This is a genomic window from Streptosporangium sp. NPDC050855 (assembly GCF_044456585.1).
GTDB lineage: Bacteria > Actinomycetota > Actinomycetes > Streptosporangiales > Streptosporangiaceae > Streptosporangium > Streptosporangium longisporum.
Map to the genome: position 1 here is coordinate 282533 of NZ_JBITFY010000006.1, position 57671 is coordinate 340203.

41 protein-coding genes (1 of these 41 cut by a window edge) are annotated in these 57671 nt (G+C 73.7%); 29 read left to right on the forward strand and 12 right to left on the reverse strand.

Translation table 11 applies throughout. The features are described 5' to 3' along the window. Positions 1-295: 295 nt before the first annotated feature. Positions 296-1111, reverse strand: a complete 816-nt coding sequence (locus tag ACIBCT_RS15500; protein ID WP_399188819.1) for a helix-turn-helix domain-containing protein — start codon at positions 1109-1111, stop codon at positions 296-298. Between the two features lie 506 nt (positions 1112-1617). Between ACIBCT_RS15500 and ACIBCT_RS15505 the strand changes: the two genes are divergently transcribed. The 9 genes from ACIBCT_RS15505 to ACIBCT_RS15545 all read left to right on the forward strand — a co-directional run bounded on the left by ACIBCT_RS15505 (position 1618) and on the right by ACIBCT_RS15545 (position 13274). Then, on the forward strand, positions 1618-3180 hold the full coding sequence (locus ACIBCT_RS15505; protein WP_399188821.1) for a SagB family peptide dehydrogenase: 1563 nt from the start codon (positions 1618-1620) through the stop codon (positions 3178-3180). A 66-nt stretch (positions 3181-3246) separates the two neighbouring features. Next, entirely contained in the window at positions 3247-5958 is a 2712-nt protein-coding gene (locus ACIBCT_RS15510; protein ID WP_399188823.1) for a sensor histidine kinase, read from the forward strand. Positions 5959-6193: 235 nt separating this feature from the next. Beyond that, complete coding sequence (locus tag ACIBCT_RS15515; RefSeq protein WP_344905966.1) at positions 6194-6808, forward strand: response regulator transcription factor; 615 nt, start codon at positions 6194-6196, stop codon at positions 6806-6808. A gap of 238 nt (positions 6809-7046) precedes the next feature. Further along, positions 7047-7610 carry a DUF5987 family protein gene (locus ACIBCT_RS15520; protein ID WP_399188825.1) on the forward strand — a complete coding sequence of 188 codons (564 nt, stop codon included), beginning with the start codon at positions 7047-7049 and terminating at the stop codon, positions 7608-7610. Continuing rightward, positions 7607-9265, forward strand: a complete 1659-nt coding sequence (locus ACIBCT_RS15525) for an FAD-dependent oxidoreductase (RefSeq protein WP_399188827.1) — start codon at positions 7607-7609, stop codon at positions 9263-9265. The genes ACIBCT_RS15520 and ACIBCT_RS15525 overlap by 4 nt, the downstream gene beginning before the upstream one ends. A 5-nt stretch (positions 9266-9270) precedes the next feature. Next, positions 9271-10413, forward strand: coding sequence for a carboxymuconolactone decarboxylase family protein (locus ACIBCT_RS15530; RefSeq protein ID WP_399188829.1), 1143 nt, complete (start codon positions 9271-9273; stop codon positions 10411-10413). 11 nt (positions 10414-10424) lie between these two features. Further along, positions 10425-11228, forward strand: a complete 804-nt coding sequence (locus ACIBCT_RS15535; protein WP_399188831.1) for a TIGR03084 family metal-binding protein — start codon at positions 10425-10427, stop codon at positions 11226-11228. 77 nt (positions 11229-11305) lie between these two features. Beyond that, positions 11306-12427 carry a 3-deoxy-7-phosphoheptulonate synthase gene (aroF, locus tag ACIBCT_RS15540; protein ID WP_399188832.1) on the forward strand — a complete coding sequence of 374 codons (1122 nt, stop codon included), beginning with the start codon at positions 11306-11308 and terminating at the stop codon, positions 12425-12427. 154 nt (positions 12428-12581) lie between these two features. Further along, positions 12582-13274: a nucleotidyltransferase domain-containing protein gene (locus tag ACIBCT_RS15545; RefSeq protein WP_399188834.1), complete on the forward strand. Its 693-nt coding sequence runs from the start codon at positions 12582-12584 to the stop codon at positions 13272-13274. Positions 13275-13482: 208 nt separating this feature from the next. Here the strand turns inward: ACIBCT_RS15545 and ACIBCT_RS15550 are convergent, their stop codons facing one another. Next, positions 13483-13866, reverse strand: a complete 384-nt coding sequence (locus ACIBCT_RS15550) for a DUF6052 family protein (protein WP_399188836.1) — start codon at positions 13864-13866, stop codon at positions 13483-13485. After that, positions 13850-15175 carry a phenylacetate--CoA ligase family protein gene (locus tag ACIBCT_RS15555; protein WP_399188838.1) on the reverse strand — a complete coding sequence of 442 codons (1326 nt, stop codon included), beginning with the start codon at positions 15173-15175 and terminating at the stop codon, positions 13850-13852. Before ACIBCT_RS15555 ends, ACIBCT_RS15550 begins: the two co-directional genes overlap by 17 nt. A 293-nt stretch (positions 15176-15468) precedes the next feature. Here ACIBCT_RS15555 and ACIBCT_RS15560 point away from each other — a divergent pair, with 293 nt between their 5' ends. From ACIBCT_RS15560 to ACIBCT_RS15625, 14 genes are all read left to right on the forward strand, one after another. Beyond that, a complete protein-coding gene (locus ACIBCT_RS15560) occupies positions 15469-16875 on the forward strand; it encodes an acyltransferase family protein (RefSeq protein ID WP_399188841.1) in 1407 nt (468 codons plus the stop codon). Positions 16876-16903: 28 nt separating this feature from the next. Then, positions 16904-17575, forward strand: coding sequence for a flavodoxin family protein (locus tag ACIBCT_RS15565; protein ID WP_399188843.1), 672 nt, complete (start codon positions 16904-16906; stop codon positions 17573-17575). Then, a complete protein-coding gene (locus tag ACIBCT_RS15570) occupies positions 17572-18990 on the forward strand; it encodes a phenylacetate--CoA ligase family protein (RefSeq protein WP_399188845.1) in 1419 nt (472 codons plus the stop codon). Before ACIBCT_RS15565 ends, ACIBCT_RS15570 begins: the two co-directional genes overlap by 4 nt. Before the next feature lie 18 nt (positions 18991-19008). Further along, on the forward strand, positions 19009-20580 hold the full coding sequence (locus ACIBCT_RS15575) for an anthranilate synthase component I family protein (protein WP_399188847.1): 1572 nt from the start codon (positions 19009-19011) through the stop codon (positions 20578-20580). A gap of 179 nt (positions 20581-20759) precedes the next feature. After that, positions 20760-21389 carry an anthranilate synthase component II gene (locus ACIBCT_RS15580; RefSeq protein ID WP_399188849.1) on the forward strand — a complete coding sequence of 210 codons (630 nt, stop codon included), beginning with the start codon at positions 20760-20762 and terminating at the stop codon, positions 21387-21389. A 202-nt stretch (positions 21390-21591) separates the two neighbouring features. After that, positions 21592-22734 (forward strand): epoxide hydrolase family protein, encoded by a 1143-nt coding sequence (locus tag ACIBCT_RS15585; protein ID WP_399188851.1) that lies wholly within the window; start codon positions 21592-21594, stop codon positions 22732-22734. Further along, a complete protein-coding gene (locus ACIBCT_RS15590; RefSeq protein ID WP_399188853.1) occupies positions 22731-23738 on the forward strand; it encodes an NAD(P)-dependent alcohol dehydrogenase in 1008 nt (335 codons plus the stop codon). The genes ACIBCT_RS15585 and ACIBCT_RS15590 overlap by 4 nt, the downstream gene beginning before the upstream one ends. A 139-nt stretch (positions 23739-23877) precedes the next feature. After that, on the forward strand, positions 23878-25188 hold the full coding sequence (locus ACIBCT_RS15595) for an MFS transporter (RefSeq protein ID WP_399188855.1): 1311 nt from the start codon (positions 23878-23880) through the stop codon (positions 25186-25188). Further along, complete coding sequence (locus ACIBCT_RS15600; RefSeq protein ID WP_399188857.1) at positions 25185-26423, forward strand: acyl-CoA dehydrogenase family protein; 1239 nt, start codon at positions 25185-25187, stop codon at positions 26421-26423. Before ACIBCT_RS15595 ends, ACIBCT_RS15600 begins: the two co-directional genes overlap by 4 nt. Positions 26424-26474: 51 nt before the next feature. Then, positions 26475-26894: an SgcJ/EcaC family oxidoreductase gene (locus tag ACIBCT_RS15605; RefSeq protein WP_399188859.1), complete on the forward strand. Its 420-nt coding sequence runs from the start codon at positions 26475-26477 to the stop codon at positions 26892-26894. 200 nt (positions 26895-27094) lie between these two features. Then, the gene (locus ACIBCT_RS15610; protein ID WP_399188861.1) at positions 27095-28204 is read left to right on the forward strand and encodes a serine hydrolase domain-containing protein; all 1110 of its coding nucleotides are present in this window, start codon (positions 27095-27097) and stop codon (positions 28202-28204) included. An 80-nt stretch (positions 28205-28284) separates the two neighbouring features. After that, positions 28285-29421, forward strand: coding sequence for a methyltransferase (locus ACIBCT_RS15615; RefSeq protein ID WP_399188863.1), 1137 nt, complete (start codon positions 28285-28287; stop codon positions 29419-29421). Positions 29422-29468: 47 nt separating this feature from the next. Beyond that, a complete protein-coding gene (locus tag ACIBCT_RS15620) occupies positions 29469-31760 on the forward strand; it encodes an ATP-binding cassette domain-containing protein (protein WP_399188865.1) in 2292 nt (763 codons plus the stop codon). A 228-nt stretch (positions 31761-31988) separates the two neighbouring features. Then, positions 31989-33221 carry a cytochrome P450 gene (locus tag ACIBCT_RS15625; protein ID WP_399188867.1) on the forward strand — a complete coding sequence of 411 codons (1233 nt, stop codon included), beginning with the start codon at positions 31989-31991 and terminating at the stop codon, positions 33219-33221. A gap of 229 nt (positions 33222-33450) precedes the next feature. Here the strand turns inward: ACIBCT_RS15625 and ACIBCT_RS15630 are convergent, their stop codons facing one another. The 3 genes from ACIBCT_RS15630 to ACIBCT_RS15640 form a co-directional block, all read right to left on the reverse strand. Further along, on the reverse strand, positions 33451-33984 hold the full coding sequence (locus ACIBCT_RS15630) for a pyridoxamine 5'-phosphate oxidase family protein (protein WP_399188869.1): 534 nt from the start codon (positions 33982-33984) through the stop codon (positions 33451-33453). Positions 33985-34042: 58 nt separating this feature from the next. Continuing rightward, positions 34043-35107 (reverse strand): glucose-1-phosphate thymidylyltransferase, encoded by a 1065-nt coding sequence (locus ACIBCT_RS15635; RefSeq protein WP_399188871.1) that lies wholly within the window; start codon positions 35105-35107, stop codon positions 34043-34045. 80 nt (positions 35108-35187) lie between these two features. Continuing rightward, positions 35188-36900 (reverse strand): MFS transporter, encoded by a 1713-nt coding sequence (locus ACIBCT_RS15640; protein ID WP_399188873.1) that lies wholly within the window; start codon positions 36898-36900, stop codon positions 35188-35190. 333 nt (positions 36901-37233) lie between these two features. On the opposite strand from ACIBCT_RS15640, the gene ACIBCT_RS15645 reads away from it, so the two are divergent. The 4 genes from ACIBCT_RS15645 to ACIBCT_RS15660 all read left to right on the forward strand — a co-directional run bounded on the left by ACIBCT_RS15645 (position 37234) and on the right by ACIBCT_RS15660 (position 41157). Then, positions 37234-38640 carry a nucleotide disphospho-sugar-binding domain-containing protein gene (locus ACIBCT_RS15645; protein WP_399188875.1) on the forward strand — a complete coding sequence of 469 codons (1407 nt, stop codon included), beginning with the start codon at positions 37234-37236 and terminating at the stop codon, positions 38638-38640. Between the two features lie 67 nt (positions 38641-38707). Further along, a complete protein-coding gene (locus ACIBCT_RS15650; protein ID WP_399188877.1) occupies positions 38708-39547 on the forward strand; it encodes an alpha/beta fold hydrolase in 840 nt (279 codons plus the stop codon). 86 nt (positions 39548-39633) lie between these two features. After that, a complete protein-coding gene (locus tag ACIBCT_RS15655) occupies positions 39634-40590 on the forward strand; it encodes a cyclase family protein (protein WP_399188879.1) in 957 nt (318 codons plus the stop codon). A gap of 159 nt (positions 40591-40749) precedes the next feature. Continuing rightward, positions 40750-41157, forward strand: coding sequence for a hypothetical protein (locus ACIBCT_RS15660; RefSeq protein WP_399188881.1), 408 nt, complete (start codon positions 40750-40752; stop codon positions 41155-41157). 248 nt (positions 41158-41405) lie between these two features. Here the strand turns inward: ACIBCT_RS15660 and fabV are convergent, their stop codons facing one another. The 5 genes from fabV to ACIBCT_RS15685 all read right to left on the reverse strand — a co-directional run bounded on the left by fabV (position 41406) and on the right by ACIBCT_RS15685 (position 53497). Next, a complete protein-coding gene (gene fabV, locus ACIBCT_RS15665; RefSeq protein ID WP_399188883.1) occupies positions 41406-42614 on the reverse strand; it encodes an enoyl-[acyl-carrier-protein] reductase FabV in 1209 nt (402 codons plus the stop codon). A 316-nt stretch (positions 42615-42930) separates the two neighbouring features. Further along, the gene (locus tag ACIBCT_RS15670; protein WP_399188885.1) at positions 42931-45189 is read right to left on the reverse strand and encodes an FAD-dependent monooxygenase; all 2259 of its coding nucleotides are present in this window, start codon (positions 45187-45189) and stop codon (positions 42931-42933) included. 1 nt (position 45190) lies between these two features. Continuing rightward, the gene (locus ACIBCT_RS15675) at positions 45191-46834 is read right to left on the reverse strand and encodes a (2,3-dihydroxybenzoyl)adenylate synthase (RefSeq protein ID WP_399188888.1); all 1644 of its coding nucleotides are present in this window, start codon (positions 46832-46834) and stop codon (positions 45191-45193) included. Continuing rightward, positions 46831-52377 carry a beta-ketoacyl synthase N-terminal-like domain-containing protein gene (locus ACIBCT_RS15680; RefSeq protein ID WP_399188890.1) on the reverse strand — a complete coding sequence of 1849 codons (5547 nt, stop codon included), beginning with the start codon at positions 52375-52377 and terminating at the stop codon, positions 46831-46833. The genes ACIBCT_RS15675 and ACIBCT_RS15680 overlap by 4 nt, the downstream gene beginning before the upstream one ends. A 73-nt stretch (positions 52378-52450) precedes the next feature. After that, positions 52451-53497: a methyltransferase gene (locus tag ACIBCT_RS15685; RefSeq protein WP_399188892.1), complete on the reverse strand. Its 1047-nt coding sequence runs from the start codon at positions 53495-53497 to the stop codon at positions 52451-52453. Between the two features lie 217 nt (positions 53498-53714). On the opposite strand from ACIBCT_RS15685, the gene ACIBCT_RS15690 reads away from it, so the two are divergent. Beyond that, positions 53715-54935 (forward strand): methyltransferase domain-containing protein, encoded by a 1221-nt coding sequence (locus ACIBCT_RS15690; RefSeq protein WP_399188894.1) that lies wholly within the window; start codon positions 53715-53717, stop codon positions 54933-54935. A gap of 278 nt (positions 54936-55213) precedes the next feature. Here ACIBCT_RS15690 and ACIBCT_RS15695 read toward each other — a convergent pair whose 3' ends face one another. Next, positions 55214-56392 (reverse strand): DegT/DnrJ/EryC1/StrS family aminotransferase, encoded by a 1179-nt coding sequence (locus ACIBCT_RS15695; RefSeq protein WP_399188895.1) that lies wholly within the window; start codon positions 56390-56392, stop codon positions 55214-55216. 378 nt (positions 56393-56770) lie between these two features. Here ACIBCT_RS15695 and ACIBCT_RS15700 point away from each other — a divergent pair, with 378 nt between their 5' ends. Continuing rightward, positions 56771-57671, forward strand: partial view of a nucleotide sugar dehydrogenase gene (locus ACIBCT_RS15700; RefSeq protein ID WP_399188897.1) — the 5' portion only. The gene runs 476 nt beyond the window's last position; the window shows 901 of its 1377 coding nt (coding positions 1-901); the start codon lies at positions 56771-56773; its stop codon lies off the right edge, out of view.

Consider the following 57671-nt stretch of genomic DNA (forward strand, 5'->3'; position numbering starts at 1 on the left):
ACGCCCCCCCCCCCCCCCCCCCCCCCCCCCCCCCCCCCCCCCCCCCCCCCCCCCGCCGCCCGCGGCCCCCCCCCCCCCCCCCCCCCCCCCCCCCCCCCCCCCCCCCTCTCCCGGGGGGCGTCTCCCGCGTCGTCCCGCGTCGTCGTTCCCCGTCGTCTCCCGCGGTCGTCCCCTGTCGTCTCCCGGAACCGCGGACACCCGCGGACACCCGCGGACACCCGGCGGCACCCGGTGACGGTGCCGCCGGGTGCCGGGGCGGTTCGTTCCCGGGACCGGCGCGCGGCCGGGCCCGGGGTCAGCTCGCGACCAGGTCCCTGGTGCCGGCCCGCGACCAGTCCATGACCGCGTCGGCGGCGACGACCGGGTCCACGGCCTCGTCGGGCCGGGCGTCGAACACGGCGGGCAGCACGGGCGGGTCGAACACCCGCCTCGTCCGCAGCGGCAGGTCCACCGTCCGGGTGGCGCCGGACCGTACGGTGATCGGCCCGCGTACGCACAGCAGGGCGGACTCGGACTCGCCGCGGCTCCCCGGCGCCGTGTCGTGACGGACCAGGGAGTGCGCCACGAGGTACCACGAGCCCGGGGGCACGCGGTCCAGCGTGTACGAGCCGGTGGAGCGGACGATGGTGGAGCGCACCGGCCAGCCCTCCGGGACGGGGTCGGGGAACAGGCCGACGCAGACGAGGTCGGAGCCCCCGTCCGGCGGTGCCAGCAGGTCGCCGCGGACGACCGCGTCCGCCGCCGTGGCGGCGCCCTCGTGCGCCGGGGACCGCATCCCGGCACCGCGGTCCTTGCGGTACTGGGTGGGGGCGACGCCGACGCTGTACTTGAACCGCGTGCTGAAGGTGCCGACCGCGGAGTAGCCGACCTGCGTGCAGACGTCGGCGACGCACAACGGGGTCGACAGCAGCAGCGTCTTCGCCTCCTGCAGGCGTATCGCCGACAGGAAACGGCCCGGCGGTACTCCGGTGAGCCGCCGGAAGATACGGGAGAAATGGAACTTACTGAACATGGCGACACGCGCCAGGTCATCGATGGTGAGTTGCTCGCCGGGGCTGTCGCACATCGTCTCGATGACTCGTCTCACAGCCCGCTCGATCTCGTCTTCCATCTCTTTTCCGTTTCGCGAAGAGGTGGCCAGCCGATTCCGACGGTGGGGGTGATCGGCTCGCCGAGGTTTCCTTTCGTATCGGGTGCCGGACCGGGAAGGCCGCACTGTCCTGGCGGCCGGCCCGGCCCGCGGTTCGCGTCCCCTGCGGGCCGGACGGCATTCCCGAAGTGCCGTACAGACCGATGGGATTGAACGTACGCTTTCTCCTCGTATTCCAAGGCCGTTGACGGCAGGGGAATACGATTCGAATGAGCATTTTATGGTGTCACCATAGGTCGGCCTCCCAGAACGGGCTACTCGCGGCATCACATTCCCTATGTGAATAATTCACATCGAGAACGTGATCCGGTGACTACCGGCGCGGGGAGGTCTGGTGCATCCTCTGCGTGGACCTGACGGGACGGACCCGGCGGGATCGGCCCGCGGGTCCGCCGCGTGGGAGCAGGAGGAGCCATGAGCGCCGTGGACACCGTCGAGGCGCCCCGCCCGGACGCCGCCGGCCGCTGATGTCCGCTTCCGGTGACGACGGCGCGCGGGCGCCCGGGAGGGTCGACCTGTGGTCGCTGCGGGAGGACGTCCACGTCGAGACCGACGACGACGGGAACGTCGTGCTGCGCGGCCGCTGGGGCGACACGACCGTCCCGGCCCCGGGCAGGGCCGTCCTCGAGGCGCTCCGGCGCATGGGCTTCGGCCCGGTGTCCCTGGGGAACATCGCCTACGGCGACGGCGAACGGCGGGAGCTGGACCGGCTGCTCGACAGGATCCAGCCGATGGTCATCCGGTCGTTCGCGGTCGATCCGGAGCGGCCGCTCATCTCCGTCGTCCCGATGGCGCAGCAGGCGCGCTTCACGCCCGTCGCGCTGTCCGCCGGGACGCCCATCCGCCTGTCGCGGTTCGCGGTCCTGCGCACCGACGGCGAGCGCTACTTCCTGGAGTCCCCCCTCAGCCTGCACCGCGTGGACCTGCACCACGCCGACGCCGTACGGCTGATCGGGGCGCTGGGCCGGGCCGTCCTGCCCGCGGAGGCCGCGGCGGCGCTGCCCCACCCCGGCGACCTCGTCCTCGACCTGCTCGGCCACCTGGCCGGGGCGGGGATGGTGGTGACGGCCGAGGCGGGCGACCGTCCCCGCGGCGCGGTGTTCGCCGAGGACACCGCGCCTGCGCTGGCCGCGTGGACCCCCCTCGACCTGATGTTCCACACGCGCTCCACCCTGGGGCGGCACGACAACGACTTCGGGGCGACCTACCCCCTGGGGGACCGCTGGGACGTCGAGCCCGCGGTCAAGCGGTCGCCGGACCTGCCGGGCGTCGCCCTTCCCCGGCCGCGCTGGGGGGAGCTGGTGGCGGCCGACCCCCCGCTGACCGTGGCGGTCGAGGCGGGCGGCCCGGCGACGCGCTTCGCCGACGCCCCGCTGACCGGACGGGAGATCGGGCAGCTGCTCTACCGGGCGGCGCGGGTGCGTGCCCTCGTCCCGCCGGACAGGGACGGCTCGACGGTCGCGACCAGCGACCGGCCCTACCTGAACCTGGGGGGCTGCTACGAGTTCGAGTTCTACCTGGCGATCGGCGACTGCACCGGGATCCCCCGGGGGGTGTACCACTACGACCCCCTCGGCCACCGGCTGGAACAGGTCAACCCCGACCCCGAGGCCGTGGCCGAGCTGCTGGAGGGCGGCCGGCTGGCCGCGAACCTCGCCGAGGCGCCGCCCGTCCTCATCGCCGTCACGGCGCGGTTCCGCAGGCTGTCGCGCAAGTACAACGGGCTGAGCTACGCGCTGGTGCTCAAGAACGTCGGGGCGGTGCTGCAGACCCTGCACCTGGTCGGCACGGCCATGGGCCTGGCCGCGTGCTGGACGGAGATCATCGACATCGACGTCTCCGCGCGCGTGCTCGGGCTCGACTGGCGCGTCGAGTCGGGGGTGGGCGGCTTCCTGGTGGGCCGTCCCGCCGGCCCCTCGCCCGCCCGGCCGGACATGCGCCCGGCCAACGACGCGCGGTGGGGTGACCGGGCCCGGACACGCCTCTCCCAGGGGGGCGACAGGAAGCCGTTCATGTCTGGATCCGCCTGATATACAGTGCACTGAGCTTCGAGCGTCACCGAGTCGATACGGTCCGCACCGGGGAGGCATGGTTCGATGGCGGGGAGCGCGCCGGATCGGCGTCGGCCGTCGTCCCCGCGCAGGCTCACCGGTCTGCTGCCCTGGCACCGCGGCATGTTCGAGGGCGCCGCCGCCGACGTGTGGGCCCCGCCGATGGGCCTGTCGCTCTCCGTCGCGGTCCTGTGCGGGTACGTCCTGATGACGCTGATCAACCTGCTGAGCGGGCTGTGGACGTTCCCCGAAGGCTTCGAGCCGCTGGGGTTCGCCCTGTTCGGTGGTGTTTTCGCCCTGCAGCTCGCGCACTCCTCGCGGCAGCCGAGACGGTGGCCGGTCCGCCGCCGCGCGCTGACCCTCTCGGCGCAGGCGCTCGCGACCTACCTGCCGTACGCGTGGTTCGGGCCGCCCTGGTCGGTGCTGGGCGGCTTCCTGGCCGCGGCGGTGCTGCAGACGCTGGGGACGGTCGCGTCGCGCTGGGCGCTGTACCTCCTGGTCGGGGTGACGTTCCCGCTGGTCGCCCTGGCGGACGGGGTGCCGCTGCCCGACGCGGCGCAGCTGGCCGGGGTGACGTTGCAGACCGGCCTGGTGATCTACGGGGTGAGCGCGCTGTCCGGGGTGGTGGCGGAGGTGCACGCGGCGCGCAGGGACGTGGCGCGCATGGCGGTGGTGCGGGAGCGGCTGCGGGTGGCGCGCGACCTGCACGACCTGTTCGGCTACCACCTGTCGGCGATGGCGCTCAAGGGCGAGCTGGCCTGCCGGCTGCTGCCGCGGTTCGCCGACCGCGCGCGGACCGAGCTGAAGGAGGTGCTGGACATCGCCCGGCGCGCGCTGGCCGACGTGCGGGTGGTGGCGGGCGGGTACCGCGACATCTCCCTGCGGGAGGAGGTGAGGACGGCGGTCTCGACGCTGTCGTCCGCCGGGATCGACGTCCGGGTGAGCGTCCCCCCTCGCGCTCCGGCCGGGGAGACCGGCGCGGTGATGGCGATCGTGCTGCGCGAGGCGGTCACCAACACGCTGCGGCACAGCAGGGCGCGGCGGTGCGTCATCGAGGTCGCCCACGACGACGGTACCGGAGAGATCGGGGAGAGCGGTCAGATGCGGGGCACCGAGGACGCCGGGAGCGCGGGGAGCGCGGGGGAGGGCGGGGAGGCCGACGGCGCCGGGAAGGCCGACGGTGCCGGCGCGGGGGGCACGGTCCGGCTGCGGGTGACCAACGACGGGGTGGTGGCCGTCCCCGAGGCCGCCTCCCAGGGCAGCGGTCTCGGGAACCTGGCCTGCCGGCTGGAGGACGTCGGCGGCGGGCTGACGGTGACGACGAGCGGGGAGTGGTTCGAGCTGGTGGCAGAGGCCCCGGCGGCCCCGGCGGCCCCGGCGGGGAGCGCCGGCACGACGGGGGCATCGGGGGCCGCGAGGACCGCAGGGACCGCGGGGACCTCGGGGACCTCGGGGACCCGGCGCGGTCCCCGCGGCCCGGTGTGGCCGCTGCACAGGTACGGGACGCGGGAGAACCGGTCCGAGACGCAGGCGCTGCGGATGGCGATGCTGCTCACCTTCGGGATGCTCGGCGGTTACACGCTGCTGACCGTGGTCAACGTCCTGAGGCTGGCACCGGACCGGGGCGCGTCGCTGGCGTCCGTGCCGTGCCTGCTCGCCGTGCTGGCCCTGCAGGTCGCGCACTCCGTCTACCGGCCGCGACGCTGGCCGCGGCGCATCCGGGCGCTGACGCTGTCGGCCCTGACGCTGGCGACGTTCCTGCCCCTGCTGTGGCTCGGCGCCGCGTGGGAGTCGATGGCGGGTTTCCTGGCGGGTTCGGTCCTGCTGGTCGTGACCGGGTGGGCGCGCTGGGTCCTGTACGCCGCGGTGGGCGCGGCCGTCCTGGCGGTCTCCGCGCTCTGGGGACACGAGCCCGCCCTGATCGGGTACGTGACCGTCTCCAGCCTGCTGACCGGCCTGGTGGTCTTCGGGGTGAGCTCGCTGTCGGGGCTGGTGGACCAGGTGCACGCGGCACGGGGGCAGGTGACGCGCATGGCGGTGGAGCGGGAGCGGCTGCGGGTGGCGCGCGACCTGCACGAGGTGCTCGGCCGCAACCTGTCCGAGGTGACGATGAGGAGCGAGCTGGCCCGCCGCTTCCTCCCGGAGAGCCCGGAGCGGGCGCGGGAGGAGGCGCGCGAGATCGCGAGCATCGCCCGCCGGGCGCTCTCCGACGTACGGGTGGCGGCCAGCGGCTACCGCGACATGTCCCTGGCCGCCGAGGCGGAGACGGCGGCGGCGTCGCTGTCGTCGGCGGGCATCGACGTGAGCCTGGACGTCCGCTGCGGGACACCGCCCAGGGAGCTGGACACGATGATGGCGATCGTGCTCCACGAGACGGTCACCAACGTGCTGCGCCACAGCAGGGCACGGCGGTGCGCCATCGAGGCCTCCGCGGACCGGGACGCGCTGCGGCTGCGCGTCAGCAACGACAGGGCGCGGGACGGCGAACCGCCCGACCTCGCCGGTGCCGGCGCCGAGGACGACAGCGGGCTGGGGGACCTGCGGGCACGGCTGGAGGGGGTCGGCGGCCGCCTGACGGCCCTGGTGCGCGACGGCAGGTTCGAGGTGACGGCGGAGGTCCCGCTCTCCGCGGGACGCACGGGGGGCGCCGGGGGCGCTGACGCAGGGCTGCGGACGGCGTCGGCGTCGCAGGCACCTCGGGCGGTGCCGCCCGCCACGGTCCGGACGCTCCGCGCGTCCGTTGATGAGGAACCCTGACTGATTCGACCCTTGCCTGTCAGGTATTGCGCCTTGTCATGCGATAAGTAACCTTCGTACCAGGCGCACCCCAGATTCAGCGTATCCACCGCGGACGGCTGTTCTGCGGGCCCGGGGAACCGGCCGCACCGTGCCACGGCGGCGACCGGAACGGGACCGCCGGGCCGTACGCGCCGACGGGCGCCGCAGGCCGGGCCGGAGGCGACGCTCACGGAAAGAGGCTGGGACGGGCGGTTTGCGGAATCTGAAGGTTCTCCTGGCGGAGGACGTGCGCATGGTGCGCGGGGCGCTGGCCGCCCTGCTCGACCTCGAGGACGACCTGACCGTCGTGGCCCAGGTCGAGCGCGGCGACACGATCGTGCCGACCGCGCTCGAATGCCGGCCCGACGTCGCGGTCATCGACATCGACCTGCCCGGACTCGACGGCCTGGCGGCGGCGGAGATCCTGCACGGCAAGCTGCCCTCGTGCCGCACGCTCATCCTGACCGGCCTGGGCCGGCCGGGGACCCTGCGCCGCGCGCTGTCGGTCTCGGTCTCCGGCTTCATCCTCAAGGACGCCCCCTTCGAGGACCTGGCCGCGGCGATCCGCGGGGTGGCCGCGGGACGGCGGGTCATCGATCCGCAGCTCGCCCTGACCGCCTGGGACGTCGGGGAGAACCCCCTCTCCGAACGGGAGGTCCAGATCCTGAAGCTGGCCGCCGGAGGGGCCGAGGCCCCGGAGATCGCCGCCACCCTGCACCTGTCGGTCGGCACCGTGCGCAACTACCTGACCAGGATCCTGACCAAGCTGAACGCGCGCAACCGGGTCGACGCCATCCGGATCGCCACCGAGGCCGGCTGGGTGTCGTAGGGGCCGCCTGCCGGGAACGGGCACGCGGCGCGCGGCGTGCGGCGTGCGGCGGAAAAGGTGTCGGGCCGCACGCGGCGGAAACGGTGCCCGGCACGACACCGGATCGGTGCCGCGCCGGACCGGTGCCGCGCCGATCGCATGCGAGAAGATGCCCCGGTGTCCGGGCCGTCCCATGATGGGGGAGTCGGCAGGCCGTCGTCCTGCCCCCCCACCTGCGCATCTCCCGGGAGGCGACACCGTGCGACCCGGTACCCAGTCCCCAGAGCGGACCGCGACGCTGGAGGCGTTCGCGGACACGTTGATCCCAGGGGAGAAGAGATCCCCCGACGACCGCGCGATCGCCGGCGCCGCCGCCGGCGGCGGCGCGGTCGCGGCCGGCGCCATCGAACTGCTGGAGTGGCCGGCGACCGGGGTGAGCGACGCCCTGGACGACTTCACCCGCGACCTGAACGCGCACGCCCGAGCGTACGCGGCCGAACACGACCTGGAGCTCGACGCGGCGGTGCCGCCGTTCGTCGCGCTCTCCTTCGACCACCGGACCGCCCTGGTGGAGCGGCTGACCGCGGCCGACCACCCGGAGCGGGAACTGTGGGTCCTGCTCGCGATCTTCAGTTACATGGCCTTCGACTCGGCCGCCCACCTGCACACCCGCGACGCGCTCGCCGCGGGCCACCCCGGCCTGACCGCGATGGGGCTCCTCCCGCCGGACCCCGACGGCCTGTGGCGGTTCCCGGAGAACTCCTACGGCCGCGCGCTGGCGTCGCCCCACCCGGCCACGACCGCCTCAGGGAGCCCGGCATGAACAGCATCGAACGCACCGACGTCCTCGTGGTGGGAAGCGGCTTCGGCGGCGCGATCACCGCGTACCACCTGGCCGCGGGCGGCGCGAAGGTGGTGATCCTGGAGCGCGGGCCGTGGCTGCGGCCCGAGGAGGTCGAGCACGACTACAAGCTCGGCTCCTCCTGCACCCGGATCTTCGACTTCGTCGTGGGCGACGGCATGAACGTGCTGGGCGGCAACTGCGTCGGCGGCGGCAGCATGGTGTACTTCGCCGCGCTGCCCCGGGCACCGCGCTTCGTGTTCGAGCGGCACGGCTCCATCGGCAGGCGCATGTGGCCGGCCGCCGTCAGCCGCGACACCCTCGACCCCTGGTACGACCGCGTCGCCGAGTCGATCCCGGTCAGCACGCAGGACTGGAAGGACGTCACGTACGCGGGCGGCCTGTGGGCCGCGGCCTGCGACCACGCCGGCCGTACGGCCAACCCGGTCCCGGTCGGCGTCGACAACGCCACCTGCGTCCGGTGCAACTGGATGATGGCCGGATGCCGGTTCGGCGCCAAGCGGTCACTGCAGACCAACTACCTGCCGGCCGCCCTGGCCCACGGCGCGCAGATCCGCCCGCTGCACGAGGTGCAGCGCATCTCCCGCACCGACGACGGCGGCTACCGCGTGCACTACGACCTCATCGACGGCGAGGACTACCGGGTGCGGACCGGGAGCGGGCGGATCGACGCGAAGATCGTGGTGCTGGCGGCGGGCGCCGGGGCCACCCCGGTCATCCTGCAGCGCAGCGAGGCCGCCCTGGGCCGGATGCCGCACGCGGTGGGCCGCTACTTCTCCGGCAACGGCGAGCGGCTCAGCACCGCCGTGATGAACGAGGACCGGGTCCGCGAGGTGCTCGGCCTCAGCCGCGGCGACGGCGCCGCCTACGAGGCGTTCCACATCGGCAAGGGGCCGTGCGTCGCCAACTGGGACCGGCTCGACGCCTCCCTGCCGGAGTTCACCCGCTACTCGCTGGAGCAGCTCTACTTCCCGCCCGGCCTCGGCACCATCCTCGCCCAGGCCCCGGGCGTGGACGGGCCGGGCGCCTGGTTCGGCCCGCACAAGAAGGAGATGCTCAAGCGCTGGCGCTCCTGGCTGATCATCTTCGAGATGGTCGAGGACGACAACGAGGGCGTGTTCGGGCCGCCGCCCCCCACCGGCAACGCCGTGCGCATCTCCCAGCAGCTCCTGGGACGCGGCACGCTGCGCTACCGGCCGTCGCCGACCACCCTGCGCGCCTGGGAGATGGCCGACGCCGACGTCAAGGACATCCTGGAGCGCGACGGGCTGGCCGAGGTGGCGCCGTGGACGGGCGACCTGGTCGGCGCCTACACCGTCCACCCGCTGGCCTCGTGCCGCATCGGCGACGACCCGGCCACCTCGGCGCTCGACGACCGCCACGAGCTGCGCGGCCACCCCGGCATCTTCGTCACCGACGGCTCGGCCGTCCCCGGCGCGCTGACCGTCAACCCCGCCATGACCATCGCCGCGCTCGCCGAACGCGCCGTCCCCGGCATCGTGCGGGCCGCGCGCGAACGGGGCGTGGAGGTGACCTACGGCGCGTCCGCGCCGGACGGGGCGACCGCGGGGCGGCGCGGCGTGGCGGCGCAGATCCCGCTGCTCGTGAACGGCTGAGCACGATGCCGGCACCGCTCGACCGCCTCGTCCGCCACGGCGCCCGCAGGCACGTCCGCCACCTCGCCCCGGTCGCGCCGGGCGGGGCCCCGCCCCTGGTGGCCGGGGTCTACGCGCAGCTGGAACGGGACTTCGGCATGCTCGCGCCGCCGGTCGCCCTGCACGCGCCCGCACCGGAGACGCTGGCGGCCTGCTGGACGATGCTCCGCGAGACCCTCGTCGTCCCCGGCCTGCTCGGCCGGGCGGCCAAGGAGGTCGTCGCCACCGTGGTGTCGCTCGGCAACGCCTGTCCCTACTGCGTGGACGTCCACGGGGCGATGCTGCACGGCCTGGTCGGCGCCGCCGACGCGCTCGCCGTCACCGGCGGGCGGGACGGGGCGGTCGCCGACCCCGGGCACCGCGCGCTCGCCGCCTGGGCGCGGGCCGCCGGGACGGCGGAGGACGCGGCCCGGCACGGCCTCCCGTTCCCGCCGGAGTGGTTCCCCGAGCAGGCCGGGGTGCTGGTCACGTTCGAGTACCTCAACCGCATGGTGAACGTGTTCCTGACCGGGGAGCTGATGCCGCGCGCGCTGCCGGCGCCGCTCCGCGGCGGCCTGGCACGCCTGGCCGGCCGGGTCATGCGGCCGGTCGCGCTCAGGCAGGCGGCGCCGGGCGACTCCCTGGCCCTGCTGCCCGCGGCCCCGTTGCCCGCGGACCTGTCGTGGGCCGCGCCGTCCCCGGCGATCGCCGGTGCCCTCGCGCGCGCCTCGGCCGCGATCGAGGAGGCCGGACGCCGCTCGGTGCCCGCGGGGGCCCGCAGGCTGGTCCTGGCCGAACTGGAGACCTGGACCGGGGAACGGCGCGGCCCGGGCCGCGCCTGGGTGAACGAGGCGCTGTCCGGGCTACCGGCCGCCGAACGGCCCGCCGGGCGGCTGGCGCTGCTGACCGCGTTCGCCTCCTACCAGGTCGACGCGGCCGTGATCGGGGAGCTGCGCCGGCACGGCGCCGGGGACCGGGCGCTCGTGGAGACCGCCGCCTGGGCGAGCCTGGCGGCGGCGCGGCGGGTGGCCCGCTGGACATGGCGGCCCGGCCCGCCGGCCGGACCCGGCCGCGACCCAGGTCGCGAGCCAGGCAGCACCTGTCGTCAACCGCACCTGTCGTCAACGTGAAGGACGGAGAGATGATCGGACTGAAGGAAGTGATCGCGGACCTGACCGCGGAGTGCGACGAGCTCGACGCCCTGGTGGCCGATCTCGACGACTCCCGGTGGGACGAGGAGACCCCGGCCCCGGGCTGGACGATCAAGCACCAGATCGGCCACCTGTCGTTCGTGTTCCGCATCGCCGGCCTGGCGGCCTCGGAACCGGAGACGTTCAAGGCGGTGACGTCGGGCGCCGGAGCGGACTTCAACGGCGCCGTCAACGCCGCGCTCGCCGAGTACCTGCGCCTCACGCCGACCGAGCTGCTCGACCGGTGGCGCAAGGAGCGCGGCGCCTGCATCGAGGCGCTGGCGGCGGCGCCGCCGGAGAGGCCGGTGCCGTGGCTGGTGCGCCCGCTGCCGCCCGCGGTGCTGGCGTGCGCGGGGCTCATGGAGACGTTCGCGCACGGCCAGGACGTCCGCGACGCCCTGGGCGTGACCCGCACGGCGCACGAGCGGCTCCGCCACGTGTGCGGCTTCGCGGCGCTGACCTGGGAGTTCGGCTACCAGGCCCGGGGGCTGACCCCTCCGGCGACGGCGTTCCGGTACGAGCTCACCGGCCCCTCGGGCGAGACGTGGGCCTTCGGCCCCGAGGACGCCGAGCAGCGGATCACCGGGCCCGCGCTGGACTTCTGCCTGCTCGTGACCAGGCGGCGGCACCGTGACGACCTCGCGGTCACCGCGACCGGCGCCGACGCCGACCAGTGGCTGGACATCGCCCAGGCCTACCGCGGTCCGGCCGGTCCGGGACGCCGTCCCGGCCAGTTCGCGTCCCGGACGGCCTGACGGCTCACCGCCGCGCGGGACGGGCCGGGTGGCCCGTCCCGCGCAAGAGTGGAAACGCAGAGGGAGGACCACGCACGATGATGGTCGTCATGTCCGGTGACGCCACCCACCAGGACGCCCGGGAGGTCGCCGCCCTGGTGCGGTCGGCCGGGGGAGAGGCGTTCGTCAGCCGCGGCGGGAACCGGACCGTCGTCGGCCTGGCCGGCGACGCGGAACTCCTCGGCTCGATCGGCCTGCACCGGATGCCCGGGGTGGAGCGCGTCGCCCGTACCTCGGACGGGTACCGGCTGGTCAGCCGGGTGCCCGGGATGGAGCGGTCCGTGGTGGAGGTCGCGGGGGTGCCCATCGGCCCGGGGACGATGACGCTGATCGCCGGGCCGTGCGCGGTCGAGACCCCCGAGCAGACGCTCCAGGCGGCCAGGCTGGCCCTGGCGGCCGGTGCCGTGCTGCTGCGGGGCGGCGCCTTCAAGCCGCGCACCTCGCCGTACTCGTTCCAGGGACTGGGGGAGCGGGGCCTGCGGATCCTCGCCGACGTGCGGGAGGAGACCGGGCTGCCGGTCGTCACCGAGGTGCTGTCGGCGGGCGACGTCGAGCTGGTCGCCGGGTACGCCGACATGCTGCAGATCGGGACCCGCAACATGCAGAACTTCCCGCTGCTGCAGGCGGTGGGGGAGGCGGGCCGGCCGGTGCTGCTCAAGCGGGGCATGAACGCGACGGTCGAGGAGTGGCTGATGGCGGCCGAGTACATCGCCCAGCGCGGCACCCTCGACATCGTGCTGTGCGAACGCGGGATCCGCACCTTCGAGACCTCGACCCGCAACACCCTGGACATCTCCGCGGTGCCGGTGGCCCAGGGCCTGTCCCACCTTCCGGTCGTCGTCGACCCGTCGCACTCGGCCGGCCGGCGCGACCTCGTGGTGCCGCTGAGCCGGGCGGCCGTCGCCGCGGGCGCCGACGGCGTCATCGTGGACCTGCACCCCCGGCCCGAGACCTCCCTCTGCGACGGCCCGCAGGCCCTGGGCGGCCAGGACGTCCCCGAGCTGGCCCGCGCGGTCGAGGACGCGGCCCGCCTGATGGGCCGCCGCCCGGCCCGGGAGCTCACCGGCCGCCGCGAGTCCGGGGACCTCACGGGCCGCAGGGGGGCCGGGGAGCTCACCGGCGACGAGGCGTCGGAGGACCGGGGGCTGGTGACCGTCTGACGACCGGGTTCGGACCCGGATCCGGGAAGGGGGGGGGGGGGGGGGGGGGGGGGGGGGGGCCCGCGCCCCCCCCCCCCCCCCCCCCCCCCCCCCCCCGCGTCCGTCGTTCACACCCGCGATCGCACCCGGCCGTGATCGGGACGAGGATCTGCGGATGGACGCTCATCGTGATCTCGCCGTGAAGGTCGCCGGGGAACTCGGCGCGCGTGACGACGTACTGGCCGTTCTGATCGGCGGCTCGGTGGCGCGCGGTGAGCACCTGGCGGCCTCCGACGTCGACCTGCTGGTGGTCACCGACGAGCGGACGTCCCTCCCCGTCTCGCGGCGTACCGTCCGCGACGGTCTGCTGGTCGAGTGGATCGCCCGCACCGAGGACGCCTGGCTCGCCCGGTTCGACCGGCCGCGCACGTCGTGGCTCTTCGCGTTCCTGGAAGGCGAGGCGGTGCACGACTCGGGACCGGCGAGACGACTGGCCGCGCAGGCGCGGGCGGTACTGGAGACCTACCGGACCTCGGCCGGGCTCCGCCAGGAGCTGGCCTCGTCCCTGTGGCACGGGCAGGCCAAGCTCGACCGGGCGGCCTCCGCGGACGACGCGCGGGAGCAGGGTTTCTGGGCCTCAGCGTTCACCGAGACGGTCGTCGACGCGCTGTTCGCGATCCACGACGTTCCCCGGCCGGCGGGCTCACGGCGCATGGCCTACCTGCACAGGGTCCCGCTCTCGGCGAGCGAGGGGCGACTGCTGGACGTCCTCCTGACCGCCCGCGCCCCGGAACGCTTCCGCGCCCTGCGCACCCTGGTGGCCCACGTACGGGCGGAACTCGGCGAACCCGACCTGGAACTGCCGTAGACGACATCGCCCCGGGCAGAGGCCGGCCCGCTCCGGAGGTCTCGCGGGGGAGCCGAGCCGGGCGACCGGCGTGCCGCCGGGGCACGGGCGCGGCCGGTCCCGGCGTGCCCGGAGGCGGTGACGGGGCGGGTCCCGCCCGCGCCGTCACCGCGTCCGCGTGAACCCGGCCGGAGCGTGCCTCCGGCCGGGTCGTGTCACGCGGGCGGGGTCACGCGGCGCCGGCGTGCTCGGTGGCGTACTCGACGGTGTACCCACCGGTCACGGTGCCGTCGGTCCGTCCGGCCGCGACGGGCTCGCCGGGCTCGGCCGGTCGCGGGTCGTCCGCCTCCTCCTGCGGGGAGAAGAACGGGAAGTCCACCGCCTGGGAGTCGAGGGCGGCGCGCAGCTCCGCCAGCGCGGCCCGCACCGCCGCCCGTACGGCGGGCACCTCGCAGGACTCCTCCAGGCGCCGGAGCATGGCGTGGCACTCCAGCAGCCGCCGCTCCAGCGAGGCCGACGACCCCGCGCCGGACACTCCCGTACCGGACGACCCGGTACCGGACGGCCCCGTACCGGGCAGGGCCGTGCCGGACGGCTCACTTCGAACGTTCATCGTGGAACCTCGCAGCCTTGATCTCGAAGCGGGGGAGGGCGCCGGGAGCGACGAGCTCCACGTCGGGCCGTATGCCGATCTGGCGCTTCACCTCGTCGGCGACGCGCTCGCACAGCCCGGAGGGGTCGGCCACGGAACCGGCCCGCGGCTCCAGCCGCAGGACGATCGTGTCGAGCCCGCGGACCGTCCGCAGCACCGTCTGGAACTCGTTCACCTCGCCGAAGCCGCGCATCACGTCCTCGATCATCACGGGGGTGACCGAGACGCCGCGGATCTTCCTCATGTCGTCGGCCCGGCGCAGGATGCCGCCGTCGTACCAGTCCCACGTCCGGCCGCAGTCGCACTCGTGCCACGGACGCCGCACGACCAGGTCCTCGGTCCAGTGCCGGAACAGCTGCATGCCCTCGCGTCCCAGGCCCGTGCTGACGCGGATCCCCGGCTCGCCGTAGCCCACCGGCCGTCCGGTGTCCGGGTCGAGGACCTCGTCGATCACGCCCCGTTCGATGATGTGGCAGCTTCCCGACCGGCACTCGAACATGTTGACGATGCCGGTCTCGGTGGTCCCGGCCGCGTTGAACACCCGGGCGCCGAACCCGGCCGCGATCGCCCGGGTCGTCGACTCCGGCCGCGGCTCGGCTCCGGCCAGGATGATCTGGACGTTGCCCTCCTTCGCCAGGTCCACCCCCATCTCACGGGCCGTCTCCAGCAGCCGCATCGCGTAGCTCGGCGTGCAGCCCAGGACCTCGATCCGGTGCTCCAGGAGGAAGCGGATACGGGTCCTGGAGTCCAGCCCACCCGAGGGCACCACCAGGCATCCCATCCGCTCCAGCGCGTAGTGCATCGCCCAGAAGCCCATGAACAGGCTGTATCCGAAGGCGACCATGCCGCGGTGCCCGGGGCGGACCCCCATGCCGTGGAGCGCGGTGCAGAACAGGTCGACCGACCACGCCCAGTCGCGCGCGGTGTCGAAGGTCCGCAGCGGCGGGTTGCCGCTCGTGCCGCTGGTCTGGTGGTACCGGACGCCCAGCCCGGGGTCCGCCGACGGCCAGGTGCCGTACGGCGGCGCCTGCAGCTGCGCGGCCATCAGGTCCGCCTTGCGCACCAGCGGGACGCGTTCGGTGTACTCCCGCAGGGACCGGATGCCCTCGGGGAGCCGTTCGCGCCAGAACGGCGAGTTCCTCCGGGCGTGCTCCATGGCATGCCGCAACCGTCGCCACTGCCAGTCGGCCAGTTCCTCCCGCGGCATGGTCTCGATTCGCGGGCTCCAGTACTCCGTCTGGCCGGCACGGATTCGTTCGAGCGTTCTCATCTCGTCTCCTGCATCGTGGCGCGCCACCCGCCGGCGGGCAGCGCGCTCACTGGCCATGGCATGTGCTGCCACATGCGTTTCCCCGCCATCGTTCCAGCCGGGCGGATGCCCTTCTTCTTCGTGAATGCTGCTTTTCACGTTTACCGCTGACAGTGGAATTTCGTCGGCATTTCAGAAGATGCCGGTAAAGGGGGCCGAAGTCAGGATTCTGTGCTGATGGTCGGCGAGGGGTGCGCCGGGGTGACGTCCCGGCGCGAGCCGGCCGGACGGATCGATTACCGAGGGAGCACCCAATGGTGGCTACAGACGGCCTCAATGGTGTGGGCACCGGCAGCGGCAAGCGCATTCCCCGGCTGGAAGGACTGCGAGGACTTCTGGCGGCGGGCGTGCTCGTCTATCACGTCGCTTTCATGGCCGGGATCACCAGCTTCATCCAGCAGCCGGGCGACGGCGTCTGGGGAGTGCTGACCGACGGCCTGGGGGTCATGCTGCCCCCGTTCTTCGTGCTGTCGGGAATGTTCCTCTACCGCCCGTTCGCCCGCGCGACCCTCGCGGGGGGCGACCGGCCGGCGGTGGGGCACTTCCTGCTCCGGCGCGCGCTGCGGATCCTGCCGCTGTACTGGCTGGTCGCGGTCGTGGGACTGCTGACGATCAACCTCTTCAACATCGACTCGGTCGGTGACGTCCTCCGCCCGCTCCTGCTGGTCCACTTCTTCTGGGCCGCCGGCCAGCCGATGTTCGGCCTGGAGCACACCTGGACGGTGCCCGCCGAGATCTCCTTCTACCTCGTCCTGCCGATCCTGGCCTGGCTGGGACACCGGTACGCGCGGCGGACCGGCGACGTGGCCCGGCGCGCCCGCAGGATGCTGCTCCCGGTCGCGGGCTTCGCGCTCATCGGGCTCGCCTGGGTCGTCTACAGCCGGATCCCGTCCCTGGTCGCGTCCAGGGTCTTCTCCTTCGAGCAGTACTTCTGGCCGCTGCACTTCCTGCACTACTTCGCCGGCGGCATGGCGCTGGCGGTGGCGTCCGCCTACGCGGAGGCGACCTCCCGGCAGCCGTCGCTCTACCGGCTGACGACCCGGTGGCCGAGCCTGCTGTGGCTGGTGGCCCTGGTGACCTACGTCGTGTACGGCCTCAAGCCCTTCGGCGCCCCCGTCCCCGGCGCCTGGTCGGGCTTCGTCTACGAGATGAGCGGGATCGTCGCGGCCTCGATCTTCTCGATGGCGATCGTCCTGCTGGTCACCGTGGCGAACTCCGGGACCCGGGCCCTGGACGCGGTGCTGGGCAACCGGCCGCTGCGCTACCTCGGGCGCGTCTCCTACGGCATCTACCTGTGGCACGTGCTCGTCATCGAGTACTGGTTCTCCAACGGCGCCCTGTTCGGCGTCCCGGCCGTCGCGAGCGTGCAGTGGCGCGGGACCGTGAACTTCTGGGTGCTGCTGGCCTTCACCGCGGCGCTCACGCTCCTGGCCGCGACGGCCTCCTACTACCTGGTGGAGCGCCCGCTGGCACGGCTGGCGAGCCGCCGCTCCTCCGGCACGGAGTCCATCGCCCCCAGCGCGACCGTCCCCACCGCGGACGCGCCCGGCACGGCCCCCGCCGCGCCCGGCACCGCCCCGGCCACCGGCACGGCCACCGGCACGGCCACCGGCGCGGACGCCCCGGCGCTCGCGGACAGCGGCTCCGGCGCCCGCCGCTGAACCCCCTATCCGAGGAGAGGTCACCGAAATGTCGACCAGAGCGAGGATCGTCGCGATCAACGGCTCCGAGCGTGACGGGAACACCGCGGACGTCCTGCGGCACGCCGCCCGCGTGGCCGCCGAACGGCAGGCCGACCTGGAGGTCGTCGACCTCAGGAACATCCGGATGACCCGGTGCGGCCCCTGCGGGGACTGCAACGACCGGCCCGTGCCCTGCGCCGTGCAGGACGACGTCCCCGCGGTGGTGGAGAAGATGATCGCCGCCGACGGCATCATCTACGCCGCGCCGGTGCACGGCTTCGGCACCGCGGGCCTGATGCAGACGTTCATCGAGCGCTCGGGCGTCGGCTACCTGCGCTTCGACCGCCCGCTCAGCAACAAGGTGGCCGGTGTCATCGCGGTCGCCCGGCGCTACAGCGCCGGGGAGGTCTGGGCCCAGCTGACGGTCAACGCCCTGCTCAACCGGATGATCCTCGTCGGCAGCGGGTTCCCCGCCCAGGTGCACGCCCTGCACAAGGGCGACGCCTGGAAGGACGAGGAGGGCCTGACCAACGTGGCCCGGATGGTCGAGCGCATGATCGACATGATTCACATGATCAAGGAGTACCGGGCGATCACCGGGCGGCAGGAGATCCTCGCCGTCAGCGAGCGCAACGAGCGCGTCGGCCTGGCCCTCGACGAGATGCGGGAGCGCGTGTGAACGCGCCGGCCGACCTCCGGCGCGAGCAGGACTTCCGGCGCGAGTACGAGGAGGTCCTGCGCGCCTTCCACGCCGGCACGATGACCCCCGCGGACCGGGACCGCTGGTACGGCCGTCGCCTGACGGCCGTGCTGCGGCACGTCACCGCGCGCTCGCCGTTCTACCGGCGCCACCTCGCCGGGGTGGACGTCGAGGGCGTCACCCCGGGCACGCTGCACACGCTGCCCTTCACCACCAAGGAGGACCTGCGCCGGGAGAAGTACGACGTGCTGTCGGGCACCCCGGCCGAGGCGTCGGTCTTCTACGAGACGACGGGCACGACCGGCCCGCCCACGCCCTGCCCGCGCGGCCCCAGGGACGTCCTCACCAGCAACGCCGCGGTCGAGGAGTCCTGGCGCCGGCTGTTCCGCGTCCGGTTCGGCGACCGCATGCCCGTCGTCGGGCTGATGGGCCCCTCCGAGCTGTACGCCTTCGGAGACGTGTTCGGCTCGGTCTCCGCGGCGCTGGGCGCCTGCCACGTCAAGATCTGGCCCGAGTCGCCCCGGGTGGGGTTCCGCACGGCGCTGCGGCTCATCGGCGAGCTGGGCGTCGAGGTCGTGGTCTGCGCCCCGGCCATGTGCCTGAGCCTGGCCAAGGCCGCCCTGCACCACGGCCACGACCCGGCACGGCTGCCGATCTCGGCGTTCCTGGTCCTCGGCGAGGTCTGCACCCCGCAGTTCGCCGCCAACGTGGCGTCGGTGTGGCCGGGCGCGACCGTCTACCCGGCGCTGTACGGCTCCCAGGAGGCGTTGTGCATCGCCACCGGCGCGGTCACCGGACAGCTGCACCTGTCGGCGCTGAACTACCTGGTCGAACTCGTCGACCCCGACACCGGCCGCGTGCTCGGCGACACCGGGACCGGTGAGCTGGTCCTGACCATGCTCGTCGACGGCATCAAGCCGCTCATCCGCTACCGCACCGGGGACCTCGTCCGGATCACCCCCGCACCCGCGGGCGCCGCGCTGCCGGGACCGGTGGTGGAGGTGCTCGGCCGGGTGGGCGACCGGATCCCGCTGGGCTCGGCCACGCTGCTGCCGGCCGAGCTGGAGGCGACGGTCCTGGACGGGGTCCGCGGCTGCCTGGGGTACCAGATCGTCATCGACGAGCGCGACGGCTCCGACGAGGTGACGGTCCGCATGGACCTGCTCCCCGAGGCCGGCGACCCGGACGCGCTCGGCGCGGGGGTGGCCGCCCGGCTGCGCGAGCGCGCCGGCGTCCGCGCCCGCGTCGTCGCCGACCCCGGCCTGGACCCGGTGACCGCGACGGGCTCGTACGTGAGCTGGAAGGCGGCGCGCATCCTCGACAACCGCGTCGAGGCGGACGGCGCGTCGCTGGTCGCCCGCCGGGTCGCCCACCGCTACGCGGTCACCACCTGAGGCACGGAGATGGGCGCCATGACCGATCCGAACGGGACGCCGCAGAGCGGGACGGGCCGCGTGCGGGTGCGGACCGTGCGGCGCACCCTGCCGCCGACCGAGGCGCTCCCGGCCTACCTCGCGCTGGCCGGGAGGTTCGGACGCGACCAGGTCTACCTCCTGGAGTCCGGGGAGGGACCGGAGAACGACTGCCGCTACCACGTCACCGGGTTCGGGGCGCTGCTCACGTTCTCGGTGACGCGGGGCCGGGTGCGGGTCGACGGGGTGCCCGCCCTGCGCGAGGCGGTGCTGCGCCGGGTCGGTCCCCTGCTGGCGGGCACCGGGGACCGGCTCGCCCTGCGCCGGCCCCGCGACCTGTGGCCGGTCCTGCGCGCGCTGCAGGAGACGTTCCAGGCCGAGGGGTCGGCGTCGCGGTTCCGGTTCGGCTTTCTGGCCTACTTCGGCTACGACACCGCCCGCTACATCGAGGAGCTGCCCTACCTGATCGAGCGGGGCCCGGACGTGCCCGACGTCCAGCTGGTGCTGCACCGGGGCTGCCTGGTGACCGACCGGGCGACCGGGAGCTCCGAGCTGCTGCTCCACGAGAGCGACGCCTGGCCCGCCCTGGACCCCGACCCGCTGCTCGGCCTGCTGGCCGGGGCCGTACGGCCGCTGCCGGTGCGCTCCGACGCCGACCTGCCGCCCGCCTCCGCCCGGGGCGACACCGGCCGCGAGCACTACCTGCGCAACGTCCGCCGGTGCCTGGAGCACATCGCCGCGGGCGACATCTACCAGGTGCAGATCGGTCACGAGCTGACGATCCGCAGCCAGGCCGACCCGGTCGACGTCTACGGCAGGCTGCGGGCCCGCAACCCGTCGCCCTACATGTACCTGACGACGCTCGGCCCGCACACCGTGATCGGGGCCAGCCCCGAGGTGTTCGTACGGATCGAGGACGGCCACGTGCTCATGCGGCCGATCGCCGGGACGGCCCCCCGGGGCGGGGGGGACGGAGCAGGTGACGAGGCGGTCGCCGGGCGGCTCCGCTCGGACCCCAAGGAGATCGCCGAGCACACGATGCTGGTCGACCTGTGCCGCAACGACATCGGCCGGATCTGCCGGGCCGGCACCCTGGAGGTGCCCGACCGGATGGCGGTCGAGCGCTACTCGCACGTCCTGCACCTGGTCTCCACCGTGGCCGGGCGGGCCGAGGAGGGCGAGGACGCCTTCACGGTCATCCCCGCGCTCTTCCCCGCCGGCACCGTGACCGGCGCGCCGAAGATCCGCGCGATGGAGATCATCGAGGAGGTCGAGACCAGCCGCAGGGGACTGTACGCCGGGGCGCTGGGCCTGATCGACGTCGGCGGCTACGTCAACCTGGCCCTGTGCATCCGCACCCTGCTGCACCGCGACGGCGTCTACCGCACCCGGGCCTCGGCGGGCATCGTCGCCGACTCGGCCCCCGAACGGGAGTGGACCGAGACGCTCGCCAAGTCCACCGCCGCCTACTGGGCGGTGACCGGCGAGGAGCCGCCGCGGGCCGGGCCCTCCGGCGTCCGGGGACGCGGGCGCGGCCACCGGCGCGGCGTACGGTCCCCGCAGCGCCCCTGAGACCGCCACCGACCCCGGGACCGACACCGATCCCGGGACCGACACCGACACCGACACCGACACCGACACCGAGACCGCCAGACCCATGAGGACCATCGAGCCCATCGGGGGACCGTTCAAGGACCTTTCGGACCTGTGAGGGACTCCCGGGGGAGACCCCTGACGAGAGCGAGGGCGCCGTGAGTGATCCGACGCGCATCCTGGTCGTCGACGCGTTCGACAGTTTCGTCTACATCATCCGCCAGTACCTGATGTCGGCCGGGGCCGACCCCGTGGTGGTACGCGCCAACGAGCTGCGCCCCGACGACGTGCGGCGGATGCGGCCCGGCGGGATCCTGCTGGGACCCGGCCCCGGCCACCCGGCCGAGTCCGGCCACGTGGAGCTGGTACGGGCCTTCGCCGGCCGGGTGCCGATGCTCGGCGTCTGCCTCGGGCACCAGGCGATCGGCCTGGCCTACGGCGCGGACGTGGTGCGGGCGCGGAACCTGATGCACGGCAAGACCAGCCGCGTCGTGCACGACGGCAGGGGAGTGTTCGCCGGGATGCGCGACGGCTTCCGGGCGACCCGCTACCACTCGCTGATCGTGGCCGAGGAGACCGTCCCGGACTGCCTGGAGGTCAGCGCCCGCTCCCGCGACGACGGCTACGTCATGGGGCTGCGCCACCGCGACCTGCCGATCGAGTCCGTGCAGTTCCATCCCGAGAGCGTCCACACCGAGGACGGCATGAGAATGATCGGCTCCTTCACCGCCGCCTGCGCGGACTACCCGGCCTGGGACCGGCGCGCGACCGCCTCCGAGGCCGCGTGACGACGGGCCCGCCCGTGCCTCTGCGCCGCACGGGCGGGTCCGGACCGCCCGTGCGGTTCGAACCAGCCCGTACCGCCAGGAACCGCGCAATCGCGGAGATGCGTCGCATCGTCCCGGGTGGGACCGTCCCAGTGATCGGCCGATCTCACCGCCCGACCCGAACGGTCACCGCCACGGCCGCGGTGCAGAAAGACAGGTAACCATGCGTCCCTTCCGTATCGACATCCCGCAAGCCGACCTCGACGACCTGCACCGCAGGCTGGACGCGGCCCGCTGGCCGGGCGAGGTGCCCGGCGTCGGCTGGGAGCGCGGCGTGCCCCTGGACTACCTCAGGGAACTGGCCGAGTACTGGCGGACGAGCTACGACTGGCGCGCGGCCGAGGCCCGCCTCAACCGGTACCCGCAGTTCGTCACCGAGATCGACGGCGCGAACGTGCACTTCCTGCACGTGCGGTCACCGCACCCCGGGGCCGTGCCGCTGATCCTCACCCACGGCTGGCCCGGCTCCTTCGCCGAGTTCGTCGACGTGATCGAGCCGCTGACCACCGGCGACCCCGACAACGCCTTCCACGTGGTCGTCCCGTCCATCCCCGGGTTCGGGTTCTCCGGGCCGGCCCCGGAGGCCGGCTGGGACGTGCCCCGCGTCGCGCGGGCGTGGGCCGAGCTCATGCACCGCCTCGGGTACGACCGCTACATCGCCCAGGGCGGCGACTGGGGCAAGGTGATCTCCCTCAACCTCGGCCTGGCCGACCCCGAGCACGTCATCGGCGTGCACCTGAACATGCTGGTGACGTTCCCGCCCGACGACCCCGCCGCGCTCGCCGACCTCGACGAGGCCGACCTGGCCAAGCTGGGGCACGCCCAGTGGTTCGCCGACGACGGGCTCGGCTGGCAGAAGATCCAGTCGACCCGGCCGCAGACCCTGGCCTACGGCCTGACCGACTCCCCGATCGGCCAGCTCGCCTGGATCGTGGAGAAGTTCAAGGAGTGGACCGACTCGGACAAGTCCCCCGAGGACGCGATCGACCGGGACCGGCTCCTGACCAACGTCATGATCTACTGGCTCACCGCCACCGCGGGGTCCAGCGCGCAGATCTACTACGAGACCACCCACCTGGCGGCCGACTTCGTCCGCACCTGGGGAGGCCCCTGGCCGCTGACCATGCCGGTCGGGGTGGCGGTCTTCCCGGCCGACGCCTCGCGGCCGGTCCGGCGCTTCGCCGAGCGGATCCTGCCGACGCTCTCGCACTGGACCGAGTTCGACCGCGGCGGCCACTTCGCCGCCATGGAACAGCCCGAGCTGTTCGTCGGTGACGTGCGCGCGTTCGCCCGTTCCCTGAGGTGAGGTACTACCACCTGCCCGAGTTCGGCGGCGTGGACGCGCTCCGGCTCGGCGAGCGCGACGAACCCCGGCCCGGCCCGCGCCAGGTGCTGGTCCGCATGCGCGCCTGGTCGCTGAACCACCGCGACCTGCTGATCGCGCGCGCCGCGTACGGCCGCGACGTCCGGCCCGGGGTGGTCCCGCTCTCCGACGGCGCGGGCGAGGTCGCCGCGACCGGTGAGGGGGTGACGCGCTGGCGGACCGGCGACCGGGTGGTCTGCACCGTCATACCGCGCTGGATCGCGGGCCCGCCGACCGCGGAGAAGGTCGCCGGGATGCTCGGCGGGTCGCTCGACGGGGTGCTGGCCGAGTACGTGGTCTTCGACGAGGAGGCCCTGGTCGCCGTCCCCGCGCACCTGAGCCTGGCCGAGGCCGCGACGCTGCCGTGCGCCGCCGTGACCGCCTGGCACGCGCTGGTCGAGGTGGGCGGCCTGCGGCCGGGACAGCGGCTGCTGACGCTGGGCACCGGCGGGGTCTCGCTCTTCGCGCTGCAGCTGGCCGTGGCCGGCGGCGCCCGCGTGACCGCCACCTCCGGCAGCGCGGGCAAGCTCGACCGGCTCCGCGACCTCGGCGCCGCTGACGTGATCGACCACGCCGCCGACCCCGGGTGGGGGGCGACGGTGCACGAGCGGTCCGGGGGCGGCGTGGACCACGTCATCGAGGTCGGCGGGTCCGGCACGCTGCGCCAGTCGATCGAGGCCGTCCGGACCGGGGGCCGGATCAGCGTCATCGGGGTGCTGAGCCGGGGGGAGGGCATCGGCCCGGTCCCCCTGCTGCGCAAGGCCCTGTCCGTCCAGGGGGTGCTGGTGGGCAGCCGGGAGATGTTCGAGGAGATGAACCGGGCGCTGGAACGGCACCGGATCCACCCGGTCGTCGACGGGGTGTTCCCCTTCTGCGACGCCGCCGACGCCTACCGCCGCCTCGCCTCCGGCCGGCACGTCGGCAAGGTCGTGATCGCCGCCGACTGACCGGCCGGCGGATCCCGGCAATCGAGAAGTAGTCCGGCGGACACGGCCGGTGTGATCCTGGGAAAAAGGCGCCACGAGAGGCAGAACAAAAAGGCGCCTCGATAAATCACCATTTTTTATGGAAAAGGACGTATGAAGCATGACGGGTTCCGCCACGCCGGAGCCACGGCTTCGCCGTTCCGTGGCGGCGACCGTGGTCGGCAACTTCGTCGAGTACTTCGACTGGCTGGCCTACGGTCTCTTCGCCCCCCTGTTCGCCGCGCAGTTCTTCCCGGCCGCCGACCCCGTCACGTCGCTGCTCGGCGCGTTCGCGGTGTTCGCCGCCGGCATGCTGTTCCGGCCGCTCGGGGGCGTGCTGTTCGGCAGGCTCGCCGACCGGCGCGGGCGCCGCCCCGCCCTGCTGCTCTCGATCGCCCTGATGGCCGCCGGGTCCACGCTCATCGGGATCGCCCCGACGTACGAGCAGATCGGCGTGTTCGCGGCGCTGCTGCTGCTGCTGGCCAGGGCGGCCCAGGGGCTGTCCTCCGGAGGGGAGTGGCCCGCCGCGGTCACGTACCTGATGGAGATGGCCGCGGAGAACCGCAAGTGCTTCTACGGCGGCCTGTTCTCGATGACCGCCTCGGCGGGCGCGTTCCTGGCCGCGCTGCTCGGCGGAGGGCTGTCGGACCTGCTGGGCCCGGCGGCCATGACCGAGTGGGGCTGGCGGGTGCCGTTCCTGCTCGGCGGGGTGTTCGGCGTCGTCCTGCTGCTGGCGCGCAACCGCCTGGCCGAGACCGCCGTCTTCGAGCGCGAGGTGCGCCCCCGCCCGGCCCGCGGCTCCTTCCGCAAGGTCCTGGTCGAGTACCGGCGCCAGGTCCTGCTGACGGTGCTGTTCGTGGCCGGGCTCACCACGGTCATCGGGACCTGGTCGACCGTGGTGCCGGCCATCGGGCACCGCATCGCCCCGCCGGGGACGATGTTCTGGGCCGTGGTCGTCGTCAACCTGATCTCGATGGCGACGATGCCGTTCCTCGGCCGCCTGGCCGACCGGATCGGTGAGCGGCGCTTCCTGACCGCCGTCACCCTCGTCTTCCTGGTCGCCGGGCCGTTCGCCTACCTCGGCATGACGCCCGACCTCGCCGTCCTGACGGCCGCCTACGGCAGCGGCGTCCTGTACATGGGGTGCGTGACGGCCGTCATGCCCAAGATGCTCGCCGCGGTCTTCCCGCCCGAGGTGCGCGGCCTGGGCATCGGCCTGCCGCACGGGCTCACCACGGCGATCCTCGGCGGCCTCACCCCGTCGGTGGCCACCTACCTCGACGGGCGCGGCCTGTCCGGCTGGTACATCGCCGGGGTGATGGCGACGGTGCTGCTGGGATGGCTCGCCGCCGTCGTCGCGACCCGCCGGCCCGCGACCGCGCCCCCCGCGCCGGCCCCGAGGCGGCGTGAACCCGCCGGACTGGCCGGGTGACCGGCCCACCGGCCACCGGGCACTTCCCGACCGATCCCGCTCTGGAGGAGAAATTGCTGACCATCGATGTCCCGACGAGGGACGAGCTCGTACGGCGCGTGGCCGAATCGGTGCCGGCGCTGCGGTCGAAGGCCGCCTGGTCGGAGGAGAACCGGCGGCTGCACGAGGAGACGATCACCACGCTGGCCGGGGCCGGGGTCTTCCGGCTCAGGACGCCGAAGCGCTACGGCGGCTACGAGTGCGACACCCGCACCCTGGTCGACGTGGCCGCCGAGCTGGCCCGCGCCGACGGCTCCACCGCGTGGACCGCCTCGGTCTACTGGATCCCCACCTGGATGGCGTGCCAGTTCCCCGACGAGGTGCAGGACGAGGTGTTCTCCACCCCTGACGTGCGGGTGTGCGGCACGCTGAGCCCGACCGCGATGGCCACCCCGGTGGACGGCGGCGTCGTGGTCAACGGCAGGTGGGGGTTCGTCAGCGGCGCGCTGCACAGCCACTGGCAGGAGATCGTGGCCGTCCAGGTCGGCCCCGGCGCCGAACCCATGCCGATCATCGCGCTGGTCCCCGTCTCCGACCTGCAGATCGTCGACGACTGGCACACGGCCGGGCTGAAGGGCACCGGGAGCGTCACCACGGTGGCGCAGGAGGTGTTCGTGCCCGCCGCCCGGGTGCTCCCGCTGGGCGCCGTCCTGTCCGGGCAGCCCGCCTCCGCCGCGAGCGCCGCCTCCGCGATCTACCGGGCACCCCTGCTCCCGGTCGCCTCCGCCTCCTCCGTCGGCACCGCGATCGGGCTGGCCAGGGCCGCGCGCGAGGCGTTCTTCGAGCGGCTCCCGGAACGGAAGATCACCTACACCGACTACGAGAGCCAGCGGGTCGCGCCGCTGACCCACCTGCAGGTCGCCGACGCCACCATGAAGATCGACGAGGCCGAGTTCCACGCCCACCGCCTGGCCGCGACCGTGGACGCCAAGGCCGCCGCGGGCGAGCCGTGGACGATCGAGGAACGCGCCAGGGCCCGCGCGGACATGGGCGCGGCCTGCCGCCTGGCCAAGGAGGCGGTGGACATCCTCAACAACGCCAGCGGCGGCGGGTCGATCTACAGCCACGTGCCCATCCAGCGGATCGAGCGCGACGTGCAGGCGCTGAACCTGCACGCCCTGATGCACCCCGACACCAACGCCGAGCTCTACGGCCGGGTCCTGTGCGGCCTGGAGCCCAACACCCACTACATCTGACCGCCGGAGACCGCGGTGCCCAGGCCGGGCACCGCGGGGAGAGGGACCACCATGACCGCGACCACCGTGACCACCACGACCGCCGTCGAGCAGGCGGCCGCGGTTCCCCAGCGCATCATCAAGGCCTGGGCCGACCACGACGCCGCCGCCTTCGCCGACGTGTTCACCGAGGACGGGACCATGATCCTGCCCGGCGTCTACCGCAAGGGACGCGAGGAGATCCGCGCGTTCATGACCGGGGCGTTCGCCGGCCCGTACAAGGGGACGCAGGTCACCGGCTCCCCGGTGGACGTCAGGCTGATCGGCGACCGCACCGCGGTGCTGATCACCCAGGGCGGGGTGCTGGCGCCCGGCGAGACCGAGGTCTCCGCCGAGCGGGCCGTACGGGCGAGCTGGGTGCTGGTCGAGCAGGACGGGCAGTGGCGCCTGGCGGCCTACCAGAACAGCCCGCGCGACGCGGCCGGGGCCTGACCCGGGACGCGCCCGCCGGGTCCCCGGGCCGGTGCGGCCGCACCGGCCCGGGGACCCGGCACAAGTCCGCAATCCAGAAGATGCCCCACCGGGCGACCGGGACCACGATGAGGCGGGGGCGGCGAACCGCCTGCGTTCCGGAGACCATGTCCGTCGGAGGTCCCGGCACGGGACCCGAGAAAGGAAGACACGTCCAGACCATGAGTGACATCCAGAAGCTCGTTCAGGAGGCCATCGACCAGCTCGTCGAGTCCGGAGCCGAGACGGGTCTTCAGGCCGCCGTCTACCGCGACGGCGTCCTCGTGGCCGACGCCGTCGCCGGCGTCGCCGACCCGGCCACCGGCCGCAGGCTCGACTCCGGCACCCCGATCTTCAGCACCTCCATGGGCAAGGGGGTCGCCGCCACCGTCGTGCACGTGCTCGTCGAGCGCGGGGTGTTCGGGTACGACACCCGCGTCGCCGAGCTGTGGCCCGAGTTCGCCGCGCACGGCAAGGACTCCGTGACGGTGCGCCACGTGCTGACCCACTCGGCCGGCGTGCCCGGCGTGCCGGAGGACCTCAAGCCCGCGGACCTGTCCGACTGGCAGAAGATGGTCTCCTTCATCGAGAACGCCGAGCCGTGGTGGGAGCCGGGCACCAAGACCGGCTACCACACCCTGACGTTCGGCTACATCGTCGGGGAGATCATCCGCCGCGCCACCGGCAAGCCCATCTCGCAGGTGCTGCGCGAGGAGGTCGCCGCCCCGCTCGGCGTCGCCGAGGAGCTGTACTTCGCCGTTCCCGAGTCCCGCCTCGACGCCGTGGCCAGGCTGGAGGACATGCCGGGCGCCGCGGAGATGGCGGCCTCGATGCCCGCGGACCTGCCGATGTTCAAGACGGCGCCGCTGTCCGTGGCGCCCTCGGCCGAGCTGTACAACGACCCCGCCTTCCTCACCGCCGACGTCCCGGCGGGCGGCACCATGACCGCGCGGGCGGTGGCGCGCATGTACGCCGCCCTGCTGGGCGAGGTGGACGGCGTCCGCCTGATCTCGCCCGAGCGGCTCCGGGAGGTCACCGCCCCCGCGGAGACCGGCCAGGACCAGATCTTCGGCTTCCCGGCCTCGCGGACGCTGGGCTACGACTTCGGCCAGCCGATCAAGCAGGCGGGCGAGACCCCGACCGCGTTCGGCTTCGCCGGCACCAACGGCGCCGCGGTGTCCGCGGACACCGCCACCGGCACCGTGGTCGCCGTGACGAAGACCCGGATCGCGATGGGCCAGTTCGCCGCCTACGAGAAGGTCGCGGAGATCGTCGCCTCGTCGACGCGCTGACGGCCGGGGGCCGCGCCGCCCGTCGGCCGTGAGGGACGGGCGGCGCGGCCTTCGCCGCGTGAAGGATCAAGGAGGACGCGGTGTCGGACAAGGCCGACATGAGCGCCAGGCTGTGGTCGCTCGCGCACCTGGGAACCCCGATGGCGATCCGGGTGGCCGCCACGCTGCGCATCGCCGACCGGGTGGCCGCCGAGCCCCGGAGCGCGCGGGAACTCGCCGAGCAGACCGGCGCGCACGCCGACGCGCTGGAGCGCGTGCTGCGGCACCTGGCCGCCAAGGGCGTGCTGTCCCGGGACGACGCCGGGCGGTACGCGCTGACCCCGCTGGGCGAGCCGCTGCGCACCGGCCACCCCGCCCACCTGCGGGACATGCTGGACATCGACGGCGCGGTCGGCCGCGCCGAGCTCAGCCTCGTCCGGCTCCTGCACAGCGTGCGCACGGGCGAGGCCGCCTACCCCGTGCAGTTCGGCCGCCCCTTCTGGGACGACCTGGCCGCGAACCCGGCGCTGGCCGCCTCCTTCGACGCGCGGATGGGGGCCGACGCCGTCGAGCGGGCCGGTGAGATCGTGTCGGCCTGCGACTGGGGGGCGCTGGGCCACGTCGTCGACGTCGGCGGCGGCGACGGCACGCTCATGATCGCGCTGCTGACCCGTTTCCCCGCCCTGCGGGGGACCGTCGTGGACCTGCCCGGCACCGCGGAGACCGCGCGCAAGGCGCTGGCCGAGGCCGGGCTCGCCGACCGGGGCGACGTCGTCCCCGGAAGCTTCTTCGAGCCGCTGCCGCGCGGACGCGGGGGATACCTGCTCTCGTCGGTCGTCCACGACTGGGACGACGAGGCGGCACGGACGATCCTGCGCCGCTGCGCGGAGGCGGCCGGCGACGACGGCTCGGTCTTCGTCATCGAGCGGATCGGCCCGGACGGTGAGTCGCCGCACACCGCCATGGACCTGCGGATGCTCGCCTACTACGGCGGGAAGGAACGCCGCGCCGCCGAACTGGCCGCGCTGGCGGCGGACGCCGGGCTCGAGGCGGTGGCGGTGCACCCGGCCGGGCGGCTGTCGGTGATCGAGTTCACCGCCGCGCGGCGTCCCGCGCCCCGGCGGGAGGAGGACGCCGGCCGTACCGGGCGGGACGGCGCGGCCGCGGCAGAAGGACAGGAAGGACAGGAAGGACGAGCCGGAAGGACCGGCACCGAGGCGGCGGTCGCGGCCGGATGACGGCCGGGCGGCGGTCGCGCGGAACGACACGAAGGGCAGGGCAGCCGATGGCGGAGCAGGACGTTATCCGGATCACCGGGGCGCGGGTGCACAACCTCAAGGACGTCTCCCTGACGATCCCGAAGAACAAGATCACCGTGTTCACGGGGGTGTCGGGCTCGGGCAAGTCGTCGCTCGTCTTCGACACCGTGGGCGTCGAGGCGCAACGCCAGCTCAACGCGACGTTCCCCTGGTTCATCCGCAACCAGCTGCCGAAGTACGAACGGCCGCAGGCCGACGCCGTCGAGAACCTCACCCCTCCGGTGATCGTCGACCAGAAGCCGGTGGGCGGCGACGCCCGCTCCACCGTGGGGACGATGACCGACGTCTACTCCATGGTCCGTGCCCTGTTCGCGCGGCACGAGGGACCCGACGGCCGGGTCTCGTCGTACTCCTTCAACGATCCCGCCGGCATGTGCCCGGAGTGCGAGGGCCTGGGCCGCACCGTCCAGGTCGACCTGGAGCTGTTCTTCGACCGCTCCAAGTCCCTCCAGGACGGGGCGATCCAGTACCCCGAGTACAAGGTGGGCAGCCCCGACTGGCAGATCTGGGTCAACTCCGGCCGCTTCGACCCGGACAAGCCGCTGAAGGACTTCACCGACAAGGAGTGGAACGACCTGCTCCACGGCACGGGCGGGCCCAAGATCAAGGTCAAGACGAAGAACGTCTCCTTCCAGACCGACTACGAGGGCGTCATCGACCGCTTCACCCGGCTCAACCTCAAGCGCGACCTGTCCGCGCTGAGCGCGAAGCGGCGCGAGACCGTCGAACGGTTCATGAACAGCGGTGTCTGCCCGGCCTGCGAGGGCGCCCGGCTGAACGCCGCCGCGCTCGCCACCCGGATCAACGGCCGCAACATCGCCGAGTGGTGCTCCATGCAGATCACCGACCTGCGCAAGGAGCTGACCGGGATCGACGACCCGGTGGCCGTCCCGATCGCCGCGGCCCTGGAGCGCATCGTCGCGATCGGGCTCGGCTACCTCAGCCTGGACCGTCCCACGCCCACGCTCTCCGGCGGGGAGGGGCAGCGGCTGAAGATGGTCCGGCACCTGGGCAGCGAGCTGACCGGCCTGACGTACATCTTCGACGAGCCGAGCGTCGGCCTGCACCCGCGCGACGTGGAGCGGCTCACCGAGCAGCTCCGCGCGCTGCGCGACCAGGGCAACACGGTGCTGGTCGTCGAGCACGACCCCGACGTGATCGCCGTCGCCGACCACGTCGTCGACGTCGGCCCGGGCGCGGGCGCCCACGGAGGTGAGATCGTCTTCTCCGGGGACCTGAAGGGCCTGCGCGGGTCCGGCACCGCCACCGGCCGCGCGCTGGGCGTCAAGGCCGAGATCAAGAAGGACGTCCGCACGCCGCGCGGAGAGCTGCGGATCGAGGGCGCCGACCTGCACAACCTGAAGAACGTGACCGTGACCATCCCCGCCGGGGTGCTGACGGCCGTCACCGGCGTGGCCGGGGCGGGCAAGAGCACCCTGATCGGCGAGGTGTTTCGCGCCTGCCGGCCGGAGGCGGTCTTCGTCGACCAGTCACCGATCGCCGCGTCCTCCCGGTCCACGCCCGCCACCTACCTCGGCATGATGGACCCGATCCGCAAGCTGTTCGCCAAGGCTGGCGGTGTCGACGCGGGACTGTTCAGCTTCAACTCCAAGGGCGCCTGCGAGGAGTGCCAGGGGCGCGGCGTCATCATCACCGAGCTGGCCTTCGCCGACCCGGTCACGGTCCACTGCGAGACCTGCCGGGGCCGGCGGTTCAAGGAGGAGGTGCTGGCCCACCGGCTGCGCGACGCCTCCATCGCCGACGTGCTGGAGATGCCGGCCGAGACGGCCGCGGAGTTCTTCACCGAGAAGGCCCTGCGCGCCAAGGCCCAGGCCCTCATCGACGTCGGCCTGGGATACCTCACCCTCGGGCAGCCGCTCAGCTCGCTGTCCGGAGGTGAGCTGCAGCGCATCAAGCTCGCCGACCGGCTCGGCCGAACCGGGGAGATCTACGTCCTCGACGAGCCCACCACCGGGCTGCACCTGTCCGACGTCGACACCCTCATGGCCCTGCTGGACCGCATCGTCGACGAGGGGAACACGGTCGTCGTCGTCGAGCACCACCTCGACGTCGTCCGGCAGGCCGACTGGGTGATCGACCTGGGTCCCGAGGGCGGCCACGACGGGGGACGGGTCGTCTTCACCGGCACCCCCGGCGACCTCGTCGAGTCCACGGACTCGATCACGGCCGAGTACCTCCGGCGCCACGTGCGGTCCCGGGGCTCCCGGTCCGCCACGTCCACGAAGTCCGCGGGCTGAGCCCCGGCGGGGGCCGGCCCGGCAGGGCCCGGCCCCCGCCTCGGATCACCCCCGGCGGGGGCCGATCAGGCGGCCCGGCCGGTACGAACCGGCCGGGCGGCCCGATGAGCCTCCGGCGGGTGCCGGGACGACGGCACGACCCGGCCGCTCCCGCACCGGGACGTTCGAGGAAGGCCCCGTCCCCGAGGAGTTCGGGGAAGGGCGAGACGACCGAGGCAAAGGATGATGATGACCGAGCGGGCGGCGGCCTCCCCCGAGGAGGCGATGGCGGCGTTGCTGTCCCCGGACGGACGCCGCGACCCCTATCCCCGTTACGAGGCACTGCGCGCCCACGGGGACCTGGTGACCGTCAGACCCGGCCTGATGGCCGCGGTCGGTTACGCGGTGTGCGCGCGAGCCCTGCGGGAACCGTGGCTCCAGGTCCAGGACGCCGGGAGCTACGACCGGGACCTGCCGGGATGGCGCTCCCACTCCTCCCTGCGGGGATGGACCGGCTCCATGCTGTACACCAACCCGCCCGACCACACGCGGCTGCGGCGCCTGGTCAGCGGCGCGTTCACGTTCCGCCGGGTGACGGCACTGGGGCCGGCGATCGAGCGCATGACCGGCCGGCTGCTCGACCGCGTCGCCGAGCTCGGCGCGGGCGGGGCCCCGGTGGACTTCATGCGGGAGTTCGCCTTCCGCCTGCCCGTCGGGGTGATCGGCGCCCTGCTCGGCGTCCCCGAGGACGACCAGGGCTGGTTCCGCGCCGCCGCGGCCGACGTGACGCTCGCGCTGGAGGGCACCACCGACCCGTCCGTCCTCGGTACGGCGGACAAGGCCATGGACGAGCTGTCGGCGTACTTCACCACGCTGATCGCCCACCGGCGCCGGCACCCGGCCGACGACCTCGTCAGCGACCTGGTGCGGGTGCACGACACCGACGGGAGCAGGCTCGGCGAGCACGAGCTGACGGCCAACCTCGTCCTGCTGCTGTCGGCCGGCTTCGACACCACCACCCACCTGCTGGGACACGGCCTGAAGCTGGCGCTGGAGCACCCGGACGCGGCCGCGAGGCTCGCCGCGGAGCCCGGATTCGCCGAGGGCTACGTGGAGGAGTGCCTGCGCTTCGAGCCGCCCGTCCAGGCCACCACCCGCTGGGCCGTCACCGACGCCGACCTGCTGGGGACGCGCGTCCCCGAGGGCACCAAGGTGGTGGTCATGCTGGCCGCAGGGAACCGGGACCCGCGTCGTTTCGACCGGCCGGACGTCTTCGACCCGGCGAGACCGGACAACCAGCCGCTGAGCTTCGGCGGCGGTGCCCACTTCTGCCTGGGGGCGGCCCTGGCCCGCCTGGAGGCGCGGATCGCGCTGCCCATGCTGCTGCGCCGCTTCCCGGCCGTCACCGCCGCCGGGCCCGCCGACTACCGCGACCGCTGGCTGGTACGGGGCCACGACACCTTCCCCGTCACCGTCGGGTGACGTCCACGAGCCGAGGGACCGCCACCGGACGGGACCGACCACGTGGGAGACGACCGGGTGAGAGCCGGCCGCCCGGGAACGACCGCGTGAGAGACGACCGCGCGGGAGAGACGACCCGGGAGACGACCGGGTGAGGAGCGACGGACCGGGCGGGGGACGCGAGGAGAACGAGAAACGGCCGGGGCGCCCGCGGGCGCCCCGGCCGTGACCCGTGCGGCCGGCGAAGCCGTCAGAAGTTCCACCTGGTCGCGCCGTACGGTGCCGCGGTGCCCAGGGCGAACACCTTGTCCGGGACCACCTCGTACACGTACCACGGGGGCGGCCCCGCGCTCGGGGCGCTGTACTCGGCGTACAGGGCGCCGTCGCGGACGGACGGTTCCCAGCCCTGCGCCGCGTACGCCTCGGCGATCCCCTGCAGCCGGTCCTCCGCGGTCACCCGCTCCGCCCGCCCCTCCACGACGAGGTCGAACTCCTTCAGGGCGACCGTGACGGCGCAGCGCGGGTCGTGCGCGAGGTTCCTGCCCTTGCGGGTGCCCGGACCGGTGGTGAAGTGGAAGGCACCCTTCCACCAGAGCGCTCCCAGCGGCATGACGTGCGGCCTGCCGTCCGGGCAGACCGTCGTCAGCCAGCAGGTGTACCTGCCGGGACCGCCCGAGCCCGGTACCTGCGAGAAGCCGTCGTCGAGGCCCTCCAGCACCTGCTTCCAGGGGATCGGCGGCGCGCCGTACCCGTCGAGGTTCCGTTCGGCCACGGGTTCCCTCATGAGCATCCTTTCTCTCTGTCCTCTCCGTCACCTGGGGCGGGACGCCTCCCGACTCCTATCACGCCGCGATCTCGACGCGCGTGTGGTCGCCGATGACGAGGCGGTGGCGGATCTCGTCGCGGCGGGGCGCGATGACGGCGGCCCGGCCGATCAGGGAGTCCTGCAGCCGGTCGATCCCCGAGATGGAGGCCTCGTCCATGACGATGGAGCCCGACAGTCCGGTGCCGCGGAGCACGCAGCCGGCACCGAGGGAGACGTCCGGCCCGATCCGGCTGTCCTCGACCAGGGTGCCCGGGCCGACGATCACCGGGCCGACGATCCGCGACCGCACCACGCGGGCTCCCGGCGCCACCACCACCGGGCCCGACAGGCTGCTCAGGGGGTCGACCTCCCCGGCGATCTCGGTACGGAGCCCGCCCAGCAGGTGGCGGTTGCACTCCAGCACGTCCTCGATCCGCCCGGTGTCCTTCCAGTAACCGCCGTACACGCCGGCCCTGACCGTGGCGCCGCGGTCGATCAGCAGCTGGATCGCGTCGGTGATCTCCAGCTCGCCGCGGGCGCCGGGAGTGACGGCCTCGGCCGCCGCGTGGACGGCCGGGGTGAAGAAGTAGACGCCGACGAGGGCCAGGTCGCTACGCGGGTGGCGGGGCTTCTCGACCAGGCGCCGCACGGTGCCGTCCGGCTCCACCTCCGCGACGCCGAACGCCCGGGGGTCGGCCACCCTCTGCACCACCACCTGCGCGGCCGGGCGTTCGGCCCGGAAGGACGCGGCGATGTCGGCGACCCCGTCGGGCAGCATGTTGTCGCCCAGGTACATCACGAAGTCGTCGTCGCCGAGGAACGGCCGGCCCAGCCTGACGCAGTGCGCCAGGCCCAGCGGCCGCTCCTGCCGGATGTAGGTCACGCGCAGTCCCAGGCGGGAGCCGTCGCCGATCGCCCGCTCGATCTCCGGCGACCACGTGCCCACCACGATGCCGACCTCCCTCACCCCCAGTCCCCGGATGTCGTCCAGGACGTGCTCCAGGACCGGACGGCCGGCGATGGGGATGAGCTGCTTCGGCATGGAGTAACTGAAGGGGCGAAGGCGCGTTCCCGACCCGCCCGACAGAACAAGGGCTTTCATGAGCGACTCCGAAGATTCCCTGAGAGCGGCGTGCGCGGACCGCCACGCGGGCCGGTCGTGCCGGCCCGCGTGCCCGGTTCTCAGCGCACGGACATCTCGCCGGCGCCCTCGGGGGCCCGCGCCGGCCCTGACGCGCCGGCGCCTTCCGGCCTCCCGGCACCGGTCTGCGCGGCCTCCCCTGGCGTTCCGGCACCGGTCTGCGCGGTCTGCGCGGCCTCTCCGGCCGGGGAGGTGCCCGCCTCCTGCGGGCCGCCGGCCTGTGCCGCGCCGGTGGGCGGGACCCGCCGCAGGCCGGCCAGCGCGACGGCGGCCAGACCGAGGAAGACGACCGCCGTGACGACCGCGGTGACGTGCAGCCCGGAGGTGAAGGCCTCCCGGGCGGAGGCGAGCAGCTCGCCACCGGCCTGCCCGGGGAAGCGCTGCGCGGCGAGCACCGCTCCGCTGATGCTCTCCCGGGCGGCCTGGGCCGCCCCGTCGGGCACCCCGGCGGGCACGGTGACGCCGGTGCGGTAGACCGCGGTGGCCACCAGGCCCAGGACGGCCACCCCCATCGCGGTGCCGAACTCGCTCCCGGTGGACTGCAGCGACCCGGCCGAGCCGGCGCGCTCCGGCGGCGCGGACGTCATGACCAGCAGGGGGCTCAACACGGTGATCGGGCTGCCGCCGGCGTAGACCATGACCAGGCCGGTCATCAGGAGCGGCATGTCGCCGGAGGCGCCCACCCGGGTGAGCACGACCATCCCGGCCGCCGCGAGCACGGCTCCGGCGGCGATCAGGTACGCCGGGCGCACGACCCGCGCGACCGCGCCGGCCACGTTGCCCATCACGATCATGACCACCGCCGGGAGCACCATCCACAGCGCCACGCCCGAGGGCGAGTATCCCTGGACGAGCTGCAGGAACAGCGTCACCACCAGGCCGGTCCCGCCCATGACGAACGCGAACATCAGCGACAGCACCATGGTGCCGGAGAGCACGCGGATGCCGAACAGGCGCAGGTCGAGGAGCGGGTCGGTCAGCGTGCGCTGCCGCCGTACGAAGACCAGCGCGCAGGCCGCGCCCAGCAGGATCGCGGCGGCCGCCTGCGGGGCCGGGCCACCGCGGGCCAGCTCCTTGAGCCCGTAGATGAGCGGCAGCACCGCGCCCAGGGAGAGCAGCACGCTCGGCACGTCCAGCCGTCCCGCGTCCGGGTTGCGGGACTCGGGCACCAGGAACGGCGCGGTCAGCAGCAGCAGGCCCATGACGGGCACGGCCATCAGGAAGATCGATCCCCACCAGAAGGCGCCCAGCAGCAGGCCGCCGACCACGGGGCCGAGGATCACGCCCGCCATGATGGACGAGCCCCACACGGCCATGGCCGTGCCCATCTGCCGGGGGTCGGGGAACATGTCCCGGATCAGCGCGAGGACGGAGGGGGCCACCGTCGCCCCGGCCACGCCGAGCAGCGCCCGGGCGCCGATCAGCATCGGCGTCGAGGTCGCGTAGGCGGCCAGCAGCGAGGCGGCGACGAACATCGCGGCCCCGGCCAGCAGCACTTTGCGCCGGCCGATCCGGTCGCCCAGCGTGCCCATCGTGACCAGGAAACCGGCGATCATGAAGCCGTAGATGTCCGAGATCCAGAGCTGTTCGACCCCGCCCGCGCCCAGGTCGGCGCTCACGTGCGGCAGCGCCAGGAACATCACGGTGATGTCCACGGTGGTGAGCATGGTCGGCAGGCACATCACGGCCAGGCCCGCCCACTGGCGCCATCCGGCCCTCGCGGGAGTGCCGGAGGCAACGTCCGCTGTAGTCACGCACCTGTCCTCTCGTCGTCGGGGCACGTTCGCACCGGCCCGGTTCCGGGCCGACACCTGTCCCGCCCACGATCACAGGTCGCGCCGGTCCGGCACATCTTCCGGCGTGCGCTTCCCGCGGTACGGCCCGGCCGGCGGGAGCGCACGCCGGAAGATGCCCCGCGCGGGCGGCGGTGGGATCGTCCGTCGTGGCGGCAGCGGGCGGACCGTCCCGGACACCCGTACCGGACGATCGGCCCGGGACGCCCGTACCGGACGATCCGCCCCGGACCGCGGGAACGCGGTCCCGGCCCGACCCACACCGGCCCGACCTCACATCACAGGGGAAGCCCCATGCGCGTCCTGTTCACCTCGTATCCGTCGCACGCCCACCTGTGGCCTGTCGTACCGTGCGCGTGGGCACTGCAGAGCGCGGGACACGAGGTCCGCGTCGCCACCCACGCCTCCTTCGCCGGCTCCGTCACCGCGGCCGGACTCACCCCGGTGCCGCTGGGGGACCCGGACGGCGTCGAGCCGCGCATCAGGCCCGACGCCAAGCCGCCGGAGCACCCCGACGAGGTGCTCCGCCACGCCGACGTGCTCGGCCTGACCGGCCAGGAGCGCGAGCACTGGATCGTCTTCCACCAGTGGCTGCTCTGCGCGATCTCCGACTACGTGCGGACCGACCTGCCGGAGGCCGGGGAACTGGTCGACTTCGCCCGCGCCTGGCGTCCCGACCTGGTGATCTGGGACCCGACGTTCGCCTCCGGCCCGGTGGCCGCGCGCGCCTGCGGAGCCGCGCATGCCCGTTTCCTGCTGGGCCCCGACTTCCCGGGCTGGAGCTTCGACCGGGTCGCGGAGAAACGCGACGCGCTGCGGGCGGCCGGCCTGCCGGAGAACCTCCAGGCCGACCTGCTCAGGCCGCTGGCGGAGCGGTACGGGATGGAGGTCGACGACGAGCTGCTGTACGGGCAGTGGTCCATCGACCCGATGCCGCCCGGCATGAGGCTGCCGACCAGCGCGGTCACGGTCCCGATGCGCTACGTCCCCTACAACGGCGCCGTCCCCTTCCCCGAGTGGCTCCGCGAGCGGCCCCGGGTGCCCAGGATCGCCCTGACGCTGGGGGAGTCGACCCGCAGGTTCATCAAGGGCGACTGGGGCCGCTCACCGATGATCATCGAGGCCGTGAAGGACCTGGACGTCGAGCTGGTCGCCACCCTCAACTCCCTGCAGCTCGAGGGCATCCGGGACCTCCCCGCCAACGTGCGCGCGATCGAGTGGGTCTCGCTGAACCAGCTGCTGCCGACCTGCTCGGCGGTCATCCACCACGGAGGCATCGGCACGTTCGGCGCGGCGTGCGCGTTCAAGGTCCCGCAGATCGTCTGCGACACCGAGGAGACCGTCCTGGTACGCCCCTCCGAGGTGGACCCGCGCACCATCGAGGACGGCACCTTCCGCAACGGCTTCGAGTTCGGCGTCAGCGAGGAGGTCGTCCAGACCGTCACGACCTGGGAGCTGCCGGCCAAGAAGCTGGAGGCGACCCCCACGTCGGAGTACGTGATCGGCCGCGGCGCCGGCACCCGGCTCAACCACCGGGCGCAGTCGGTCGACGAGATCCGCAAGATGATCGAGCAGGTGGTGAGCGACGTCTCCTACGCGCGCGGCGCGCAGGCCGTCCTCGACGACTGGCTCTCCCTGCCGAGCCCGGCCGCCGTCGTCCCCGTGCTGGAGCGGCTGACCGCGGAGCACCGGCGCGCATGAGCGGCCCGGCTGACCGCCGAGCACCGGCGCGGATGAGCGGCCCGGCGCCGACGACCATGGAGGACCGATGCGCACGCTGACCACCGGCACGCTCGCGGTGCCCGGCGCGACCCTCTACCACGAGGTCCGCGGGAGCGGCCCGCCCCTGCTGCTCGTCCCCACCGGCAACGGCGACGCCGGGCCCTACGAACCGATGGCCGAGGCACTGGCGGACCGCTACACGGTCATCACCTACGACCGGCGCGGCTTCTCCCGCAGCCGGGCGGACGAGCCGGTGGACGACGCGCGCCGGGTGGACACCGACGCCGACGACGCCCACCGGCTGCTCGCCCACCTGGCCGACGGGCCCGCCCACGTGATGGGCGGCAGCTCCGGCGCCATCACCGCGCTCCACCTGCTCGTCCGCCACCCGGCCGCCGTCCGGACGCTGGTCGCCCACGAGCCGCCGCTGGCCTCCGTCCTGCCGGACGCCGAACGGTGGCTGCGCTTCTACGCCGACCTGTACGAGATCTACCGGCGCGACGGCGCCCAGACGGCGATGCGGTTCTTCCGCGACCGGGCCGGCATGGCCGAGCCCACGCGGCCCCCGCGGGAGTTCCAGCCGTCACCGGAGCGGCTGGAGGCGATGCTGGCCCGCATCCGCCGCAACCAGGTCTTCTGGTTCGAGCACGAGATCCTGCCGTACCCGGCGTTCGACCTCGACGTCGCGGCGCTGGAGACGGTCTCGGACCGGCTGGTGCTGGCCGGCGGGAGCGCCTCGCGCGAGCACTTCCCCTACCGGCCCAACACCGTGCTGGCCGAACGGCTCGGCCTGCCGGTCGTCGACTTCCCGGGCGGGCACGTCGGGTACGTGACGCACCCGATCGAGTTCGCCGACATGCTCATCCACATCCTGGGCGACCGCTGACGCCCCGGTGAGATCGTGTCGAGGAAGAGGGCGGGTACCCTGCCTGCGACGCCTCGAACCACGTGACCGGAGGAGCCGATGCCGGGATGACGCCAGGACGGCCGCTGCCCGCACAGGACGACGTGCTCGGGTACTTCGACACGCTGTCGAACTGGGGACGGTGGGGCGACGACGACGAGCTCGGCACCCTGAACCACATCACCGACCACGTCCGGCTGGCGGCGGCGCGAGCCGTGCGCCACGGCAGGAGCGTGTCGTGCGCGTGGGAGGTCGCCGTACCGGAGGACATGGAGCGGTCGACGACGACGTGCCCGTGCGCCGCCGACATGCCCGGCGCCGAGAACATGCCGGCGCCCGGATTCCGCAACGACCGCCGCTGGGGCTTCTCGTCCGAGCGGCTCGGCATCACGTTCCACGGCAACACGCTCACCCACCTCGACTCGCCGTGCCACATCTTCTGGGACGGCACCATGTACAACGGGCGGCCGCACTCGCTGGTCGACGCCTCGACGGGATCGGCGTGGGCGTCCGTCACGGCGGCGGCGAACGGGATCGTCACGCGTGGTGTCCTGCTCGACATCGCGAAGGTCCGCGATGTGCCGTGGCTGGAACCGGGGCAGGGCGTGTTCCCCGACGATCTCGAAGCGGCCGAGCGTCGCCAGGGTGTGCGGGTGCGATCCGACGACGCGGTGCTCCTGCGGACCGGCCACGGCCGCGCCCGGCACGAGACCGGTGAGACCGGCGGTTTCACCCAGGCCGGCTGGCACGCCTCCTGCCTGCCGTGGCTGCACGAACGGGAGGTCGCGCTGATCGGCGCCGACACCCCCCAGGACGTTCAGCCGTCGGGGTACGAGGACGTGCTGATGCCGGTTCACGCCGTGAGCCTCGTCGCCATGGGCCTGTGGATGCTCGACAACTGCGACCTGGAGGCGTGCGCGACGACGGCCGCCGAGCTCGGCCAGTGGGACTTCCACCTTGCGGTCGCACCGGTCCGCTTCGCCGGTACGTCCGGCAGCCCGGTCAACCCGATCGCCACATTCTGACCGCGGTTCACGAGGGGGTGCGACGCCATGAAGCCCGGCCCGCACCTGGAACGCGGTTGTCTGCGATTGCCTTTCGTGCCGGACAATGGTGAAAACCCTGGCTTCGGTCAGGGGGCGGCGGGCACGCCGGGTCAAGACCTGGAAGCAATGAGCTCCTGCGTGTCCGCGAGGACGGGCGGACGGCTTCACGCCGCCTTACGAGAGAGGGGAAGGATGGAGAACCGGAGGAGTTTCTCACCGAACCCTGCGGGTCTTTCCAGGCCATGGAGCTTCTCGGAGGAAGTGGTCATCGAGGCCGCCCTCATGAGCAAAGCCTGCGAAGACATCCCCCGTGGGCAGCACATTCTGCACATATTTTCCTCCAGATCGGATCACCCCTACTCTTTGGGCTGTCTGGCTGCAGAGATGGGAGTCGCGGAGGCCGACGTCCGGGAGACCATGCGTCGCATCGACCAGTTCTGTGATGCCTTCGGCCGTGCACCTCTCATTAAAAAATCGGGCGAGGGTTACATAATGGACAGAGAAACGGCGAAAGTTTTCCTGGCGGCCTGGGAGTCCTGGTCCTGACCCCCTGGTCTTCTCGCCCTCCGGAAGTGTGTCCTCCCCTTGCCTTGCGTGGGAAGGAAAGGAAGGCCCGCTCGTCAGGCCGGACAAGCCGCTTCGCTTCTTCCATAGGTGCTCAGGTGGTTCCGGTCTCTAGCCTTGCGACGTCGCTCCGATACGTGCCGTGGAAGGAGTGCGGGGTGGTCCGAGAACTCCATCTCCTCAGCCTGTCCTGACCGAGGAGATGGAGGCGGGCGGTGTACGGCCGGTCGCTACTCGGCGGGAGTGGGCCAGGGCATGTCGGGTTCACTCGGCGCGCTGTAGTTCACGCCGGGTACGTCGAAGCCGTACAGGCGGCGCACCTTGGAGGTGAACCAGTCGATGTCGGCCAGGTCTCCGACGGTGCCCGGGGCGACGGCCTCCCACCGCTCGGTCACCTGCTCCTGGACGAGGGGATTCAGCTCCCACCGGTCCAAGCGGATGCGCCCGTGATCGTCGAGATCGAGTGCCTGGACGCCGGTGAGCAGATCCCACAGCTCGACGGACTGCTGAAGCGGAGACCGCACGGCCTCGCCGAGGACGCCGCGCAGGAGGCTGACGTACAGGGCGATTCCGGGGATCGCGGTGGACGCCTGAGTGACGGCGGCGCCGTTCACCGACGTCATGGCCCTCCCGCCGATCCCGGACAGGTCGCGGTTCAGCGTGAGCGCGGTCTCCTCCAAGTGGGCCTTGGCCGCGCCGATCGTACCGTCCCGGTAGATCGGCGCGGTCAAGTGCGAGCCGATGTAGGACAGGGCCACGGTGGTGAACCCCGGGCGCAGCAGGCCACGGTCGGTCAAGGCGTCGACCCAGAGGGCCCAGTCCTCGCCGCCCATGACCTTGATGGTGTCGGCCCGCTCGGTGTTACTGCCCGGCTCGACCCAGATCTCCTTCAACGCCGGTTCGTCTCCGCCGACGTCGAGGGTCTTGGTGCGGTACCCCGCTCCGAGCGGCTGGATGACCGACTGGTGGGTCCGTCCGGTGGCAGGGTCGGTACGGCGTGGCGCGGCGACGCTGTAGATCAGATGGTCGATGCCGCCGAACCGTTCGGCGAGCAGGTCGAGCACCTGGGCCTTGGTATCGTCGGCGAAGGCGTCACCGTTGACGAACGACCAGTCACGACCGGCCTTGGCGGCGAGTTCGGCGGTCGCGATGGTGCGGTACCAGCCCGCGGTGGCCGTGCGCCGCTCGGTGGACGGGCGCTCGAAACACAGACCGACACCGTCGATGCCGTAGCGGCGGACCCCCGCGATTACGGTCGCCATTCCGTAGCCCGCGCTGGAGCCGACGACCAGGGCCACCGGGCGGCGCTCGCCCTCCTTGTCGGGGACCGCAGGGGTGACGCGATCCCACATGTCGCGGACGATCTTCTCGCATCCGGCGGGGTGAGAGTCGAACAGCAGGAACCCGCGCCCTCGGGGTTCGATGAGGCGTTCCGTCATCGTGTGCCTGTGCCTGTCTGGTGGGGCCCGCGGGCGGGTCGGGGCCCGCGAGGCGCTGAACGGTCATGATGAGGCCATCGACCGTGTGGGTCTGACCGGTGCCCTCATCCGGGGTGGTCACCTGGAACCGCCCTTCAAGCTCTCGAACGGTTCCGGCAGCGAGAGGCTATCGACGTCAGGTCGTTCCACGGGTTCGGATCCGGATCGGCGTGGTCACATGGCGCACGTGCGGCGACTCCGGTCGTCGTTGTCCGCGCGATGAGGTTCCTCGGGCATGGCGCTTCCCTGCCGCGCGGGTGTGTGGCAGGGACAGCGGTCAGGCCACGATCACATCGGCCCGCCCGCTGACCAGGGCCGTGTGCAGGCGGGTCGCCCAATCGTCCCCGTCCCGGTCTCGCTCTCCGCTCCCGGGATGGTCGCCGGTGCCGTTCGTGTGCGGTGCCCATCCGTCCGGCGCGTCCAGCAGGACCGGCAGCCCGGTCTCGGTCCGGATCCGGTCGGCCCATCCCAGCAGGTGCTCCCAGCGCGTGCCGACGGAGCACGGGCCGGAGTGAGGGATTGAGCGGAGGGCGGGACGCGAGCCGGCCGGGGCGCCGTGCAGGTGCAGGGCGGTGACGCCCAGCGCGCGCAGTCGGCGGCACCCGTCGAGCAGCCGCTCGGCCCCGGCGGACCAGGCGTCCTCGTCCGGGCGGCGCAGGCCCGCGCACACGGCCGTGGCCGGGCCTGCCTCGTCCAGCAACGCGGTGACCGGCGCGGGGCCGGGGAGGCCCTGGTCCGGCAGGATCTCGACGAGCCTGACGCCACCGGCGCGTGCGACCCGGCCGACCGCGCCGGGGTGTGTCTCCGGGGCCACGACGACGCCGAGCACCGCACCCGTCGTCCCTGCTGCTCTCGTCGCTTTCGCCACCGCGTCGCGGATCGTGTCCTCGATGTCCTCTATTTCCTCGATGTTCCGGGCCTTTTCCGCGCCAGCGGTGCTTCCCGTGCTCGCGATGCCCCCGGTGACCCTCGCCATCGTGTCGCGCAGGTCGGCGAGAACGAGCGAGACGCCGGTCGGGCGGGCAGGGGAGTGGCGAGGGTCCTCCGCGTCGTGCGGCAGCCGCGCGGCCACGCGGGTGGGCAACCGGAGCGGCCCCAGCGTGACCGGGAGGCTCAGCGCGCCCGTGACCGGGGCCGCGCCTTCCACCGAGGCGACGTCCCGGACCTGTGCGAGGTCCCGGACCTGGGCGACTTCCTGGATCTGTGCGACGCCCTGGACCGGGGTCGTGCCCTGGACCGAGGCGACGTCCCCGACCACGGAGACGTTCTCGGCCGGGGCGGTGTCCGGAACCGGAGGCGACCCCCCGTCCAGGGGCGAAGACACCTTCCCGTCCGGCCCGTCGCGACCCTCCGGGCCCGTCCCCGCGACTTCTGCGGTGCTCGCCAGCGCGGTGAACTCGGCCTCGGCCTCGGCGATCCGGTCGCCGTGCCGGCGGCTCAGCCCGGCATAGGTGATCGCCCCGGTACGGGTGATGAAGTGCATGCCGAACCGGTGCGGAGGCATGTGCATCCGGCGGCCGAACGTCTCCCACCAGCGCATGCTCCGTCCGGCCAGGGTCTGGGTCCGGGCGACCGGCCCCCGGCGGACGGCCTCGTAGGCGGCGAACGCCTCGCCCGGCCGCCCGGCCCGGTGCAGGGCGTCGGCGAGTGCGATGGCGTCCTCCATGGCCAGCTTGGTACCGGAGCCGACCGAGAAGTGCGCGGTGTGCGCGGCGTCGCCCAGCAGCACGGCGTTCCCGGCCGACCAGCGGGCGTTGCGCACCACCCGGAAGGTGTGCCACCTGCTGCCGTTGCCGATCAGCGGCCGGCCGCCGAGGTGCTCGGCGAACACCTCGGCCAGCATCCGCCGGGAGCGGTCGTCGGTCAGCCCCGCCTCCACCGGCGCGTCCATCCCGGCGTTGCGCCACGTCCGCTCGTCGGCCTCGACGATGAAGGTGCTCACGCCCTCGCCGTACGGGTAGGCGTGCGCGGCGAAGACGCCGTACTCGGTGGGCACGAACGGGAAGGTCACCGCGTCGAACGGCGCCTCGGTCCCGAACCAGACGTACCTGGCCGCGCCGGTCTCGACGGTGGTGCCGAACCGCCCGGCCCACCGGCCGCGGTTGGCCGACCCGGCGCCGTCCGCCAGGACGGTCACCCGTCCGGGCCCGCCGTCCGGGTCGAGCCGCAGCTCCCGGTGGAAACGCACCTCGGCCCCGGCCCGGACGGCCTGACGCTGCAGGATGCGCAGCAGGGTGTGCCGGGACACGGCGGTGAAGCCGTACCCGCCGTAGCGCAGGGAAGCGCCGGGCAGCCGCAGCTCCATGTCGGACCACGAGACGCCGGCCCGCAGGATCAGCTCGTGGGTCTCGGGGTCGGCCGCCCGGATCGAGGACATCGTGCGGCCGGAGAAGACCACGCCGAACCCGAAGGTGTCGTCGGGGCCGTTGCGCTCGTGGACCCGTACCGAGGACGACGGGTCGGCCAGCATCAGCAGCCGGGCCAGGAACAGCCCGCCGGGCCCGCCGCCCGCCACGTCGACGTGGAGCCGGCGCATCTCACCTCCCGCGTGCCGCGAGCAGGCCGAGCAGCCGCTTCTTGTCGGGCTTGCCGATCGGGGTGTGCGGCAGCTCGTCCAGCACCTCCAGCCGTTCGGGAATCTTGAACGCGGCCACGCCCCGGGCCGTCAGCGACCCCGCCACGTCGTCGAGCGTCAGCGTGTGACCGGGACGGACGCGGACGAACAGGCACACCCGCTCGCCGACCTCCGGGTCGGGCATCGCGACCGCGGCGGCCTCGGCCACCTCCGGCATCTCCTGGACCAGGGTCTCGATCTCACCGGCGGAGACCTTCTCGCCCGCCCGGTTGATCAGGTCCTTGACCCGGCCGCAGACCACCACGTTCCCCTCGGGCGTGATCCGCACCAGGTCACCGGTGCGGTACCAGCCGTCCGGGGTGAACGAGACGGCGTTCTGCGCGGGCACCCCGAAGTAGCCGCGCGGCGTGTACGGGCCGCGGGTGAGCAGCTCGCCCGGCTCGCCGGGCGGCACCGGGCGCCCGTCCGGCCCGACCACCAGCAGCTCGTCGTACGGGCTGACCGGCGAGCCCTGGGTGGTGTGGGCCACCTCGTCGGGCGCGTCGGCCGGGGTGTAGCAGATGAGGCCCTCGGCCATGCCGTACACCTGCTGCAGCCGGCAGCCCAGCGCCGGGCCGATCCGCGCGGCGACCTCCGGCGAGAGCACGGACCCGCCGACGTGGACGTGGCGCAGGCTGGACAGGTCGTGACCGCTGTCCCCGGCCGCCTCCACCCACTTGAGCACCACGGCCGGGACCGCGGAGGTGGCGGTGACGCCCTCGGCCTCGACGGCCGCGAACACCGCCTCCGGCCGGGGCGACGGCAGCAGGACGACGCGGCCCCCGGCGTGCAGCGCCCCCAGGACGCCGGGACTGGCCAGCGCGAAGTTGTGGGCGGCCGGGAGCACCGCCAGGTACACGGTGCCCGCGTCGAACCCGCACACCTCGGCGCAGCGCCGGAAGTTGTACTCGTAGTCGTTGTGCGTGCGGCCGATCACCTTGGGCACGCCCGTGGTGCCCCCCGACAGCAGGAACACCGCGACGTCACCGGGGTCGGGCGCCCGATCGTCCAGCCACCGGCGCCGGCGCTCGACGTCGCCGTCCGGCCGCATCAGGGCGCGCACGTCCACGCCGCCCGGCCGTACCTTCTCGCCCACGACCAGCACCCGCGCCGGTCCGGGCAGCGTGTCCGCCACCCGGTGGGCCAGCTCCTGGTGGTCGTAGCCGCGCCAGTCGTCCGGTACGACCAGGGCCTTGGCCCCGACGTGCGCGCCGATCGAGGCCAGCTCGTGCTCGCGGTGCGCCGGAAGCATCATCACCGGCACCACGCCCAGCCGCAGGCAGGCCAGGGTGACCACGACGAACTCCCACCGGTTGGGGAGCTGCAGCAGGACCGTGTCACCGGCGGCGAACCCGAGCCCGGCGAGCCCCTCGGCCAGGGCGTCGGAACGCAGCGCCAGGTCCCGGTAGGTCAGGCGGTGCTCTCCGTCGACCACCGCGACCCTCTCGCCCCGTGATTCCGCCCATTCCCACGGCAGGGAGCCCAGCGGGCGGTCGCGCCAGCATCCCGCCTCGCGGTAGGCGCGGGCCAGGTCGTCGGGCCAGGGCACGGCACCCTCGGGCCTCATCGTGTGCTCCTCTCACTGATCGGTGCGCTCCCGTCGACCCGTTCGGCCAGCAGGGAGGCGATCGCGTCGATGGTGGGCCGGTCCCAGAACAGCGTCGCGGGCAGCGGGATGCGGAAGCGCCGCTCCAGCCCCCGGCGGATCCGGGCCGTCATGACCGACTCCAGGCCCATCTCCACCAGGGGGCGGCGCGGGTCCAGCTCGGCCGCGGCGAGCTTGGTCTCCGCGGCCACCTGAAGGCGGATCTCCTCGGCGAGGACCTCGTGCAGCTCGGTCCCCTTCAGGCCGGCCCAGCGCGGGGCCCCGGCGTCGGTCCCGGGCTCCTCGCCGGGCGTCTCCGGTGACAGCTCCGCCAGCACCGGCGGCCTGCGCCCGCCACCGTCCACCGGGACGGTCCGCAGCACGGCCGCGTAGCCCAGGCCGTACCGCTCGGCCAGCTCCCAGGCGTCGAACGCCTCCGCGGCGGTGATGTCGCCCGTGCCGCACGCGGCCAGCTCGGCGTCGGTCACCTCCGAGGAGGTGGACATGCCCAGCCCGCGCCAGGAGGTCCAGCCGAAGCAGGTCGTCGCGGCGTCCCCCGCGGCCCGGCGGCGCGCGGCGAGCGCGTCCAGGAACGCGTTGCCCGCCGCGTAGGCGCCCTGGCCGGGCAGGCCGAGCAGCTGCCCGCAGGAGGAGAACAGCACGAAGAAGTCCACGCTCCCCGGGGGGAACAGGGCGTCCAGCACCAGCGCGCCGTCCACCTTGGGCCTCAGCACCGCGCGGATCGACGCCTCGTCGAGCGCCCGGACCACGCGGTCGTCGACGACGCCCGCGGCGTGCACGACCCCCCGGATCGGCGGCAGCCCGAGCGCGGCGGGGGAGAGCGCCTCGGCCGCGGCCCGCGCGTCGGACACGTCCAGCGCGACCGTGACCACGGTGACGCCGCGCCGCTCCAGGGCACGCACGGCCGCGATCCTCGCCCGGAGTCCGGGATCGGCCTGGTCGTCCCAGCGGTCGCGGGGCGGCAGGGCCGTACGGCCGGCGAGCACGATGCGGCGCGCGCCCCGGTCCGACAACCACCGCGCGACCTCCAGCCCGAGGGCGCCCAGGCCACCGGTGACCAGGTAGGTGCCGTCCGGACGGCAGGCCGCGGCGGGCCCGCCGGGCTCGCCGTCCGGCAGGCGCAGCCGGGGCACCGAGAGCCCGCCGTCGCGCACCGCCACGACGTCCTCACCGCGCACGCCGCGCAGGACCTCCACCAGGGCGTCCGGATCGCGCGGGGAGCGGCCGAGGTCGACGACCCCGCCCCACAGGTCGGGATGCTCGCCGCCGACGATCCGTCCGAGTCCCCACAGCGCGCTCTGCGCGAGCGCGCCGGGGTCACGGCCCTCGCGCACGCCCTCGGTGACGCACCACAGCCGGGCGGGACGGGCGCTCCCGGAGCCGGCCAGCCGCCGCGCGGTCCGGGCCAGCAGCCAGGCGGCGCGGGCCGCCGCGTCGCCCACCTCGCCCGCCCCCCGCGGGGCGGCGTCCGGCGGGACCACGACGACGGCGCGGGGACCGGTCAGCTCGCCCTCGCGCAGCTCCTCCGGCGCGGCGGCGACGCGGTACGGGACCCCCGAGCCGTCGAGGCGGGCGGCCAGCCGGTCGCGCAGGGCGCCGTCCGGGCCCACCAGGATCACCTCCGCGAGCTCCCCGGCGGTCCCGGTCTCCCCGGTCTCCCGGGTCTCCCCGGGGGCCGCGGGACCGGTGTGCTCCACCGGCCGCCAGACGAGCTCGTGGACCAGCCTGCGGGGGCCGGTGACGGTCCGGGCGTCGCCGTCGGGCAGGCCGTAGCGCAGGCCGGTGAGCCGGCCGGTCACGGTGCCGCCGAGGTCGGTGATCTCCACGTCGACGGTGTCGTCACCGGTCACGCGGACGACGACGCGCGCCCGCGCCGGAGGTCGTTCCGCCAGGGTGACGCGCCGGATGCGCGCGGGCATGCGCAGGACCGGCGGTCCGGAGAACGCCACCGAGGCGGCCGACAGCACGGCGTCCAGCAGCGGTGCCCACGTGGCGGGCGACGTACCGGAACCGGAGCCCGCGCTCACGCCCGCGCCCGCGTCGGTACCGGGGCCGGAGCCCGCGCCCGCGTCGGAACCGGAGCCCGCGCTCACGCCCGCGCCCGCGTCGGTACCGGGGCCGGAGCCCGCGCCCGCGTCGGAACCGGAGCCCGCGCACGTGTCGGTGTCGGTGTCGGTGCGGACCGTGAACACCAGGCCGTCGTCGCCGCGCCGGAGTCGTTCGACCGCCCAGGGGAAGCCCATCTCGGCCACCTCCAGGGAGGCGAGCCGGTCGATCACGTGGCCAGGCGGCAGCTCCTCGTCGGCCGTCACGTCCAGGACGGGACCGTCCGGCAGCGCGGAGCGGGGTTCCACGACCGCGGTGGTGTGCGTCACCCAGCCGGCGTCGTCGTCGGCGCCGTCCACGATCCGGGAGGAGAGCCGGACGACGCCGTCCTGCAGGACGACCTGGAGGTCGCGCGGGTCGGTGAGGCTGACCGGCACCCGCAGGGCCACGTCGGCCAGGTCCGGCCGGGACCCCGCGGACGAGGCGGCGGTCAGGAACGTGTTCAGCAGCACGGCCGCGGGGACGATCTCCACCCCGCGCACCGGGTGCCGCCCGGGGTAGGGGCGGGACTCGCGGTCCAGGCGGGTCAGCCACGCCCACGCCGGGGTCGTGCCGTTCAGGCGGTTCCTGCCACCGAGCAGCGTGTGGCTCGACGGGTCGTGCCGCCCGAGCGTCCCGGCGCGGCCGGTCGGCTCCTCCGCCCAGTGGGGCCTGCGCTGCCAGGCCGGTCCCGGCAGGTCGGTGAGCGCGCCGTCCGGCCAGGCGCGCGACCAGTCGACGTCCGCGCCGTGGCAGTACAGCAGGCCCAGGTTGGTCAGCAGGGTCTCCAGCTCGGGCCTGCCGCGGCGCAGGGAGTGGGTCACGTAGGCGTCGTCGACGCCCAGCTCGTCGAGCGTCTCGCCGATCGAGTGCTCCACGACCGGGTGCGGGGAGACCTCGACGAACAGGCGGTACCCGTCCTCGACGGCGGCCGTCACCGCCCGGGCGAACCGTACCTGCCCGCGCAGGTTGGCCGCCCAGTAGGCGCCGTCGCGGGGCGCGGCCGAGCGCGGGTCCTCCAGCGCCGTGCTGTACAGGCGGACCGACGGCGGGCAGGGCGGCAGGTCCGCGGCGGCCTCGGCCAGCGGGGTGAGCAGCGGATCCATGTGCGGGCTGTGGAAGGCCACGTCGGAGTCGACGCGGCGTACGGCCAGCCCCTCGGCGCCCCACCGGGCGGCGAGCTCCTCGACGGTCCCGATGTCGCCGGAGACCACCGCCGAGCCCGTCGAGGCGGCCACGGCCACGGCCAGGTCGCGCCGGTCGCCGATGCGGGCCTCGGCCTTCTCGGGCGGCAGGTTCACCAGGGCCATGGCGCCGCGGCCCGCCACCCGGCGCAGCAGCAGCGAGCGCCGGCACACCAGCCTCGCGCCCTGCTCCAGGGTGAGCACCCCGGCGGTGACGGCCGCCGCGATCTCGCCGACCGAGTGGCCGATCACCGCGTCCGGACGCACCCCGCGGGCCCGCCAGACCGCGCCGAGCGCCACCTGCATCGCGAAGATCATCGGCTGAATGACGTGGACCGGCTGCGGGGCGTCGTCGGCGATCACCGCGCGGGGCGACAGGCCCATCTCCTCGGCGAAGATCGGTTCCAGGCGGTCGATCACCCCCGCGAACACCGGATCCTCGGACAGCAGCTCGCGGCCCATCCCGGTCCACTGGGAACCGTGCCCGGAGAACACCCAGACCAGCCCGTGCCCGGCGCCCGGCAGCACGGTCCCGGTCGCCGGTCCCGTGCCCTGCCCGGCCAGCTCCCGCAGCCGCGCGACCAGCTGTGCCCGGTCGGCGGCGACCACGGCGGCCCGGTGCGGCAGGTGCGTGCGCCGGCGCGCCAGGGTGTGTCCCACGTCGGCCGTGCCCGGCCTCACGCCGGTGGTGCCCGGCCCGCTGCCGGTCGTGCCCGGCTTCGCGTCGGTCGTGCCCGGCTTCGCGTCGGTCGTGACCGGTCTCGCGTCGGCCGTGCCGGCCTCCACGCCGGTCGTGCCCGGCCCGTCCTCGCGGGAGAGCAGGTCGGCGAGCCGGCCCGCGTACTCGGCGACGGCCGCGCGGCTCGCCCCGGACAGCGGGTACAGCGCCGGGCCGGCGTCCCGGCCCGTCTCCCGCAGGGGCGCGTCCCCCTCCTCCAGGACGACGTGCGCGAGCGTGCCGCCGTAGCCGTACCCGGAGACACCGGCGCGGCGCGGCCCCGCGGTGTCCGGCCAGGGGGTCGGCTCGGTCACCACCCGCAGCCCCGAGGTCTCCCACGGGACGGCCGGGTTGGGCGTGGTCACGTTCAGGCTCGGCGGGATCTCCCCGTGCCGGAGCGCCAGCACCGTCTTGATCACACCGGCCACGCCGGCACCGGCCTCCAGGTGACCGACGTTCGGCTTCACCGACCCGATCAGGCAGGGACGCTCCCGAGGCCGGTCGCGGCCGACGACCTCGGCCAACGCGCCGGCCTCCAGCGGGTCGCCGACCCGCGTGCCGGTGCCGTGCGCCTCCACGTAGTCGACCGTGGCCGGGTCCACGCCGGCGGCCTCGTAGGCCCGGCGCATCAGGTGGGCCTGCGCCCGGCCGCTGGGCGCCATGATGCCGTTGGTACGGCCGTCCTGGTGCACGGCGCTGCCGCGGATCACCGCGAGCACCCGGTCACCGTCACGCCGGGCGTCGGCCAGCCGCTTCAGCACGACGACGCCCCCGCCCTCGCCACGGCCGTAGCCGTCCGCGGACGCGTCGAAGGACTTGCTGCGCCCGTCGGGCGCGGTGGCACCGGCCGCGTCCAGCACCAGCGAGAGCCCGGGGGCCGCCATCACCATCACCCCGCCGGCCAGCGCCACCGGGCACTCCCCGGCGCGCAGCGCCTGCGCGGCCAGGTGCAGGGCGACCAGCGACGACGAGCAGGCGGTGTCCACCGCCACGCTCGGGCCGCGCAGGTCGAGCGTGTAGGAGACGCGGTTGGCGACCCCGCAGTAGGCGCCGCCGATGCCGGTCCACGCCTCGACGCGGGGCAGGTCCTCCAGCAGCCTGCGGCCGTAGTCGTCCGCACCGACCCCCATGAACACCCCGGCGTCGGTCCCGGCGAGGTCGCGCGGCGGGATGCCCGCGTGCTCCAGCGCCTCCCAGGCCAGCTCCAGCACGATCCGCTGCTGCGGGTCCATGAGCGCGGCCTCGCGCGGGGTGATGTCGAAGAACTCGGCGTCGAACCCGCGCACGTCGTCGAGGAAGGAGCCGCGCCGTGTCACGTCCCGGACGGCTGCGGCGTACTCGTGGCCCTGGGAGGCGTACCACTCCCAGCGGTCGGGGGGCACCTCCCCGGCGGTGTCGCGGCCCTCGCGCAACAGGTCCCAGAACGCCTCCGGCGAGTCGACGCCTCCGGCGAATCTGCAGGCCATCCCGATGATGGCGAGGGGTTCGGGGGATTCGGGGGGTTCGGGGGAGTTCATCGGCCCTCCTTCGTCCGTCATGGGCATCCCTGCGGGGCCTCCAGCGCAGCGTGCGGTCAGTGAAAGGGGGATCTCACCGGTGGCCGACGACGAGCGCGTGGCTGAAGCCCAGGTCCTGGTGGCGCTCCACCCGCGAGAAGCCGGCGGCGCGGACGGCACGCTCCATGTCGCCCGGTGAGTAGGCCATGCCCTCGCCCGAGGCGAGGGTGAGGAAGTACGGCGACACCAGCCCGGCCGTCATCGGCCCGGTGCCCTCGTCGTCGCAGGAGATGTTGTAGACCAGGCACACGCCCCCGTCGGGGAGCGCGTCGTGGCACCGGCGCAGCAGCTCGGTGTTGCGCTCCAGCGACCAGATCTCGAAGATGTGGAACAGCAGGACCGCGTCGGCGCCCTCGGGCAGCGGGTCGGTCAGCAGGTCCCCGGCGCGGAAGCGGACCCGCTTGCGCAGGTCGGGGTCGTCGATCCGCTCGGAGGCGAGCCGGACCACGCTCTCCTGGTCGAACACCGTCACCGTCAGGTGCGGGTAGCGCCGCGCCAGCTCGATGGCGTTGGTGCCGTCGCCGCCGCCGACGTCGACGGCGTGCCGGACCCCGCTGAAGTCGTAGTGGTCCAGGAGCTGCGCGAACGACTTGCGCGACGCGTCGCCCATGTTGGCGTAGAAGACCTCCTGCAGGTCCGGGTGGGCGGTGAGCCGCTCGTACAGCGTCGTGCCGGGGCCGTCGAGGTGCCGCAGCCCCACGTTGGTGCCGCGCCGTACCGCCTCGGCCAGGTCCGGCATGCTCGCGTTGATGACCCGGGCCTGGACGTCGACGAGCGGGCCCAGGAAGCGCGCGCCGCCGCGCAGGAGCTTGCGGCTCACCACCGGGCTGTTGACGTACCTGCCGTCGCGCCGCTCCAGCAACCGCAGGGAGGCCAGCCCCAGCAGCAGGACGCGGGCCGGTTGCTCGGCGACCCCCAGGGCCGACGCGGCCTCGGCCACGTCCATTCCGCCGGAGGACTCCAGGTGTTCGAAGAGGCCGAACTCCAGGGCGGTGCGGAGCAGCTCGAAGGCGGTCGTGCCGTGGATGATGAGCCGCAGGTAATCGGAGTCCGACAGGGTGACGTTACCGCTGGTGACCATCGATGTCCCCTACAGAAAAGCTGGCGTTCCCGATGTGACGACTACTCAGAATCATCGACACGCCATTCACGTCCGCATCTCCGTAAATGCGGTGAGGTCACCGGGAAAGCGGTCCCGGGGAAAAGAACCGCGTCCGGCCGGCGGACGGCGGCCACGGGGCGGAAAACGGCACTGGTGAAGAAGCGGCACAGGGACGGGCGCGTTTACGATCCGGCACATGTACAGAAGATGCCGTGTATGCGAAGGTGAACTGCGGGAGTTCGTCGACCTGGGACGGCAGCCGACGGCCAACGGTTTCCTGCGGCCGGAGGAGACCGACGGGGAGTACTTCTTCCGTCTGGCGGCCGGGATCTGCACGGACTGCGCGATGGCGCAGCTCCTCGACGAGGTCCCGCAGGAACGCAGGTACCACGGCGGATACCGCTACCACGCGTCCGGATCCGCCGGTCACCGCAAGCACTTCGAGGAGAACGCGCTCCGCCTCCTCGAGACCGAGCTCACCGGTCCCGACCCGTTCATCGTCGAGATCGGCTGCAACGACGGGGTGATGCTGTCGACGATCGCCAGGGCCGGGGTACGGCACCTGGGCGTCGAGCCCTCCACCAACGTGGCCGAACTGGCCCGCGCCAGGGGCGTCGACGTGCTGACCGAGTTCTTCGACGAGCGGACGGCGGCCGGCATCCGCTCCCGCCACGGCGCCGCGGACGTCGTCTTCGGCGCCAACACCATCTGTCACATCGCGCACGCCGCCTCGCTGCTGCGCGGGGTCGACGCGCTGCTCGCGCCGGGCGGCGTCTTCGTGTTCGAGGAGCCCTACCTGGGCACGATCACGGAGCGGACCGCGTTCGACCAGATCTACGACGAGCACGTCTTCTACTTCAGCGTGACCTCGGTACGGGCGATGGCCGAGCGCCACGGGTTCGAGCTGGTCGACGCCGAGCGCATCCCGCTGCACGGCGGCGAGATCCGCTACACGCTGGCCCGGCCCGGCGCGCGGGTGCCGAGCCACGCGGTGCAGGAGCTGCTCGCCGAGGAGCGCGAGCGGGGACTGTCGGACCCCGCGACGCTCGGCCGCTTCCGGGACAGGGTCGAGCGCGTCCGGAAGGACCTGGTCACCCTGCTGCGCGACCTGCGCGCGCAGGGGAAGCGGGTGGTCGGCTACGGCGCCCCGGGCAAGAGCACCACGGTGACCAACTACTGCGGGATCGGCCCGGACCTGGTCCCGTTCGTGTGCGACTCCACCCCGTCCAAGCAGGGCCACCTCGTGCCCGGCTCGCACCTGCCGGTGCTGCCGCCGGAGGCGTTCTCCGACCCCTACCCCGACTACGCCCTGCTGTTCGCCTGGAACCACGCCGACGAGATCATGGCCAAGGAGCGGGCGTTCCGCCAGGGCGGGGGCCGGTGGATCCTGTACGTCCCCGAGGTCCGGATCGTCTGAGCCGCCCCGCGAGCCGCGCCCCGTGACGGGCCCGCCGGGGCCGCCCCGCGCCCGGACCGTCACGGGACGCGGGCGGCTCGGCCGTCCCGGCCCGTAACGACGCACGGGCGGCTCAGGCGTCCCGGCCGTCATCGGACGCGGATCGCCCCGGCGCCCCGGGCGCAGGCGGACACGGGTCGAGCGCAGGCGGACACGGAACACCGGACGCCGGATCGTTCCGGCGTCCGGTCATGCGATCACGCGGCCGTACGCCCCGAGACCACACGGCCCGAGGGTCCTCAGACCCCCGCCAGGCTCCGGCCCCGGCTGCGCCCCAGGCGGGCGGGCACGCACTCGCGTACCGCCTCGACGACCCGGTCCACGTCGGCGTCGCTCAGCCCCTGGTGCATGGGCAGCAGGAGCGTCCTGGCCGCGGCCTCGTCCGCGCCCGGCAGTACGGCGTCGGAGCCGTAGGCCGCCACCCGGTGCAGCGGCGGGTAGCGGAAGGTCGTGTAGATCCCGCGCTCGTACAGGTCGCGCGCGAGCCGGTCCCTGATGCCGCCCTCGACCTGGATCCAGTACATGTAGTGGGACGACTCGTGGCCGGCCGGCAGCGGCGGCGGGCAGAGCAGCCCCTCGACGCCGGCGAGCCCCCGGTCGTACCGCTCGGCGATCCGGCGCCTGCGGGCCACGAAGTCCGGCAGGCGGCCGAGCTGCACCAGGCCCACGGCGGAGAGCACGTCGTTGGTGACCGAGCGCCTGGAGAACGACGACAGCTCGAACTCCCACCACCGGGTGTGCTCGCGCATCGCCTGGTCGTACCCGCTGGTCTGCTCCATCCCCAGATAGGCCAGCTTGGGGGCGCGCGCCGCGAGCCCGGGGTCGCGGACGTACAGCATGCCGCCGTCCACGGTGACCATGATCTTGCCGTGGTCGAAGCTCCAGACCCCCATGTCGCCGAACGTCCCGCAGGCGCGGCCGTCGACGCGTGAGGCGACCCCGATCGCCGCGTCCTCGATCAGCAGGACGCGGCGCTCCCGGCACAGCCGCGCGATCTCCACGATGTCGCCGGGGTGACCGCCGTAGTGCAGGACGACGACGGCCCTGGTCCGCGGCGTCAGCGCGGCCTCGACGTGGGCGGCGGTGGGGTTCAGCGTCCGCGGGTCGACGTCGCAGAAGACCGGCCTGGCCCCGCGCGAGGCCACGGCGTTGCCCGCGCCGACGAAGCTGATCGTCGGCATGACCACCTCCGAGCCCGGTCCGGCACCGGCCAGCTCCATCGCGATGAACGTCGCCTCGGTGCACGAGTTGGTGGAGGTCACGTGCCGCGGCCCGACGCCGAGGTGACGGGCGAACCCCTCCTCGAACGCCCTCGTCCGCGCGCCCCGGCCGATCCAGTTGCTCTCGAAGACCTCCCGTACGGCCGCCAGTTCCCTTTCCCCGAGCATGGGCTGGAAGACATTGATCATTTCTTTCATCGGTACCCCGTTCACATGACGGCGGTTTTCCTCCGACGTCCATAGTGATGGCGGGGAACGGCGCCGACAATGAACGGGCCCGATACGGCAATTTCCGATAAACGTTCCCGTGCGGGCGTGCGGGCACGAAACTCCAGGGCGGTCCGGGAATCCCGCGGCAACGGGCGGAGAACGCGGTGAAAGGCGCGGGAATTCGGGGGACCGCCGCAACCGGGAAGGTGCGCGGTGATTCCGCGCCGACCAGCATTGGGGGGACGCCGTGCCCGGGGCGGGGAACGCCCGCCACCGGGGAGGGCGGGACCGCGTGCCGGATCGCCCCGTGCCCCGGCCGCGGCCGCCGACCGGCATGCCGTTGACGAGGAGACCGAGAGGTGGTTCATGGCCGTGCCAGTGGTGGACCTCCCGGAGCCGCCGGGGGTGGACGCACGCGAGAACCCGACCGTCGCCGTGGTCGGCCTGGGGTACGTCGGATCGTGCCTTGCGGCGGCGCTGGCCGACCGCGGGCTGGACGTCGTCGGGGTCGACACCGATCCGGTGCTGGTCGGTGAGCTGAGGAGCGGTCACTGCCGCTTCCGGGAGCACGAGTTGGAGGAGGTCCTGTCGCGCGTCACGACGGCCGGCAGGCTGCGGGTCACCGGAGAGCATCCGGCCGTCTCCGCGGCCGACGTCGTGGTGGTGGCGGTCGGCACGCCGATCCGGGACGACGGGTCGATGGCCGACGGCCAGCTCCGCGCCGCCTGCCTGGCACTGGGCGAGCACCTGCGGCCCGGCCAGCTCGTGCTGCTCAAGAGCACCCTGGCCGCGGGCACCACCCGCGAGCTCGTGGTCCCGCTGCTGGAGCGCGGCGGGCTGACCGCCGGCAGGGACTTCATGCTCGCCTGCACCCCCGAGCGGCTCGCCGAGGGCACCGCCCTGGAGGAGCTGCGCACGCTGCCGATCGTGGTCGGCGGCATCGACGCCCGCAGCACGCGGGCCGCCGCGGAGTTCTGGCGGCGGGCCCTGGGGGTCCGGGTGATCGAGCACGAGTCACCGGAGGCGGCCGAGATCACCAAGCTGGCCAGCAACTGGTGGATCGACCTGAACATCGCCCTCGCCAACGAGCTGGCCATGTTCTGCTCGCTGTACGACGTGGACGTCCTCGACGTGATCGAGGCGGCCAACTCCCTGCCCAAGGGGTCCGGCAACGTCAACATCCTGCTGCCCAGCGCCGGGGTGGGCGGGTCGTGCCTGACCAAGGACCCGTGGATGGTGTGGCGGTCGGCCCGGAGCCGGGGCGTGG

What these genes read in the sequence shown, in the direction of transcription:
- ACIBCT_RS15500 (WP_399188819.1), bottom strand. Translation starts at nt 1,111, where the DNA reads ATGGAAGACGAGATCGAGCGGGCTGTGAGACGAGTCATCGAGACGATG.
- ACIBCT_RS15505 (WP_399188821.1), top strand. Translation starts at nt 1,618, where the DNA reads ATGTCCGCTTCCGGTGACGACGGCGCGCGGGCGCCCGGGAGGGTCGAC.
- ACIBCT_RS15510 (WP_399188823.1), top strand. Translation starts at nt 3,247, where the DNA reads ATGGCGGGGAGCGCGCCGGATCGGCGTCGGCCGTCGTCCCCGCGCAGG.
- ACIBCT_RS15525 (WP_399188827.1), top strand. Translation starts at nt 7,607, where the DNA reads ATGAACAGCATCGAACGCACCGACGTCCTCGTGGTGGGAAGCGGCTTC.
- ACIBCT_RS15530 (WP_399188829.1), top strand. Translation starts at nt 9,271, where the DNA reads ATGCCGGCACCGCTCGACCGCCTCGTCCGCCACGGCGCCCGCAGGCAC.
- ACIBCT_RS15535 (WP_399188831.1), top strand. Translation starts at nt 10,425, where the DNA reads ATGATCGGACTGAAGGAAGTGATCGCGGACCTGACCGCGGAGTGCGAC.
- aroF (WP_399188832.1), top strand. Translation starts at nt 11,306, where the DNA reads ATGATGGTCGTCATGTCCGGTGACGCCACCCACCAGGACGCCCGGGAG.
- ACIBCT_RS15545 (WP_399188834.1), top strand. Translation starts at nt 12,582, where the DNA reads ATGGACGCTCATCGTGATCTCGCCGTGAAGGTCGCCGGGGAACTCGGC.
- ACIBCT_RS15550 (WP_399188836.1), bottom strand. Translation starts at nt 13,866, where the DNA reads ATGAACGTTCGAAGTGAGCCGTCCGGCACGGCCCTGCCCGGTACGGGG.
- ACIBCT_RS15555 (WP_399188838.1), bottom strand. Translation starts at nt 15,175, where the DNA reads ATGAGAACGCTCGAACGAATCCGTGCCGGCCAGACGGAGTACTGGAGC.
- ACIBCT_RS15560 (WP_399188841.1), top strand. Translation starts at nt 15,469, where the DNA reads ATGGTGGCTACAGACGGCCTCAATGGTGTGGGCACCGGCAGCGGCAAG.
- ACIBCT_RS15565 (WP_399188843.1), top strand. Translation starts at nt 16,904, where the DNA reads ATGTCGACCAGAGCGAGGATCGTCGCGATCAACGGCTCCGAGCGTGAC.
- ACIBCT_RS15575 (WP_399188847.1), top strand. Translation starts at nt 19,009, where the DNA reads ATGACCGATCCGAACGGGACGCCGCAGAGCGGGACGGGCCGCGTGCGG.
- ACIBCT_RS15585 (WP_399188851.1), top strand. Translation starts at nt 21,592, where the DNA reads ATGCGTCCCTTCCGTATCGACATCCCGCAAGCCGACCTCGACGACCTG.
- ACIBCT_RS15595 (WP_399188855.1), top strand. Translation starts at nt 23,878, where the DNA reads ATGACGGGTTCCGCCACGCCGGAGCCACGGCTTCGCCGTTCCGTGGCG.
- ACIBCT_RS15605 (WP_399188859.1), top strand. Translation starts at nt 26,475, where the DNA reads ATGACCGCGACCACCGTGACCACCACGACCGCCGTCGAGCAGGCGGCC.
- ACIBCT_RS15610 (WP_399188861.1), top strand. Translation starts at nt 27,095, where the DNA reads ATGAGTGACATCCAGAAGCTCGTTCAGGAGGCCATCGACCAGCTCGTC.
- ACIBCT_RS15620 (WP_399188865.1), top strand. Translation starts at nt 29,469, where the DNA reads ATGGCGGAGCAGGACGTTATCCGGATCACCGGGGCGCGGGTGCACAAC.
- ACIBCT_RS15625 (WP_399188867.1), top strand. Translation starts at nt 31,989, where the DNA reads ATGACCGAGCGGGCGGCGGCCTCCCCCGAGGAGGCGATGGCGGCGTTG.
- ACIBCT_RS15630 (WP_399188869.1), bottom strand. Translation starts at nt 33,984, where the DNA reads ATGAGGGAACCCGTGGCCGAACGGAACCTCGACGGGTACGGCGCGCCG.
- ACIBCT_RS15635 (WP_399188871.1), bottom strand. Translation starts at nt 35,107, where the DNA reads ATGAAAGCCCTTGTTCTGTCGGGCGGGTCGGGAACGCGCCTTCGCCCC.
- ACIBCT_RS15645 (WP_399188875.1), top strand. Translation starts at nt 37,234, where the DNA reads ATGCGCGTCCTGTTCACCTCGTATCCGTCGCACGCCCACCTGTGGCCT.
- ACIBCT_RS15650 (WP_399188877.1), top strand. Translation starts at nt 38,708, where the DNA reads ATGCGCACGCTGACCACCGGCACGCTCGCGGTGCCCGGCGCGACCCTC.
- ACIBCT_RS15655 (WP_399188879.1), top strand. Translation starts at nt 39,634, where the DNA reads ATGACGCCAGGACGGCCGCTGCCCGCACAGGACGACGTGCTCGGGTAC.
- fabV (WP_399188883.1), bottom strand. Translation starts at nt 42,614, where the DNA reads ATGACGGAACGCCTCATCGAACCCCGAGGGCGCGGGTTCCTGCTGTTC.
- ACIBCT_RS15670 (WP_399188885.1), bottom strand. Translation starts at nt 45,189, where the DNA reads ATGCGCCGGCTCCACGTCGACGTGGCGGGCGGCGGGCCCGGCGGGCTG.
- ACIBCT_RS15675 (WP_399188888.1), bottom strand. Translation starts at nt 46,834, where the DNA reads ATGAGGCCCGAGGGTGCCGTGCCCTGGCCCGACGACCTGGCCCGCGCC.
- ACIBCT_RS15680 (WP_399188890.1), bottom strand. Translation starts at nt 52,377, where the DNA reads ATGAACTCCCCCGAACCCCCCGAATCCCCCGAACCCCTCGCCATCATC.
- ACIBCT_RS15685 (WP_399188892.1), bottom strand. Translation starts at nt 53,497, where the DNA reads ATGGTCACCAGCGGTAACGTCACCCTGTCGGACTCCGATTACCTGCGG.
- ACIBCT_RS15690 (WP_399188894.1), top strand. Translation starts at nt 53,715, where the DNA reads ATGTACAGAAGATGCCGTGTATGCGAAGGTGAACTGCGGGAGTTCGTC.
- ACIBCT_RS15695 (WP_399188895.1), bottom strand. Translation starts at nt 56,392, where the DNA reads ATGAAAGAAATGATCAATGTCTTCCAGCCCATGCTCGGGGAAAGGGAA.